Origin of the sequence: Streptomyces sp. NBC_01460 (genome assembly GCF_036227405.1) — a bacterium.
Lineage (GTDB): Bacteria > Actinomycetota > Actinomycetes > Streptomycetales > Streptomycetaceae > Streptomyces.
Genome location: NZ_CP109474.1, coordinates 1 through 57462, shown reverse-complemented (window position 1 = coordinate 57462; position 57462 = coordinate 1). Strand labels below are relative to the sequence as shown.

General features: G+C 68.1%; 47 protein-coding genes, 6 pseudogenes and 1 CRISPR repeat array (1 of these 54 only partly in view). Of the genes and pseudogenes, 19 read left to right on the top strand and 34 right to left on the bottom strand.

The features are described 5' to 3' along the window. The 4 genes from OG488_RS38840 to OG488_RS38825 all read right to left on the bottom strand — a co-directional run. Window positions 1-367, bottom strand: partial view of a hypothetical protein gene (locus OG488_RS38840; protein ID WP_329239668.1) — the 5' end (the start) only. Its footprint begins 1175 nt before the window's first position; only the first 367 of its 1542 coding nucleotides appear in the window; the start codon lies at window positions 365-367; the stop codon falls past the left edge of the window. Continuing rightward, window positions 367-759 carry a hypothetical protein gene (locus OG488_RS38835; RefSeq protein WP_329239666.1) on the bottom strand — a complete coding sequence of 131 codons (393 nt, stop codon included), beginning with the start codon at window positions 757-759 and terminating at the stop codon, window positions 367-369. Before OG488_RS38835 ends, OG488_RS38840 begins: the two co-directional genes overlap by 1 nt. 122 nt (window positions 760-881) lie before the next feature. Beyond that, on the bottom strand, window positions 882-1490 hold the full coding sequence (locus tag OG488_RS38830; RefSeq protein ID WP_329239664.1) for a hypothetical protein: 609 nt from the start codon (window positions 1488-1490) through the stop codon (window positions 882-884). 32 nt (window positions 1491-1522) lie between these two features. Continuing rightward, window positions 1523-2296, bottom strand: coding sequence for a C40 family peptidase (locus tag OG488_RS38825; RefSeq protein WP_329239662.1), 774 nt, complete (start codon window positions 2294-2296; stop codon window positions 1523-1525). Between the two features lie 80 nt (window positions 2297-2376). On the opposite strand from OG488_RS38825, the pseudogene OG488_RS38820 reads away from it, so the two are divergent. The 4 genes and pseudogenes from OG488_RS38820 to OG488_RS38800 form a co-directional block, all read left to right on the top strand. After that, window positions 2377-4386 (top strand): annotated as a pseudogene (locus OG488_RS38820) (RHS repeat-associated core domain-containing protein); the annotation flags it as partial. Window positions 4387-4402: 16 nt separating this feature from the next. Next, on the top strand, window positions 4403-4870 hold the full coding sequence (locus tag OG488_RS38810; RefSeq protein WP_329239691.1) for an Imm50 family immunity protein: 468 nt from the start codon (window positions 4403-4405) through the stop codon (window positions 4868-4870). Continuing rightward, on the top strand, window positions 4857-5264 hold the full coding sequence (locus OG488_RS38805) for an Imm50 family immunity protein (RefSeq protein WP_329239660.1): 408 nt from the start codon (window positions 4857-4859) through the stop codon (window positions 5262-5264). The genes OG488_RS38810 and OG488_RS38805 overlap by 14 nt, the downstream gene beginning before the upstream one ends. A gap of 58 nt (window positions 5265-5322) precedes the next feature. Further along, window positions 5323-5556, top strand: a complete 234-nt coding sequence (locus OG488_RS38800) for a transposase (protein WP_406466365.1) — start codon at window positions 5323-5325, stop codon at window positions 5554-5556. Between the two features lie 184 nt (window positions 5557-5740). Here the strand turns inward: OG488_RS38800 and OG488_RS38795 are convergent, their stop codons facing one another. Then, window positions 5741-7090 (bottom strand): hypothetical protein, encoded by a 1350-nt coding sequence (locus OG488_RS38795; protein ID WP_329239657.1) that lies wholly within the window; start codon window positions 7088-7090, stop codon window positions 5741-5743. A 133-nt stretch (window positions 7091-7223) separates the two neighbouring features. Between OG488_RS38795 and OG488_RS38790 the strand changes: the two genes are divergently transcribed. Next, on the top strand, window positions 7224-7784 hold the full coding sequence (locus OG488_RS38790) for an ATP-binding protein (protein WP_329239654.1): 561 nt from the start codon (window positions 7224-7226) through the stop codon (window positions 7782-7784). 890 nt (window positions 7785-8674) lie between these two features. Beyond that, a CRISPR array of direct repeats spans window positions 8675-9191; the repeat unit is 29 nt; unit sequence GTGCTCCCCGCGCCCGCGGGGATGGTCCC. A gap of 125 nt (window positions 9192-9316) precedes the next feature. On the opposite strand, the gene OG488_RS38785 is transcribed toward OG488_RS38790, so the two are convergent. Continuing rightward, the gene (locus OG488_RS38785; protein ID WP_329239651.1) at window positions 9317-10360 is read right to left on the bottom strand and encodes a S66 family peptidase; all 1044 of its coding nucleotides are present in this window, start codon (window positions 10358-10360) and stop codon (window positions 9317-9319) included. A gap of 171 nt (window positions 10361-10531) precedes the next feature. Here OG488_RS38785 and OG488_RS38780 point away from each other — a divergent pair, with 171 nt between their 5' ends. Continuing rightward, window positions 10532-10864, top strand: coding sequence for a DUF6233 domain-containing protein (locus tag OG488_RS38780; RefSeq protein ID WP_329239647.1), 333 nt, complete (start codon window positions 10532-10534; stop codon window positions 10862-10864). A 106-nt stretch (window positions 10865-10970) separates the two neighbouring features. Here OG488_RS38780 and OG488_RS38775 read toward each other — a convergent pair whose 3' ends face one another. Genes OG488_RS38775 through OG488_RS38760 form a run of 4 tightly spaced genes read right to left on the bottom strand, consistent with a single transcriptional unit; the run spans window position 10971 to window position 14430 of the window. Continuing rightward, window positions 10971-11429, bottom strand: coding sequence for an NUDIX hydrolase (locus tag OG488_RS38775; protein ID WP_329239644.1), 459 nt, complete (start codon window positions 11427-11429; stop codon window positions 10971-10973). Further along, entirely contained in the window at window positions 11426-12079 is a 654-nt protein-coding gene (gene tmk, locus OG488_RS38770; protein ID WP_329239642.1) for a dTMP kinase, read from the bottom strand. Before tmk ends, OG488_RS38775 begins: the two co-directional genes overlap by 4 nt. Continuing rightward, on the bottom strand, window positions 12076-13617 hold the full coding sequence (locus tag OG488_RS38765) for a B12-binding domain-containing radical SAM protein (RefSeq protein ID WP_329239641.1): 1542 nt from the start codon (window positions 13615-13617) through the stop codon (window positions 12076-12078). The genes tmk and OG488_RS38765 overlap by 4 nt, the downstream gene beginning before the upstream one ends. A gap of 12 nt (window positions 13618-13629) precedes the next feature. Then, complete coding sequence (locus OG488_RS38760; protein ID WP_329239638.1) at window positions 13630-14430, bottom strand: hypothetical protein; 801 nt, start codon at window positions 14428-14430, stop codon at window positions 13630-13632. A gap of 966 nt (window positions 14431-15396) precedes the next feature. On the opposite strand from OG488_RS38760, the gene OG488_RS38755 reads away from it, so the two are divergent. From OG488_RS38755 to OG488_RS38730, 6 genes are all read left to right on the top strand, one after another. Beyond that, window positions 15397-16299 (top strand): XRE family transcriptional regulator, encoded by a 903-nt coding sequence (locus OG488_RS38755; protein ID WP_329239635.1) that lies wholly within the window; start codon window positions 15397-15399, stop codon window positions 16297-16299. Next, the gene (locus OG488_RS38750; RefSeq protein WP_329239632.1) at window positions 16296-16823 is read left to right on the top strand and encodes a GNAT family N-acetyltransferase; all 528 of its coding nucleotides are present in this window, start codon (window positions 16296-16298) and stop codon (window positions 16821-16823) included. Before OG488_RS38755 ends, OG488_RS38750 begins: the two co-directional genes overlap by 4 nt. Before the next feature lie 795 nt (window positions 16824-17618). After that, the gene (locus tag OG488_RS38745) at window positions 17619-18623 is read left to right on the top strand and encodes a hypothetical protein (protein WP_329239629.1); all 1005 of its coding nucleotides are present in this window, start codon (window positions 17619-17621) and stop codon (window positions 18621-18623) included. A gap of 53 nt (window positions 18624-18676) precedes the next feature. Then, a complete protein-coding gene (locus tag OG488_RS38740; protein ID WP_329239625.1) occupies window positions 18677-20671 on the top strand; it encodes a hypothetical protein in 1995 nt (664 codons plus the stop codon). Next, window positions 20668-21648 carry an AAA family ATPase gene (locus OG488_RS38735; RefSeq protein ID WP_329239622.1) on the top strand — a complete coding sequence of 327 codons (981 nt, stop codon included), beginning with the start codon at window positions 20668-20670 and terminating at the stop codon, window positions 21646-21648. Before OG488_RS38740 ends, OG488_RS38735 begins: the two co-directional genes overlap by 4 nt. Next, window positions 21641-26341: a TIR-like protein FxsC gene (locus tag OG488_RS38730; RefSeq protein WP_329239619.1), complete on the top strand. Its 4701-nt coding sequence runs from the start codon at window positions 21641-21643 to the stop codon at window positions 26339-26341. Before OG488_RS38735 ends, OG488_RS38730 begins: the two co-directional genes overlap by 8 nt. Before the next feature lie 236 nt (window positions 26342-26577). On the opposite strand, the gene OG488_RS38725 is transcribed toward OG488_RS38730, so the two are convergent. The 5 genes and pseudogenes from OG488_RS38725 to OG488_RS39405 form a co-directional block, all read right to left on the bottom strand. Next, a complete protein-coding gene (locus tag OG488_RS38725) occupies window positions 26578-27735 on the bottom strand; it encodes an integrase (protein WP_329239616.1) in 1158 nt (385 codons plus the stop codon). Beyond that, window positions 27732-28271 carry a hypothetical protein gene (locus OG488_RS38720; protein WP_329239614.1) on the bottom strand — a complete coding sequence of 180 codons (540 nt, stop codon included), beginning with the start codon at window positions 28269-28271 and terminating at the stop codon, window positions 27732-27734. Before OG488_RS38720 ends, OG488_RS38725 begins: the two co-directional genes overlap by 4 nt. Window positions 28272-28698: 427 nt before the next feature. Continuing rightward, on the bottom strand, window positions 28699-29457 hold the full coding sequence (locus OG488_RS38715) for a hypothetical protein (protein ID WP_329239612.1): 759 nt from the start codon (window positions 29455-29457) through the stop codon (window positions 28699-28701). Window positions 29458-29535: 78 nt separating this feature from the next. Then, window positions 29536-30111, bottom strand: coding sequence for a polymorphic toxin-type HINT domain-containing protein (locus tag OG488_RS39410; protein WP_443074287.1), 576 nt, complete (start codon window positions 30109-30111; stop codon window positions 29536-29538). Between the two features lie 121 nt (window positions 30112-30232). Beyond that, window positions 30233-31817 (bottom strand): annotated as a pseudogene (locus tag OG488_RS39405) (RHS repeat-associated core domain-containing protein); the annotation flags it as partial. Between OG488_RS39405 and OG488_RS38705 the strand changes: the two are divergent. Continuing rightward, window positions 31813-32367: pseudogene (locus tag OG488_RS38705) on the top strand (tyrosine-type recombinase/integrase); the annotation flags it as partial. The pseudogenes OG488_RS39405 and OG488_RS38705 overlap by 5 nt on opposite strands. Window positions 32368-32528: 161 nt before the next feature. Here the strand turns inward: OG488_RS38705 and OG488_RS38700 are convergent. After that, window positions 32529-33710 (bottom strand): 4-hydroxybenzoate 3-monooxygenase, encoded by a 1182-nt coding sequence (locus tag OG488_RS38700; RefSeq protein ID WP_329239610.1) that lies wholly within the window; start codon window positions 33708-33710, stop codon window positions 32529-32531. A gap of 236 nt (window positions 33711-33946) precedes the next feature. Here OG488_RS38700 and OG488_RS38695 point away from each other — a divergent pair, with 236 nt between their 5' ends. After that, window positions 33947-34501, top strand: coding sequence for a TetR/AcrR family transcriptional regulator (locus tag OG488_RS38695; protein WP_329239607.1), 555 nt, complete (start codon window positions 33947-33949; stop codon window positions 34499-34501). A gap of 84 nt (window positions 34502-34585) precedes the next feature. On the opposite strand, the pseudogene OG488_RS38690 reads toward OG488_RS38695, so the two are convergent. Next, window positions 34586-36463: pseudogene (locus tag OG488_RS38690) on the bottom strand (Tn3 family transposase); the annotation flags it as partial. Between the two features lie 149 nt (window positions 36464-36612). On the opposite strand from OG488_RS38690, the gene OG488_RS38685 reads away from it, so the two are divergent. Both OG488_RS38685 and OG488_RS38680 read left to right on the top strand, forming a co-directional pair. Beyond that, window positions 36613-39627, top strand: coding sequence for a Tn3 family transposase (locus OG488_RS38685; RefSeq protein WP_329239602.1), 3015 nt, complete (start codon window positions 36613-36615; stop codon window positions 39625-39627). Between the two features lie 406 nt (window positions 39628-40033). Continuing rightward, window positions 40034-40207: a transposase gene (locus OG488_RS38680; protein ID WP_329239599.1), complete on the top strand. Its 174-nt coding sequence runs from the start codon at window positions 40034-40036 to the stop codon at window positions 40205-40207. Window positions 40208-40252: 45 nt separating this feature from the next. On the opposite strand, the gene OG488_RS38675 is transcribed toward OG488_RS38680, so the two are convergent. The 4 genes from OG488_RS38675 to OG488_RS38660 form a co-directional block, all read right to left on the bottom strand. After that, window positions 40253-40714 carry a MarR family winged helix-turn-helix transcriptional regulator gene (locus OG488_RS38675; protein WP_329239702.1) on the bottom strand — a complete coding sequence of 154 codons (462 nt, stop codon included), beginning with the start codon at window positions 40712-40714 and terminating at the stop codon, window positions 40253-40255. A gap of 171 nt (window positions 40715-40885) precedes the next feature. Next, complete coding sequence (locus OG488_RS38670) at window positions 40886-41710, bottom strand: class I SAM-dependent methyltransferase (RefSeq protein WP_329239596.1); 825 nt, start codon at window positions 41708-41710, stop codon at window positions 40886-40888. Window positions 41711-41823: 113 nt separating this feature from the next. Continuing rightward, complete coding sequence (locus OG488_RS38665; protein WP_329239594.1) at window positions 41824-42138, bottom strand: putative quinol monooxygenase; 315 nt, start codon at window positions 42136-42138, stop codon at window positions 41824-41826. 75 nt (window positions 42139-42213) lie between these two features. Then, complete coding sequence (locus OG488_RS38660) at window positions 42214-43347, bottom strand: GDSL-type esterase/lipase family protein (protein ID WP_329239591.1); 1134 nt, start codon at window positions 43345-43347, stop codon at window positions 42214-42216. A 217-nt stretch (window positions 43348-43564) separates the two neighbouring features. Between OG488_RS38660 and OG488_RS38655 the strand changes: the two genes are divergently transcribed. Together OG488_RS38655 and OG488_RS38650 are read left to right on the top strand one after the other, a co-directional pair. Next, a complete protein-coding gene (locus tag OG488_RS38655; RefSeq protein ID WP_329239588.1) occupies window positions 43565-43771 on the top strand; it encodes a hypothetical protein in 207 nt (68 codons plus the stop codon). 515 nt (window positions 43772-44286) lie between these two features. Next, window positions 44287-45294, top strand: a complete 1008-nt coding sequence (locus OG488_RS38650; protein ID WP_329239585.1) for a recombinase family protein — start codon at window positions 44287-44289, stop codon at window positions 45292-45294. Between the two features lie 48 nt (window positions 45295-45342). Here the strand turns inward: OG488_RS38650 and OG488_RS38645 are convergent. Then, a pseudogene (locus OG488_RS38645) lies at window positions 45343-45822 on the bottom strand (Tn3 family transposase); the annotation flags it as partial. On the opposite strand from OG488_RS38645, the pseudogene OG488_RS38640 reads away from it, so the two are divergent. Further along, a pseudogene (locus tag OG488_RS38640) lies at window positions 45813-46133 on the top strand (LysR substrate-binding domain-containing protein); the annotation flags it as partial. The pseudogenes OG488_RS38645 and OG488_RS38640 sit on opposite strands and share 10 nt — an antisense overlap. A 217-nt stretch (window positions 46134-46350) precedes the next feature. Here OG488_RS38640 and OG488_RS38635 read toward each other — a convergent pair. From OG488_RS38635 to OG488_RS38580, 12 genes are all read right to left on the bottom strand, one after another. Further along, window positions 46351-47202 carry a hypothetical protein gene (locus tag OG488_RS38635; protein WP_329239580.1) on the bottom strand — a complete coding sequence of 284 codons (852 nt, stop codon included), beginning with the start codon at window positions 47200-47202 and terminating at the stop codon, window positions 46351-46353. A 219-nt stretch (window positions 47203-47421) separates the two neighbouring features. After that, window positions 47422-48810 (bottom strand): peptide MFS transporter, encoded by a 1389-nt coding sequence (locus OG488_RS38630; RefSeq protein WP_329239577.1) that lies wholly within the window; start codon window positions 48808-48810, stop codon window positions 47422-47424. 217 nt (window positions 48811-49027) lie between these two features. Then, window positions 49028-49336, bottom strand: a complete 309-nt coding sequence (locus OG488_RS38625; protein WP_329239574.1) for an antibiotic biosynthesis monooxygenase family protein — start codon at window positions 49334-49336, stop codon at window positions 49028-49030. After that, complete coding sequence (locus OG488_RS38620; RefSeq protein WP_329239700.1) at window positions 49333-49632, bottom strand: antibiotic biosynthesis monooxygenase family protein; 300 nt, start codon at window positions 49630-49632, stop codon at window positions 49333-49335. The genes OG488_RS38625 and OG488_RS38620 overlap by 4 nt, the downstream gene beginning before the upstream one ends. A 26-nt stretch (window positions 49633-49658) precedes the next feature. After that, window positions 49659-50408, bottom strand: a complete 750-nt coding sequence (locus OG488_RS38615; RefSeq protein ID WP_329239572.1) for an SDR family NAD(P)-dependent oxidoreductase — start codon at window positions 50406-50408, stop codon at window positions 49659-49661. A gap of 31 nt (window positions 50409-50439) precedes the next feature. After that, on the bottom strand, window positions 50440-51648 hold the full coding sequence (locus OG488_RS38610) for an SDR family oxidoreductase (protein ID WP_329239569.1): 1209 nt from the start codon (window positions 51646-51648) through the stop codon (window positions 50440-50442). 61 nt (window positions 51649-51709) lie between these two features. Continuing rightward, a complete protein-coding gene (locus tag OG488_RS38605; protein WP_329239568.1) occupies window positions 51710-52972 on the bottom strand; it encodes a ketosynthase chain-length factor in 1263 nt (420 codons plus the stop codon). Next, window positions 52969-54249 (bottom strand): beta-ketoacyl-[acyl-carrier-protein] synthase family protein, encoded by a 1281-nt coding sequence (locus OG488_RS38600; protein WP_329239566.1) that lies wholly within the window; start codon window positions 54247-54249, stop codon window positions 52969-52971. Before OG488_RS38600 ends, OG488_RS38605 begins: the two co-directional genes overlap by 4 nt. Continuing rightward, window positions 54246-54680: a cupin domain-containing protein gene (locus OG488_RS38595; protein ID WP_329239564.1), complete on the bottom strand. Its 435-nt coding sequence runs from the start codon at window positions 54678-54680 to the stop codon at window positions 54246-54248. Before OG488_RS38595 ends, OG488_RS38600 begins: the two co-directional genes overlap by 4 nt. Continuing rightward, window positions 54677-55048: a TcmI family type II polyketide cyclase gene (locus OG488_RS38590; RefSeq protein WP_329239563.1), complete on the bottom strand. Its 372-nt coding sequence runs from the start codon at window positions 55046-55048 to the stop codon at window positions 54677-54679. The genes OG488_RS38595 and OG488_RS38590 overlap by 4 nt, the downstream gene beginning before the upstream one ends. Before the next feature lie 92 nt (window positions 55049-55140). Then, a complete protein-coding gene (gene asnB / locus OG488_RS38585) occupies window positions 55141-57018 on the bottom strand; it encodes an asparagine synthase (glutamine-hydrolyzing) (protein ID WP_329239559.1) in 1878 nt (625 codons plus the stop codon). Further along, the gene (locus OG488_RS38580; protein WP_329239556.1) at window positions 57015-57461 is read right to left on the bottom strand and encodes a hypothetical protein; all 447 of its coding nucleotides are present in this window, start codon (window positions 57459-57461) and stop codon (window positions 57015-57017) included. The genes asnB and OG488_RS38580 overlap by 4 nt, the downstream gene beginning before the upstream one ends. Window position 57462: the final 1 nt, after the last annotated feature.

Genomic DNA, 57462 nt, shown 5'->3' with positions numbered 1-57462 from the left:
CGAGCGCGTGCGCGTACGCACTGAGCGGTACGTGGTCGGGGCCGCGGTGGCTCTCGATGACGTCGCGCACCGCATGGACTGCGGCCAGAGCGTCGGACAGGTGGTTCTCCGCCGGACCGGCGCCGGGCGGGGGCAGCAGACGCAGAGCGGGCTGCATGGTGTCACTGGCCCGACGGAGGTGATAGGCGAGGTCCTCTGTCACAGGTGACTGGGAGGTGTCCTCGTCACCCAGGCTCAGAGGCTCCGTCAGGGCGGACAGGAACTGGTCGAGGTGATGGGCGGAGGCCGGCCGATCCGATGAGGGAGCCGCTGCTGCCCTTCGGAGGCGGTCCCCGGCCGTGTCGAAGAGTTCGTCGAGCGTCGCCATCACTGCCCCCTGACTGCGGCCAGCGACCGCGCGGCGGCAGCCGCATGCTCGGCGGCCTCACCGAGCTGGACGTCCTGTTCGGCGAGTGAGGCGAGTGCCTGGCGCGCCCTGTCCAGGAGGGCGGCATAGGGGGCCAGACCGCCGGGGCCGGGCTGGATGTCGCCTGCCTCCAAGGTGATCGGACGCCCGGTCTCGGGCAGCGGCAGCAGGGTGCGGGCGGCCAGACACTCCTGCGCCGCCGTGAGTGCGCAGAGCTCGTCGCTGCTCTCGTCCCAGGTGACGGCGTCGGCCACCTGCCCGCCGAGATCGAGTGCCTCCCAGGCGCCGGCCAGCACCGTGGTGGGATCTGCCGAGCTCAGAGCTGTGTCCAGAGCGTGCATAGCGGTGTTCATGAGGGCCCCCCTCTGCTTGTCCTGCTCATGCGTCGTGACTGATGGGATCGTGACACCGGTCCCCACGGGATCCCGCATCCCCTGTGGATGGAGCGGTCCTTGTGGAAACGAGGGTGGTGAGGTCAGGTGATGCTCCTGATCTCACCCCTTCCGATCTCACCGCTGCTGACCTCACCCGCGACTGACCCCACTTCACCCGCCGCGACCAGCGCCTGAAGTCGCCTGCGGGTGCGGTGGGCCACTGCCGCCTGGGGGCCGTGGATGTCGGTGACCGCCCCCAGAAGCTCTGTGCCGAGCGCGGCCGCGTCGGCGTCCGGGAAGGCGCGCCAGAGGCTGTAGACCCGGCGGGTGGCTTCTTCTGTGTCGGGGTGGCCAGGCCCCTGGATCGTGGCCCTCAGCCGGGCGGTGTGCAGGTACCACCCGAGCGAGGTCGCGTGGTCGCCCGCCAGATAGGCCAGGTGCGCGCGGACCTCTCGCACATGGACCGTGTCGAGGTGCTCCGGGCCGTGCTCGGCAGTGACGTCGGTGTCGAGGCGGCCGGCCATCCAGGCGGCGTCGGCCAGTCGGCCGGCGGCCGCCGTCGCGACGATCTTCGTCAGCCGACCGCGCAGTACCTGGGGGATGTGGGTCATGGGCTGCTCCGTCGGGCGGCGCTCCTCCTGCCGACTGCCCCAGAAGGCCGGTGTGACGGTGCCCCAGGGATGGAACAGCTCTTCGTGCATGTCGTTCATCGGCTTCATCGGCCGTTCTCCGGTCTCATGGATCACCACTGCACCACCCGACGGACCTCGGAGACCCGGGTGACGGCGCTGGTGGAGCTGCGCAGGCTGCTGTAGGAAACGACGCGGGTACGCACTCCGGTGCGTGGCGCCTCGATGACCATGTCGTCGCCGATGTACATGCCGACGTGCCCGGGGCGGGCGTCCGAGCCGTCGCTGCCGGGGTTGAAGACGAGGTCTCCGGGCTTGGGCCTGTCGATGCTCACGTGGGCGCCGATGCTCACCTGGTCGTAGGTCACGCGCGGGATGCTGATCCCGGCTGCCCGGTAGGCCTGCTGAATGAGGGAGGAACAGTCGCACCAGCGAGACGCGTTGCTGCCGTGCGCATCGGTGCAGTCGCCGCCGAGCTGGTACCGGCCGCCCTTCTGCCGCAACGCCCAGGCGACCGCGGTACGGACCTCGCGCGGTGTGCCGGCGGGCAGGGTGTACCCGGCGGGCAACTGTACGGCGCCGCCCGGTGCAGGGGCGGTGAACCTCTTCGCGAGCGCCAGGATGTTCCTGACGTAGGTGTACGTCTCGCCCCGGGCGAAGGTCGACGGAGGGACGCCGCGGTACTCGTCGACCCTGCCCCAGCCCGCGTTGTAGCCGGCGAGGGCGAGCTCTGTGGGCGATCCGTCGTACTGAGGGTGCGCCCTGCCCTTCCGCATGAGGCTGCACATGAACCTTCCCTGGCCGGCGATGGCGTCCGCGGGCTCCCACACACTCCTCGTGCCGTTGCCGTTCCCGTCGGTCGCCCAGGCGGGCCAGGTGCCGGGCATGAACTGGGCGATGCCCTGGGCACCGACGCCGGGGGACTGAGCCCGCCGACGCGCAGGCTGCCGGCGGTGGGCCCGAAGCCGCCGCGGGCGGCACATCCCACTTCGAGTACACCCACTTCGATCTCATGACAGCTCGCACCGGTCCGGACGGCGCACGCTACGAATTCGTCCACAACAGCAACTTGCGGCTGACACAGGTCACCAATCCGCTTGGACTGAACTGGACCTATACGTATGATCCGTCCGGTCGGCTAACAGCAGAGACGGATTTCGACAGTCGCACGCTTACTTACACATGCGATGCATCGGGCCAACTGACACATCGCACCAATGGCCTCGGCCAGACGATCCGCTACGAATACAATGAGGTCGGGCAGCTTATCCGCAAAAATGCGGACGGTGCTGTGACCACGTACGAGTACGACATATTCGATCAAATTGCGAGGGCAGTCGGTCCGGAGGTAACGCTCAGCCGCCTGCGGGACCGCCACGGCCGTCTCAAGAGCGAGACTGTGAACGGTCGTGAGCTCACGCACGGCCACGACGTGCTCGGTCGTCGCACCTCACGCACCACGCCTTCGGGCGCGCAAACCACGTGGTCCTACGATGCGGTCGGACGCCCCCTGACGCTCACCGCATCAGGCAGGACCCTGGCCTTCGCTCATGATGCCCTTGGCCGCGAGGTCAGCCGTCTTGTCGGCGAAACGATGCAGTTGACGCACGAGTTCGACCCGGCGGGTCGACTTACCGGTCAGCAGGTGACTGCCCACGGTCAAGTACTCCGCCACCGCGCGTACACCTACCGCAGTGATGGCAACCTCGTCGGCATAGACGGTGGTATTGGAGATGAACGCCGCTTCGATGTAGACCCGGCAGGTCGGGTCACCGCCGTCCACGCGTCCAATTGGACCGAGTCTTACGCCTATGACCAAGCAGGAAATCAGACCGAGGCGAACTGGTCCTCCGCCCATCCCGGCAAGGAAGCATCGGGTGAGCGTGTTTACTCGGGCACTCGCATCGTCCGCGCCGGGCGCATTCGCTATACGCATGACGCACAAGGCCGCATTGTCCAGCGTCAGGCCCCTCGCCTCTCCCGTAAGCCGGACACCTGGCGCTATTCCTGGGACGCCGAGGACCGACTCACTTCGGTAATCACACCCGACGGCACGCACTGGCGCTATTCCTATGATCCGCTGGGCCGAAGGATCGCAAAGCAACGCTACGCTGCGGACGGGGAATCCGTAGTCGAGCAGATCTTGTTCACCTGGGACGGGACCACGCTGTGTGAACAGACGACTTCCGCCGGGGCGCCGGGAATCTCAATAGCTCTGACCTGGGACCACGACGGCTTTCGTCCGCTCACTCAAACCGAACGAGTATTCTCGGCGAATGAGTCTCAAGAATCATTCGACGAGCGGTTCTTCGCCATAGTCACCGACCTGGTTGGCACGCCGACCGAGCTCATCGACGAGTCGGGTTCGCTCGCCTGGCATACTCGCAGCACGCTCTGGGGCACCACGAGCTGGGCCGCTGACAGCACAACCTACACACCACTGCGCTTTCCGGGTCAATATTTCGACCCGGAAAGCGGCCTGCATTACAACTTTCATCGTTATTACGACCCCGAGACCTCTCGGTACCTCACGGTCGATCCACTCGGCCTCGCACCTGCTTTCAACCCCGTTTCCTACGTAAGGAACCCGCACACGTGGGCCGACCCGCTGGGCTTGGGCCCGTGTCCACCGGTATCTCTGACTGAAGCAAAGAGTAAGGCGCTCAAAGATGCCGGCGTACCCGAGGGGGCGGAACCGCTTCAGGTCGATGAATTCGTCAAAGCCACCACCCCGGAGTGGCAAGGCGGAAAGCAGCTGATGGATGAAAACCATCAACCCATCTTCTACACGGAAGAATGGTACGGCACATCGTCTGGGGACATAGTTGTCTTCCAGGATCACCATTTCGGGCACCAGAAGCCCGGGGAACCTGGATACCAAGGACCGCACGTACACGTGAGACCGTTCGAGAATACGCGGAACGGTCAAATACCAGGAACCGAGGAACACTATTACTACGATAAATCACTGGGTTGACCTGGTGAAGAACCCGATGCCTCTCAGCTCTCTCTACTCCACCGTCCCCTCGCTGCAGTCCGTGAGGCTGAGGTCGTTCCACCTCAACTGGCGTGGCCCTACCCTGACCATGCGAATCGACCTTCCTCGCTTTCCGGACAGGCCGGCAACCGCGTGGACCGGAGCCGATCACGACACCCTGCAGATCCATCTGCAATTCCTGGCCGTAGATGACCTGTGTACGGACGGATGGATTCCAGGCACCCTGGTCGACATCAGTCTCGCGCCACTTGACGAACGAAGATTGCTGACATCCATCGTTGCGGAGCGCATCAATTTTTCGTTCACCGCCAGCGACACCCTTACCATCGGCCACATCAGTGCCTTTCGCAGCACCGGGAACGGCTCGGACGAAGGCCGTCACGCCTTCCTGAGTCCACTCGACGCACATAGATTCACCTCAGTGCCCAACACCTACGAAAGCACCTTCTATGAGCGCATCTGAATGGGGAAATCTCCTCAGCAATCCGCAGGCGATCGACACGCTGTTCGACGAAGCGCCCGATCTGGGTAGTAGTGACCTTTTCCACCTTCTCGCGGACGAGCGAGGCGACAGCATCACCCTCGGGTTCGAGACCCACCAAACCCCCGCTCGAATCAAACCCGAATGGGCGGGTCGGGAATTCAACTCCTTCACGTTCTACCTCGTCTTCGACGGCGTTCAGGAACTGTCCATCAGAGGGTGGTCATCTCCAGCGCAGAAGAGCGTCGAAGCCCACCGGGAGGCTGACGGAAACCTGCATGTCGCTCTCACATCAGAGGGCACCAAGGTTTCCTTTCGGGCGCGTACAGTCTCCATTTCGGGGGCAAGCCTGGGCTTGGTATCCAGGTGCTCTTAGAACTTCTAACCAAAAGATCTTCGAGGTGGTCGGATCGCTCTGGGACTGTTGATCCGGGGTGCCGCCACTACTGCCGAAGGTGGAGCGTCGAGCGCGCCGTCCCTGGCGGAAGAGGCATCCGGACCGGCTGGTGTTCCAGGGCATCCTGTCCGCGCGGTACACCAGCATTCAGTGGGAACACCTGTCAGAGGAGCTCGGCTTCGGGTCCGGCATGACGTGCTGGCGGCGGCGCCCAACTGGAACGAGGCCGGGGTCTGACAGTGGCTGCAAGAGGTGCGGTTGGCCGAGCTGAATGCCGCCGCCCGCCTTGACTGGTCGCGAGCGGTTGTCGACTCCAGCCACGTCGACGACGGTATTGCCGGGTCCCCCTCGGCTCCACCTTCGACATCAAGCAGGCCGCCCTGCGCAGGGCGGCCGCCCATGACCTGCACACGCCGACGGACAGAGGCGGCCCTTCATCTCCGCCGTTTTGCCGCCTACGCCTTGAGCGCGGCGACCTCACGCATCCGCGGTGCCATGTCCCGTACCGCTCGCACCTTCGCATGCGGGGCCAGGCGCCTGCGCATGGTCGCGAAGTGGTCGTCACCGCGGGCGGACGAGACATGTTCGTACTCGTCGAGGAAGCGTGTCCACGAGTCGCATGCGGCGTCGAGGTGCCCGTGCTCGAGCTGCCGCTGCGCCAGCAGCCCGTACGCGTGGACGCGGCCCTGGCGTTCCTGTGCCGGCTGGACCTTGATGGACTGCTTGAGTGCGCGGATGCTGCCTGGGAGGTCGCGTTCCTCGTAGAGCACGTGGGAGACGTGGAAGAGGTAGGCGGTCCGGTCGTAGCCGCCGATGGCGTCGCGGTGGTTGTCGGCCTTGGCCAGGGCGCTCTCCGCTTGACGCAGCCGGGCGTGGGACTGGGGCCGGTCCTTCACCATGGAGGCCGCGTGGGCTTGCTGGCCGCGCAGGAACGCCACGAGCCTCGGCCCGGCCATGGGGGCCGCTTCGGCGGCGGCGTCGGCCAGTTCGAGGCTCTTCGGCCCGTGACCGAGACTCGACGCCTGCAGTGACATGCCGCGGAGGGTCCGGCAGAAGGTGACGTGGTCCTGGGCCTCGCGCGCGAGCTGGAGAGCCTTGACGTAGTAGGTCTGGCCGAGACCGTGCGCCTTGTCGTACATGGCCATCCAGCCCGTCAGGTACGTCAGGTCGGAGGCAGCGGCCAGCATGTCGGCGTGAACCCGCTCGGTGGCCTGGGCGCGGAGCCACGGTGCGACGGTGTTCACCAGGAAGGCGGCAGCCAGAGGGCGAGCGTGTCCGGCGCCGAACTCGTCGAGGATGCCGGCGATCCGGTCGGTCATCGACCGCACCGAGGCCACCTGTGAGGCGCCGATGCGCGTGGTTGCCTTGCCGTCCATGACCGGCTCGTCGGCGGCGTGTGCGGGCGATGTGAACGCCGGCACGGCCAGCGCGGCCGAGAACAGGGTGTAGGCCAGTACGCCACGACGTGAGGGATCCATGTCAGCCCTTCCGAGGTCCAGCAGTTCCTCGACAGTGTCGGTCCCGTTGCCCCCGGCCCCGGCTGCCGACGGCGCGAGCCCGGCTTCGGCATGGGTGACGGGACGTCCCAGGCGTACGGACAGTGCTTCGATGATCAGTGGTCTGACCTCGGGCTTCGGCAAAGTGCCCGCGATCCAGTGGGCCACCGCCGTGCGGTCGTACGTCAGTTCCAGTCCAGCCTGCGGCCCCAGACGGTTGACCCGTTGAGCCAGCTGCGTGCGCGTGAGTTTTGCCTGGTCGAGAAGGTCCGCCAGGCGCGGGTTGGGTGTGCGCTTCCTCGAGGCCATGCACTCAACTCCCCGGAGCTGCATCGCGTTCACGGTGTTCACGGTCGCACCGGCTCTCCACGGTACCCGCAGACGGTGACCGGACGGTTACCTCTTGCACAGACGCCGAACGATCTCGGCCCAGGGAGACAGGGTGAGCACCACCATGAACACACGCGCGGGCAGTACGGCCGGAACCTGCCTCACCTCGGCCTCGGCCGCGTACGCCGAGGGCGGAGCCGACGCGGAGCCCCGAGCCTCGGTAGAGCCTCATCACACGGCAGGCGCGATGACCGTGACCTTCACCATCACCCCGCTCAACGGTCGTCTCGCCCCCCGCGATCAAGACGCGCGCCACATCGCTGACCTGCGTCATCTGGTGCGCGGAAGGCTCACCTCATGGGGACTGTCCGTGCTCGCCGACGATGCCGAACTGATCGTCAGCGAGCTGCTCACCAACTCACTCATCCACAGTGGCGGCACGCGGGTCGACCTGGATGTACGGATCGAGGGCGACCGACTGCGCATCGAGGTCGGCGACGGTGCCAGACGTCCTCCCTGTCGTCCGGCACACCCTTGCGACGAGGCCGAGAACGGACGGGGTCTCGAGATCGTGCACTTCCTCGTCCAGGCCCGGGGCGGCGCATGGGGCCTGGGGCCGGACGGCACACACACCTGGTGCACGCTGGCGATCGGCACGGGAGGAGCCCGATGAGAACGGCCGACGAGTGGTCGGAGCTCGCATTCCTGCTCCGCCGCCTCATGCCGGTCGCGCACCTGCCGACAGCCAGACCGCTGGGCCGCGACTACGACGTGGTGATCACCGAAGCGGGGCCTGCGGGCGACGAGCTTCTGTGCCTCATGGACGCCTTGGCAGGTGGCTGCGGCCCGGTCATTGCGGAGGCCGGCCGACCGGTGCTGTGCTGGGTCGTACCGCCGGGCACCGGTGACTGGTGGGACAGCCGGTACGGGTTATACCTGTCGGCTCCCGGAAGCATCCCGTTCCCACCCCTCTGCCACGAGGACCCGATCGGCCCGTACTGGCTGCGCCCCTTCCGCGCCGACCGTCGTGTTTCCCCCGAGGATCTTGCTGCCGCCCTCGATAGGGTCCAGCCCCGGCGACGCGCACTGAGCGCTTGCCGCGCCCCGGGGCTTCTCCGGTGCCGCTGCGGAGAAGCGGCCGTGATGTGGCGTCAGCTTGCCTTTCCACTTGGGCAGGATGAGTCTGGCGAGTGCCTCTGTGGGCCAGCAGAGGCATGAGAGAAGCGGGCTGGTGACTGCGAACCAGTGGACGCTGATTCCTCCCTGCACCTTGTCCAGAATGGGTGAGGTTTCATCGCGGTAGACGTAGCGGAGGTATCGGTGGCGGACCCATGCTCCGGCTAGCACTGGCAAGGTGGCAAGGATGACCATGGGGACCAGGGCTCTTGCAGCGGTGAGCTTCGTGCTCTCCTCGTATTGCACGCGCTCAGCTTGCTGCTCCTCGATGTCGCTTGTCAGCCTGGGGCCGGTTTGTGCTTTGCGGATAAGAGAGGCGTTTTGTCTGAATCGGTGAAAGTGCTGCAGAACGGCTTTCCTCGATGACAAACTCGCAGCTCAGCAAGAGTGCTCCCCGCGCCCGCGGGGATGGTCCCATGATTCCTTCTCTCTCTGGATCGGCCGGGGCGTGCTCCCCGCGCCCGCGGGGATGGTCCCTACCGCACGGGGCGCGTCACCATCACTCCGTCGTGCTCCCCGCGCCCGCGGGGATGGTCCCGTCTGCGCGAGGCGCGTAAGGGTCGTCGGGGAGTGCTCCCCGCGCCCGCGGGGATGGTCCCTCCGGGATGTCCAACTCCGGTAACCGCAGCCGGTGCTCCCCGCGCCCGCGGGGATGGTCCCTGCCCGATTCACGGCGCGCACGGAACGGGGGGGTGCTCCCCGCGCCCGCGGGGATGGTCCCCCGTTCGCCGCTACCGGCGCCGGCGCCATGGCGTGCTCCCCGCGCCCGCGGGGATGGTCCCACCAACCAGGCCGCCGACAGCTACCCGCTTACGTGTTTCCCGCGCCCGCGGGGATGGTCCCTCCGGCCACGTGGACCCAGCCTTGATCAGACCGTGCTCCCCGCGCCCGCGGGGATGGTCCCGGGGCCCGGCCGAGGTGGCGTGCAACCTCTTGTGCTCCCCGCCCTGGGCCTCCGCCTACCGAGAGGGGATCATCTCCGTGCGAGTGGCGCCGGTGTCTGTGGGCAGCGGTTGCTCAGGCGTGGATTCAGTAGGTGACGACGATCCGGCGTGCCGGGCCGTCCACCCTGATTCGGCCTCCGACGGGAATCACGAGCTGCGGGTCGGTGTGGCCGATGTCGACGTCGAACACGGCCATGGTGTCGGGCGCGTACTGGTGGAGAGCCCGTAGGACGGCGTCTCGCTGTTGCCGGCGAAAGTGCGCCCTGTCCCGGGTGCTGAGCTGCTTTTCGAACGACCAGCTCTTCGCTCTGGCCATCAGCAGGGCGGGGAACTGTTGCAGCAGTCCGCGTTCGCCCATGCTCCGAAGGATCCAGTAGACGTCCTGGGCGCTCGGCATGTCCTCCGAGGTCTCCAGGAAGAGCACGTTCCCGGCGTAGTCGTCGACCGGTTGCACTGCGCGGTCGGCCATCAACAGCCAGGAGATGATCTCCAGGTTGCCGCCCCAGCTTATTCCTTCCACTACCCGGTCGCCGTTGTGCCAGCTCCAGCCATCGGCGGGTTCCATCTCCGGTTCGGACTCGAAGGTGTGCGGGTCCTGCCAGGGGCGGTCGATGTCTCCGTAGGTGCTTGCGGGCGTGATCTCGTACTCGCCCGAGGTGAACAGCGCTGCCCGGAGGGAGTCCGCGGTCAGCGGATTCATCGCGCCGGGCCGTCCGAGCTCGACCATGACCGAGCCGCCGTGATAACCGACGATGCCCAGCTTCCGCAGGTGCAGCAGCAGGTTGGTGTTGTCGCTGTAGCCGAAGAACGGCTTCGGGTTGGCGCGGAGGATGCCGGGGTCGAGGTGGGGGAGGATGGTGATCTGGTCGTCGCCGCCGATACTGGCGATCACTGCCTTGATGTCGGGATCCGAGAAGGCCGCGTGGATGTCCGCGGCCCGTTCCTCGGGCGTCGCACCCATCTTCCGGGTCGTCGGGTACTCGACTGGCTTCAGTCCGAAGTCGTCCTGGAGTCTGCGCAGCCCCCATTCGTAGGGCAGAGGTAAGAGGGCGGGCAGACCGGATGAGGGTGACAACACCGCGACCCGGTCTCCGGGGCGGGGCTTGGCAGGGTAGAGAGGGGTTGTCATCTGCCGAGCGTAGAAGCCGGCGGGCCGGTGCCGCAGCGAATATTTCGGGGCCCCCGCAAGCTGCCCCACTGTCCATCCCGACGCCCACCACTCCGTCGGTCGAGCTTCGTTGGCCCAGCACAGGGCAACTGGGGAGGACCGGCGACCGGCCTCGGCACTATACTCGAACATGTGTACGAAAAATCGTCGAGGCTGGACAAGCTCCGCTTCCTGCTCCGCGTTCAGGAGCAGCAGCTCGACGTGACCCGTCGCTGGATCGCGGACGAGGAGCGGCGCCAGGCCGAACGGATCCAGGGGGAGAAGGCCCGACCGCCACAGCCGGACTGGGTGTTGGAGCTCGGAATCGGCGTCGGGGCGAAGCCCGTCGAAATCCATGCCGGCCACTGCTACGCCATCGGCAGACGCCGAAAGGCGGTCACCCGGGAGCAGGCTCTCGCCGCCCTCGCCGAAGGGGTCGATGCCTGCACGCACTGCCGGCCGGACACCGACCTCGGACTTCTCTGAGGTCGGTGTCCCGCCCGACGGCGGCTGCGCATGTGCGGGGAGGCGGGCCCGGCACTCCGAGGTGCCTGGCCCGGCCCGAACCAGGCTCAGTGCGGCCCGGGGTGCGCTACGCCCAGCCGTGTTCGGTGAGCGGCGCTGCGTCCGCCGTGGCGGCCTCCAGATAGGCCAGGAGCCCTTTCTCCGGGTACTCGATGATGTCCTCGGGCAGTTCGTGGACGCTGAACCACTCCAGGCCGAGGCACTTCTCCGGTTCCCTGTTGACAGGGTCCCCGCTCCACCGTGTGGCCTCGAAGAAGAAGCCGATGCGCTCGATCTCCGCGCTCTGCCGGTGGTGGACCACGTGCACCATCCGCAGGTGCTCGGGGTCGACCGTCACGCCGGTCTCCTCCAGGAGCTCCCGAGCGGCTCCCGCTCGCAGAGCTTCGCCCCGGTCGAGCTTGCCCGAGGGCATGTGCCAGCGGCCGTAGCCGTACGGTCCGCCGCGCTGGGAGAAGAGCAGCTTGTCGCCCTCGCGCAGAAGGACGTGGGTGTCGATGACGGGTTCTGCGAGTGGTTCCGGTGTCATGGTCCCTGGGATGGTGTCGACTGCGGTGAAGCAGCCGACGCTATCGGCGAACCGGGGATCGCGTCGGCGATTGCGACAGCGACCTCCGATGGGGTGGCTTCCCCGGTGTTCACGACCAGCACCTTCACGCGGGCCGTCATCAGACTCCGGGCTGCCGCCTCGTACAGCAGGACCTCGCGGCCGGGGGCGGTCGGATCGTGGTGGAACCGGTTGCGGGGGCCTCGTGTAGCTATCCGTTCGGCGATGAGGCCAGGGGGCGCGGTCAGGACGACCGCCAGCTCCGGCATCAGGACGTTCGCGTTCAGGTCCAGCAGGAACTTCAGCGGCACACCGTCGAGCTGCTGCATGACGAGCGTCGAGGCGAGGTACCGGTCGGTGATCACGGTGTCGCCGGCGCTCAGCCGGGGCATGATCTCGTGCTCGACGTGCTCGTACCGGTCGGCTGCGACCAGGCAGGCCAGAGCGTGCCCGCGGATGTGGCTGAAGTGGGCCCTGATGAAGAGACCGAGGTCGCTGGCGGTCGGCTCCGCGGTGCCGTGTACGGAAATCCCGCGAGCGGTCAGCTCGTCGTGCAGGGCCTGGATGGTGGTCGACTTCCCGACCCCGCTGGGGCCGTCGACCGTGATGAACATCCCGCGCTTCGCCCTCATGCCGCAACCCCCTGAGCGGTCTGGTTGCGCTCGTGCTGATCGCGGGTGAGCGTGGCGAGGGTGGAGCGGACCTTGGCCAGGGGGACGTCACCGAACTGGATGCCGACCGAGAAGTTGAACTCGTCGCGTTGGCGCATGGACTCGTCGGCACCGTCACCGGTGAGATCGACGTCCCCGTAGGCCAGCAGGTCCTCGGGGTTGTGGCCGGCATCGGTCAGGGTCGTCCAGACAGGCGTGCCGGGGTAGGGGCGGAACTCGAAGACACTCGCCCGGATATCGCCCGGGTTGTTGTCGGCGATGGCCCAGAGATTGCGGATGTGGCGGACGGTCGCCGCGATGTCGTCGTGGGTCTCGCCGGGGAACCCGAGGATGAAGTAGCCCTTCACACCGATGCCGTGCCGGACCAGGCGGTGGGCGACGCGTTCGGTCATCTCGGCGTCGATCCGCTTGTCCATCGCCTGGAGGATGCGGTCGCTGCCGGACTCGATGCCGAGAGCGACCTCGCGTAACCCGTTCTGCACCAGACGGTCGAGATCGCGGTCGCCGAGCCGGTTCAGGACGTTGATGCGGCCGGTGGCGTCCCAGACGTAGCGCTCGCCGATCCGGTTACGGGTGAAGGCGTCCATCTGCTCATCGATGACCCGCCCGACCCCGAGGAACAGGTCGTCGACGAACCGGAAGGCCGTCACCCCGTAGGCGTCGTGCAGCCGGTCCAGCTCGCCGATGATGTTCTCGGGGGAGCGGACCCGGATGGTGAGGTCGGGATTCGCGCTGACGGCGGCCCCGCAGAAGGTGCAGTTGTAGGGGCAGCCGCGGCTCCCGACGATGTTCGCTTCCACGTGTCCGGTGCGGGCGGCCGTTCTCAGCAGGTCGGTGCTGCGGCTGACCGCGAGGCGCCGGTCCGTCTCCGTCGGGGCGGCACGGTAGGGGTCCTGGGGCAGGAAGGCGCGGTTCACGTACGGCAGGGCGTTGATGTCCGGGCCGAGCATCTGCGGGTCTGGCTTCCCCGACGGGATGCCGACGGCCCGGGTGCCGAGCAGCGGGTCCCGCCAGAGCACGCCGGGCAGTTCACGGCGGCGCTGCTCGTCTTCCAGCAGCGCGGCGACGCGGAGTTCTCCCTCCCCCAGGACGAGGGCCCGGAGGTTGGTCATGCGGGGGTCGGCCAGAACCCTGTCGGGCATCGCCTTGGCGTGGTGCCCGCCGACCATCAGCGCGATGTCCGGGTCGAGGTGGGCCGCGATGCGGGCGGACATCTCGTAGGTGGGGGCGAGAAGGTTCATGGCCGCCCATCGGGGCCGGGCCGCGTTGACGAGTTCGGCGGTCTCGAGGATGCCCAGGCCGTGGGCCTCCGCGTCGAGCACTCCTACGTTGAAGCCGGCGCGCTGGGCGTAGGTGGCGATGTACGCCATGCCCAGCACCGGGAGGGTGTAGTCGTTGGTGCGCGGGCGCCGGCCGTAGTCGCGCAGCGGCGCGTTCACGAACAGCGCGTCAAGGGTCCGCGTCGGGTCGGCACCGGAGAGAAGGGGTAACTGCTGCATAGGTCCTCCAGGTCATCGGGCATGGGAGCCCCAGGTGAGCGTGGACAGGGTCAGCGTGTGCAGAGCAGTACGGTCCGGACCGGCCCAGCCGGTCCAGAGCGGGCCGAACGCCTTGTCCTTCTTTTCCGGCCAGGGGTAATGAGGCGCGATCTGCGCGGCCCAGGTGCGTACGGCGAGGTCGTCGTGCGGGTAGACGCTGAAGTCCCCGGTGAAGTCGGTCGCGGCTGCCGCAGCGGTCCAGGGGCCGATGCGGGGGACGGCGGTGAGAGCGCTCACCAGCTCGGGAGCCTTCATGCCGAGCCAGTCCGCGGAGTGCAGTTCGTAGTGCTCGGCGGCCGCCCGCAGCACGCTGCGGTGGAACTTGGCGCCGATGTCGTCGAACTGTTCGTCCGCCAGGTCGAGGACCTCTGCGGCTGTGGGGGCGGTGGCGAGCTCACCGACAGGGCTGTCCACGCGGGCGCCGTAGGCCGTGCACCACTCCCGGTAGAGCTTGCGGGCCTGCCCGGCGCGTACGACCTGGCGCAGGATCGCCGTGGTGATCGCGTCCCACAGCCACGGGTTGGCGAGGCGCTGGGAGACGCCGAGGCGATCGAGCCCCGCCCGGAGCCCGCCGGGGACGCTGCCGGGCAGGCAGTCCGGATTGGTGGCGACGAGCGTCGGCTTCGCGTCCTCGGTGCCGTCCACGCAGCGCATGTTCAGACCGTCCCGGTCCCACGACAGGACCCACAGGCCGGAGGTAGTACGTACGGCCCGTGCGCGACCACCGGATCCTGTCTCGGTCCATGCGGGGTGATCGGTCGTCAGGACAGTCATGGGGATGCTCCTCGGATGTGCGGGTCGAGCCGTGCGCGTCACCACCCGGCGGCGGCGACAATCAGAACGATGGCAGTCAGGAACACTGCCACTTGGCACACGCGTCGGGACATGGGTGGCCCTCAGATCATGCGGACGAGGTGAGGGCGGGGCACGGGATTGCGCAGGCCGAGGGGAGCACGTCGGGCCGTACCCACGCACCGGGTGCCTGCGGTCGTCCGGTGGCCTGGCGGGCGGATTCGTACGGCCGTTGCCCGCCGGATCCGTACGGCCGTTGCCCGCCGGGGGCGTCGGGCAGCGATTCGTCCTGCGAAGATCACGGCAGAGGCGGTCACGAGGTCACTCCCTCCTGTGCGGGTAACCCGGCCTCTGACGGGGGCAGAGGCCGGGCTTTCCTGCGTACCGCCGGAACTGACTCGACCCGGCGGCCGACCACCAGTCAACGAGTCGTCGGCGGACGGCAACAGGCAGAGTCCAGGATTCGTGTGCTTCGGCCGACCGGAAGACTTTGCGTTCTCGTGACCGGTGCTCTGGCCGTGCGGGTGACGGCAGTACTACGTTCAGTGCATGGGAGTCAACCTCGTCCTCCGGGGTCGGATGCAACAACTCGGCCTCACTCAGGAGGAGTTGGCGAATCGGCTCAACGGGGCGCTGCAGGAGATCACCGGTCGGCCCGGCGAGATCTCAGCCCGCACGGTCCGCAACCTGCTCAGCGGGTCGAGCCGTCGGCCGATCGGCCGCACCTGCGCAGCGCTCGAGCGCGTGTTCGGCTGCCCTGTGGTGGACCTGGGACTCACCGCACCCAGTTCCATGCGACATCCCCCGGAGGTCCCTGTGCGGCGCCGCGACTTCATCGCTTCCACCACCGGAGCGGCAGCCGCTGCCGTCCCTGTCGGCGTTCCTCGCGGCGTTCCCGTAGGCGTCCCCGCCGTTGTCCCCGTCGGCAGACAGTGCAGATCAGTGGGGATGACCGATGTGTCCCGCGCCGCGGCCCGCGTGAATCTGCTCGTCGAGACGGACGACCGCAGCGGCGGCCACACAGGCCTGGCGGCCGAGGCCCTCGAAGGCCGGGCCGAGGTCCTCGGACTCCAGCAGCGCAACGCCGGCGAGCGCGTACGACGGGCTCTGTACGCACTCGCTGCCGAGTACACGACCATCGCGGCCTGGTCCTGCATCGACCTGCACGATCTCGACGCGGCCCAGAAGTACCTGCACGAGTCGGCGACCTTCGCCGGCCTGTCCCAGGACGCGGCCACCGGAATGCGCGTGTGGATCAACATGGCCATGCTCGCCTACCAGCGGAAGAACTGGCCGGAGCAGCTCGCGGCAGCGCAGGCCGCCAGCGCGTCCCCGGCTGCCCGCAGGGATCCGTTGTTCGGCTCCATGGGACGCGTCCGCCTCGCTCTCGCCCACTCCTCGCTGGGTGACCCGCGGGCTGCCAAGCGCGCCCTGGGTGCGGCTGAGGAGACGCTCCAGAAGGCGGTGGAGGCGGAGCGTCCACGATGGACCGCGTTCTTCGGGCCGGCCGAACTCAGCCACCTCGCAGCCGTCATCCTCAATCACAATGGGGAGTCGGCCGACGCGGAGGCGATGGCGCATCGCGCGCTGGCCAGGATCCCGGAGGAGTTCCAGCGCAACCGTGCGCTGGCCACCTGCCAGCTCGCGACCGCACAGCTCCGCCAGGGCGATCCGGAGCAGGCCACGAGAACCGCTTCCTCCGTCTTCACGATCATGGATGGTGCGCCGCTCCCTGGACGGATGCGGACTCTGATCGGAGACTTCCACCGGGACCTGCTCCGGCTGGCGCCGTCCACGACGTACGCCCGCGACTGGGCGGACCGCATGCGAGATGAATGGAGTCGAGCGTGAACAGGGTGATCGACCTCCAGCACTACGCCCACGGAAGACTTCCGGAAGGCTTCAGGCAGACGCTGATCGATGTACACGCCGACGCCTACGCCGATGCCATGGACGACGCATTCCACCAGCGGTTCCCCTGGTTCGTCGACCACTGGTCGGAGATGAACGGCTTCACCTGTGTCGTGGCCTTCGACGGGGACGAACCGACCGGCTTCGCCTACGGCGCCCCGCAGCGGCCGGGGCGCGAATGGTGGCGCTCCACCGCGTTCGAGCCGGCCGGCGAAGGCACCGCGACGTACGCGGTCTCCGAGGTCATGGTGCGCCCGCAGTGGCGGAAGCAGGGCGTCTCGGACCGCCTGCACGAAGCCCTGCTGACGGAGCGGGGCGAGGACCTCGCGGTGCTCCTGGTCGACGTGACCCACCCGAAGGTCCAGGCGCTGTACGAGACGTGGGGCTACGAGAAGGCGGGCGAACAGCAGCCGTTCGCCGACTCACCGGTGTACGCGGTGATGGTGAAGAGGCTGCACGCCTGAAGGGGCACCACCTGGCGCGGAGGCCGCGGGTCCGCGGCCTCCTGACAGATCGACATCCCGCCGCAGGCAGCCGGCTCGAGTCTGCTGCGGGCGAAGCGCGGGCAGGCGAGCTTGGGTTATATAATCCAAATCTGCGTTATGCGAATTCTGTGAAAGTTATGCATAATAGCCGTCCTGAGTGGCAAACTCGCAGTTCAGCGAGAGTGCTCCCCGCGCCTGCGGGGATGGTCCCTGTGTCCTGCACTACGCCGAGCGACACCGGCCGTGCTCCCCGCGCCCGCGGGGATGGTCCCTCGTGCGCGAAGTCCTCCAGCCACACCCCGTTGTGCTCCCCGCGCCCGCGGGATGGTCCCGCGGTCGAGCAGGCCCAGGACGAGACGAAGCACTGCTCCCCCGCGCCCGTGGGGATGGTCCCGCGCGGGCCGGCATCGCCGGTGTGAAGGACCCGTGCTCCCTGCTTCCGTGGGGATGTTCCCTACCTCAAGATCGACCACCTGCTCGGCTGGGGTGCTCGCGTTGTTGAGCGTGTGAGTGCCTGATGGAGTGTTGAGGGCGATGGACGGTTCCGGCTCCGCGCTCAGGTTTTGTGGCGGCCGCGGCACTCGGCGCGGCGCACTTCCGGAGGTGAGGTTGACGTCGTACGCGGGCGGCACCATCTGCCTGATGTCACCCGTCAGTCCAGAAGCACCTGTGAGCCCCAACACCGTTCACCGGACCAACGCAGATTGCTTGATGAGGGAATTGAGAGTTCGGGCCTCCGGGGCGTGCGGACTACGTAGAATCTGTTCTTCAGTAGTGCGGCTGATCATCGGGGGCGGGACATTGGCCGGAAAACCTCAGTTGCTCTTCATACACGGCATCGGCTCGGCGCGGACCACGGATGTGGAGTTGCGAGAGTGGTCCACGTCGCTTGCGAACGGTGTCCGGGCGGCAGGCCACGCCGACCTGGTGTCGGGATTGACCCAGTCGTGGGCCGCGGAGACCCGCTTCGCCAACTACAGCGATCTATTCCACAAAGCGGATGCCCAAGGCGCGGCCGACGACGTTGCCGAGGAGGACCTGCCCTTGCTGCTGGGGCTCCTGGACGAGATGACCCAAGAGCTCGCGCATCAGGCTGAGCTGGTCGACGACCGTCGGTCCCTGCAGATCATCACGAGCGCCCGCGCCCAGATCCGGTCCGCCATCGATCCGGACGTGGCACAGGCTCAGGGACCATTAGGGGTGGTGCGGCGGGCAGGCAACGCGCTGACGACTCTTCTCCAGCTTCCTGGCTTGCGGCAGGCGTCGCAGTGGACCAGTGGAGTCCAGTTGCTGCCGGTCCTCTCCCAGGTGGGCCGGTATCTGGCTCGGAAGGAGCCGGACGATGCGGGTCTCGGTCTCGACGCGCGCATCCGTGAGCGCGTCCTCTCCGGTCTCGACCCCTCTCGGCCGCTGATCGTGATCTCGCACTCGCTCGGGACAGTTGTTGCGTACGAGGCACTGCACACGTACAGGGGGCCCGTGCCGCTGTGGATCACTCTGGGGTCACCTCTGGCCATGGGGGCTCTGGTGCTTCAGCGGCTGGCACCTCGACCGCCGCACACGCCGGGCGGAGTGGAGCGCTGGCTCAATTTCTGGGACCGCGACGACATCGTGGTGGCCCGGCCCCGCCTGGAACGCTGGATGAAGCCCAACGCCTCGGGTGTGGTTCCGGTGACCGAACGCGCGGATACGAACGGGCTCTGGACCCACACGGCGACGAAGTACCTCGCGCACAAGATCGTCGCAGGGCCTGTCGCCGAGACTCTGAAGAAGCTCTGACAGGCGTCGCAGTGGTCCGTCACGCGATCGTGGTCGCCTCCCAATGCTCCACGATGCCCCACCTCGAAAAGCTGGAGTCAGCAGCCAGGGACCTGCACTCCGTCCTGACCGATCCGGATCTGGGCGGGGCCGAGCCGACCGACGACTCGCTCCTGCTGGACCCGCAGTCGCCGGAGGACGTGAGACGCGCCGTCTACGCGGCGGCCACCCGTGCACAGCAGGATGGCGCAGTGCTGATCGTGGCCCTGCTCGGGCACGGGTTCACCGCCCCCGCGCTGCGCTTCATGGTCCGCGGTTCCCTGTTGGCCTCATCGGCTTCGGCCCTGGACGTTCCAGGGCTCCTCGGGGAGGTAGCCAACGAGGCCGAGGGAGTGATCGCGCTCGTCGATACCTGCCACGCCGGCGCCGCCCCTCCTTCCCCTGACACCCTGGCCAACGGGGTCAGGGACGGGCAGGTCCGGCTTGCCGTCGTCATGGCTGCGGCAAGCAGTCAGGATGCCTATGGCATGAACCTCTCCCTCGCTCTGGCCGCGGTACTCCGGCGCGGGCTCGAGAACCGTGGCGCGCATCTGCTGGTGGACGATGAATTGATGAGCAGCGTCCGTGCAGAGGTGTTGAACCAAGGCAGCGGCCAGTCCATCGGGCGCTCCGTCTTCGATCAGTACGACTTCGCCGAAAGCCCGCTCTGGCTGGCCCACAACGCGCGCGCCTCGTACGGCACCAGCTCCGAGATCGGACCGGTAGCCGCCCGCTTGCTGGACGAGTCCACCGAGGGGTGGCCGAACAGGCCAACCCGATGGAGTAATGCCTCCCTGACCGCCTTCCTCTCCTCCGGCGGTTTGGACCAGCCCCCGACCCAAAGGATCCGGGTCGAGGAAATCAAGGCGGAGCTGCAGGAATGCAAGAGAACCGTCAAGGTCCTCAAAGAGCACCTCCCTGAGGCGATGCGCACGGCAGTGCTACGCAAGGCTGCCAGGCGTGCGGGCTTTCCCGCACCTCTGGTGAGCGACCCGCAACTGCGTGACCTGGTCGAATACGCAGTCCTCGAAGGCAGTCCGTACGTGCGAACCACGCACTCCTCGCTCGGGCGGCTTGTCGCCGCGCTGCTGGTCGAGGCAGACATCACGGCTCCGGTAGAACTGGACGACTGGATCGGCAGCCATAGGGACGTCGTGTCCTTCAAGGACGCCCACAAGGAATTCCAGCAGGCCGATCATTCCGCCCGAACCCGTCTTGTGCTGGGCATCCCCTCCATCGCGGGCAGACAGCGCAGCGGCGGTGAAGGCACGCCGGAATGGCCAAGGCGGTTGCACGCATGGGTGCTCCAGGGAGGCGAGACCCTGGGCTCCAACGACTTCGACGCCCCCAGCCGCGACGAAGCCGGGCTGACCGCTGTCATCAAGGCGGCGATCAGGTGGGCCCGCAGCCGCCTTCCCACAGGCGAACGACTTCAACACATAGACATCGCCGCCTGCGGGCGGGCACTGGCCCAGTGGCACCCGGAAGAAGCCCGCACCGGGCTGCAGAAACTCGGCATCGCGCATCGGGTCACGCTGCGGTGGAACAGCTCGATCGTGCGGGACGAGTATGCGGAGTGGGACGCATTCGAGCTGAACAACCTTGCCGAGGAAGTGCTCGACGCGCTCGAAGCAGGCAACGCGAAACTCTCCTGGCTGGGACCAGCAGACATGGCAGATCTAGTTGATCTTGCGGACCGGCTGGCTTCCGAACCAGGCCGCCCCCGGGCGCTGGAGGAGCGACCTGTCGGATGCGACGCGACGCTGACCGCCCTTGCCGCCTTCACCCCTATCCTGATCTGGCCCGAGGGCGCCAACGCCGCTCCCGGCCAGTTCCGGGCCGTCGTGGACGGAATGTGGAACAAGATCCAGGACGAGCAGGAGTGGCACGACAGCCGTGTGACCAAGCCTGCCGATGGCGGGTCGGACACTCTGCGGCAGGTGCGAAGAGTGTGGCACGACCGCCAATGGCTCGCATTCTGCCGATTGTTCGAGACGCCCCTGAGCAGCCCCGAAGAGGAGACCGCATGACCTGGAGTCCTTACTACCGGGGCGACGGCGTCGCGCGCACTCCGGAGCTCCCACCGCCTCCCCCCTGGCGCATGCCGGGGAAGGACGTACCCGAAGCCGTGCCGTACAGGCCTGACCCCGGCCTCGTCGACGCGATCAACGCAGCACTCCTGCTGCACCGCCCGCTTCTGCTCACCGGGCCGGCCGGCTCCGGAAAGTCCACGCTGATCAAGCACGTCGCCCATGAAGTGGGCCTCGGGAGTGAGCTTCACTGGCACATCACCTCGCGCAGTACCCTCACCGAGGCGCTGTACCGTTACGACGCTCTCGGCCGCATCCACGCGCAGAACCTGCGCAGCGCAGCGGGCCCGGCACGTTCTCGGCTGGTGAGGCGAGGCCAGCAACAACGCGGTGACGACATCGCACCCTTCCTCAGGCTCGGTCCTCTGGGAACCGCCTTCGCCGCGGTCGAGCGGCCGCGTGCCCTGCTGATCGACGAGATCGACAAGAGCGACCTCGACCTGCCCAGCGACCTCCTGGACATCTTGGAGCGTGGGCGGTTCGAGATTCCGGAACTGTCCCGCCACCACCGGAAGCGCGTGCCGGTGCGGCTGCATGAGGACACCGCGACAGTGGACGTCGTGGACGGCGTTGTCCCGTGCACGCTCTTCCCTCTGATCGTCATGACCAGCAACGGCGAACGGGACTTTCCGCCGCCCTTCCGTCGCCGGTGCATCCGATACTCGATGCCCGTACTTACGGAGGAGAGTCTCACCGGGATCGTCGCCGCTCATCTCAGCGCTCCCGGCGGAGAGGAAGCAGAGCTGACGACGGGCATTCAGGAGCTGATCACGGGATTCGCGGGACGGCTGGCCAACGGTGAGCATCTGGCCGTCGACCAGCTCCTTAACGCTGTCCACCTCATCAAGCAGCCCATCCATGAACAGCAGAAGAAGGAGCTGACCGAGCTTCTGCTCCAGGGCCTGGGCCGTGACTGAACTGCCAGGGGCACTCAACCGGCTCGGCGCACTTGCCGCCCAGCTCGGAATGACGGCCGAGGAGCTGGCAGACGCCGTACTGCTTGCATCGGCCGGTTACGAGGGGGATGCCGCAGCATCCGATCCACCGGTGGACGACATCGGCACCGAAAGCACGCTTCGGGGGCCCTCTCAGCAGGGTGTTTCGCAGACAGGGGCCCCCTCACGCGAACAGCCGGCAACAGGCGCGCACAAGGTTTCCGCCTATGGCTCGGCCGGCGGAGGCACCACACAGCCAGGTGTGCGACTGACCCTGGGGCAAGCTGCGGCACTCCCTCAAGCCCTTGCCATCGGGCGGGCGCTGCGTCCGCTACGGCGGCGCTGGCAGCACGGGCACCGGACTGAACTGAACATCGACGCAACCGTCGAGGATTACGCGCGTACGGGTCTGCTCGTGCCCCACCTCGTGCCGATGCCGGAACGATGGCTGGACGTCACAGTCGTTCTGGACCGCAGCAGCAGCATGAGCGTCTGGGACCCGGCGGTAGACGGACTGAACAAGATCCTGCGCTCCCTCGGCGCGCTCCGTACGCTGAACATCTGGCATCTCACCTGGAGCGGCACCGACCCGGTGCTGCACGACCAGCGCGGCGCGCTGGTCCCCGTCGGCCAAGCCGGCCGCCGCGAAGGCCAGCCGGGACGACGGCTCATGCTCGTCCTCAGCGACTGCGCCGCACCGGGGTGGCGCAGCGAAGCTCTGTGGCAACACCTTCACGTCTGGAGCCGGACGACAAGTCTCGCCCTCTTCAACCCTCTCCCGCCCCGGCTCTGGCACCGGACAGCCCTGGACCTGCCGCTCACCGTCACGACAGCGCCGGAGCCAGTGGCCCCCAGCGGAACCTGGGACTACGAACCGAAGCCACCACGTCGCTGGCTCCGGGAAAGCAGCATCCGCTCGTGGAATGCCGTGCCTGTTCTCGGTACCGACCCGGAAGACCTCCGGCGGTGGGCTCAGACGCTGATGCGGAGCGATCCCGAAGGATGCACGGCCGTCCTGATCCCCGACACCGGCCGTCCGCCCCGACGAGCACCGCGTCGGACCTCTCCCGCACGCACGGTCGCCCCTGCTCCCAGGCCGGGTGCAAGGGCCGAGGCTTTTCTTCAGACCGCCCGGACGCCGGCCACCCAGCTCGCCATCCATGCCGCAGCACTCGACACGTTCACGCTCCCGATCCTCCATGCGCTGCGGGAACAGGCGGTCCCCGAGGCCCGTCTGGACGACTTTGCTGAGCTCCTCACCGCTGACCTCTGCACCGTTCGTCGTAACCCGGAAGCAGACGATCTGTACACCTTCCGCCCTGAAGCCCTGGCTCACCTCCGCCAGAAGCTGACGCGACAGACCGCGTGGCGTACCCACCAGGCTCTCACCCGGCACATCGCGAGCCGCCCTTGGACTCCGGACGGCCTCACTGCCGTCCTGCATACCGCCGCGGGTGTCCCTCTGCCGACTGCCCTCGTCCCCTTTGCGGAAGCTGCCGACTCGGTGCTTCGGCAGCTGGGTGTCATCATCCCGACAGAAGCCGCTCCTGTTCCGTCCTCGGGTCAAGAGCCGTCCGAGCCAATCTCCGGTCTCGCCGGCAGCTTGGAGGAACGTCTCGAGCGCGCGCTGAATCTTCCTCCGCAGAACTGGTTGGAAAGGATCCAACTTCTGGAGTCACTCACTGCTGACTGTGTTCGGCTCCTGGGGGAGCGTGACCCCGGCACCCTCGTCGCGCGTGCCAACCTTGCGGCGTCCTACCACCAGACGGGTCGGGTGGAGGAGGCCATGACCATGCGGGAGCGTGTGCTGTCCGACAGCGAGGAGGTTCTCGGAGAGCGTGACCCTGACACTCTTAACGCGCGTGCCAATCTCGCGGCGTCCTACAACCGGGCGGGTCGGGTGGAAGAGGCCACAGCCATGCGAGAGCGTGTGCTGGCCGACAGTGAGGAGTTGTTCGGGGAGCGTCACCCGGACACTCTTTATGCGCGTGCCAGCCTCGCTGCCTCCTACTACGCGGCGGGCCGGGTCGAGGAGGCCATCGTCATCGAGACGCGTGTGCTGGCCGACCGTGAGGAGCTGTTCGGGGAGCGTCACCCGGACACCCTTTCCGCGCGTGCCAGCCTCGCTGCCTCCTACTACGCGGCGGGCCGGGTCGAGGAGGCCATCGTCATCGAGACGCGTGTGCTGGCCGACCGTGAGGAGATTCTCGGGGAGCGTCACCCGGACACCCTCTCTGCGCGTGCCAACCTCGCTTCGTCATTCAACCGGGCGGGCCGGGTCGAGGAGGCCATCGTCATCGAGACGCGTGTGCTGGCCGACAGTGAGGAGTTGTTCGGGGAGCGTCACCCGGACACCCTTTCCGCGCGTGCCAGCCTCGCTGCCTCCTACTACGCGGCGGGCCGGGTGGAAGAGGCCAGAGCCATGCGAGAACGTGTGCTGTCCGACAGCGAGGGGATGTTCGGGGAGCGCCATCCCGATACCCTTTATGCGCGTGCCAACCTCGCTGCCTCCTACTACGCGGCGGGCCGGGTCGAGGAGGCCATCGTCATCGAGACGCGTGTGCTGGCCGACCGCGAGGAGATGTTCGGGGAGCGCCATCCCGATACCTTCTCCGCGCGTGCCAACCTCGCCTTCTCTTACCACCAGGCGGGTCGGGTGGAAGAGGCCATGGCCATGCGGGAGCGTGTGCTGGCGGACAGCGAGGAGGTTCTCGGAGAGCGCCATCCCGACACACTCTCTGCGCGTGCCAATCTTGCGACGTCCTACAACCGGGCGGGTCGGGTAGAAGAGGCCACGGCCATGCGAGAGCGTGTGTTGGCTGACCGTGAGGAGCTGTTCGGGGAGCGTCACCCGGACACCCTTTCCGCGCGTGCCAGCCTCGCTGCCTCCTACTACGCGGCGGGCCGGGTCGAGGAGGCCATCGTCATCGAGACGCGTGTGCTGGCCGACAGTGAGGAGTTGTTCGGGGAGCGTCACCCGGACACCCTTTCCGCGCGTGCCAGCCTCGCCTTCTCGTTCCACGCGGTGGGCCGGGTCGAGGAGGCCATGGCCATGCGGGAGCGTGTGCTGGTTGACAGCGAGGAGGTTCTCGGGGAGCGCCACCCCGACACCCTCTCTGCCCGCGCCAACCTCGCCTTCTCCTACGACCAGGCGGGGCGTGTGGAAGAGGCCACGGCGATGCGGGAGCGTGTGCTGGTTGACAGCGAGGAGGTTCTCGGGGGAAGCCATCCCGACACCCTCTCTGCCCGCGCCAACCTCGCTGACTCCTACCAACAAGCAGGTCGCGTCGAAGAGGCCACAGCCATTCGCGGAGCGGTAAAGACCGACAGCGAAGCTGTTGACGAAGCGTCGGCCGATGTCCGGCTAGCGTTGAACGCCGGCGATAGTCCTGTGGCACCGATACATGGTCCTGGAGCGCAGGCGGTCGAGGATTCAGAGAGTCCCACCTCCGCTGTCCCAGTCAGGCAAGGAAGCAGGGCCCGCCACGGTGTGTCCCCCTACTTCTTCCTGAGCTATGCGCACACACCGCGGCATGGCGGCGCACAGGCCCCGGACATGTGGGTTGAGCGGTTCTTCCGCGACTTGTGCGGCCATGTGATGGCCATGACGGACCTGCCCGACGGCGCCGCCGCAGGATTCATGGACTGGCAGATGCAGCCCGGCGAGAACTGGTCGGAGCGGTTGAGCGAGATGCTGGCTGAATGCCGGGTCTTCGTTCCACTGTTCTCACCGCGCTACTTTGCCAGCGAGATGTGCGGTAAGGAATGGCACGCCTTCGAACAGCGAGCCATCCGTCACCGTGCACGGTCGAATCAGCCTGCGCAGGCAATCGTTCCCGCGCTCTGGGTACCAGTTCCTTCCAGCCAGCTGCCAGCCGCGGCAATGCGTTTGCAGTTCAATCATCGATACTTCGGAGAACGCTACGTCAGCGACGGGCTTTACGGTTTGATGAAGCTTGAGGCCTATGCCCCGGAGTACGAACGTGCGGTGTACGAATTAGCCAAACGCATTGTCAGCGTCGCCGACACCACGCGGCTGGACCCTGGCAGATTGCTCGACTTCCGCCATGCGCCCAATGCCTTCGATCCGCCGAACGGTGAGTCGGAGGACCGCAAGCCCATCCAGATCACCGTAGTCGCACCCACGCGTCGCAATCTGCCCGAGGGACGTACTCCGGAGTACTACGGCGGCACTGCGCAGGACTGGAACCCCTTCCACCCGGCGTCTACTCGTTCGCTGGCCCATGTCACCGAAGATCTGGTGCATTCACTCAACTATCAGGCCGTCATCACCTCATTCGACGTGGAATCGGGACGTTCAGGAGGAAGGAAGCCACCTGACACCCCGGAGATCCTGCTGATCGACCCATGGGCCCTTCAGGATGAGGAGCGTCGGCGCAGTCTCGCCGCCTTCGACGCGGACAACCTGCCCTGGACGACGGTGGTTCTGCCCTGGAACCGGGACGACCGTCAGAGCCGGGCTGCTGAGGAGGAACTAACCGAGAAGCTCGAACGGACCATGCCCCTGACGATGCGCCAGGGGCGGTCATTGGCACGCTCCGCAGCCAAGGGCGTACCTAGCCTGGAGGCGTTCGCTCAGATCCTTCCTCAAGCGGCCGAGGCGGCTGTCCAGGAATATCGGCGACACGCGACGACGCGACCGCCGGTGGATTGACGGGGCGCTTCTCCGGTGGCGGATCAGGACAGGGCATCATGGCTTTATTACACGATCACGCCCATGCGCTCCACTACTCGACCCGGACGGTGTGTTGCGTGGGCGAACGCGACGACACAAGATCACACGCCCGGGATCGAGTACGAGCTGCGTGGCGCTGATCAGGCAGGTGGGCACCAGCGACGGGCTCGGGCGCTCTCCGGCATGAATTCGACCGTCGCGGTTGGGCTTTCATATCACGCCGGCTTCTCGCGCCGCTTCGCCTGCACCTTGAGCCACGGATTCTCCGCCCGTGACTGCGCGCGGTCCAGGTACTCCCGCTTCACGACCGCCGAGCCCGGTTTCCACCGGCCCTGTTTCGTCGGGTCCCCGCCGGCCTCCGCGATGACCTGCGCCCCGCCGCGGCGTAGACCATGGGCGGTGATCTGCTGCCAGTTCTTCGCGCCGGCCTTGTGCGCGCGGCTGCGGACCCAGTCGTTGATGGCGTCCCCGGTGACGTAGTCCCCGCGTTCTTTCGCGACGGCCCGGTTCTGGAGGGTGCCGCGGGAGGTGAGGGCCCGGAAGAGGGCGCCTTCGCGGATGCCGAGGTGGTGGAGGGCGGTGAGCCAGTCCCGTACGGCCGCGACCGGGTCGAGGAGCGCGTCGTCGTCGGCGGGGATGTCGGTGTGCTCGCCCTTGGCCTCCTGGTCGGTCTTGGAGGACCGGATGTGCAGGGTGACGAAGGCGTCGTCGACGGCGACGTCCGCGATGGACAGATCGGCGAGCTCGATCCTGCGGTTGAGGGCGCCCCGGCCGAGGAGGAGCATGCACCGGTCCCGGCGCCCGGCGGTGGTCCGCAGGTCGCACGTGGCGACCATGGCCCGCAGCAGTTCGTCCGTGATCGGGGGTGCCTTACGGACCGCGGTGCGCTTCGCCCACGTCTTCCTGTACTCGTTGAGCATGCCCCGGGCCTGCTTCGTGCCGGGCTTCACGTCCTCGGGCATCCAGGTGCGGATGGCGGACATGGCGGCGTTGATGGCGTTCGGGGAGCGCCCCAGCTCGATGAGATGGGCGACGTACTCGACGTAGGTCGCGGTGGTGCACGGCCGGGCGACACGGCCCTTGTCGGCGCACCAGGAAGCGAACTTGGTGCGCTGGGATAGGTAGTTGGCGCTGGTGTTCTTCGGGGCGGACTGGTTCTCCAACCGCTCGGCGGTCCGCTCGGAGACGTACAGATCCCGCTCGGTGTACGTCGGCTGGTCGTCCTCGGTGGGGAGCCCCTGGCCGGGGTAGAGAAGGGTGTGCCGGTCGACCACCGGGCGGGTCACCGGACGTGGCCGGCTGGCGACGGGGAGATGATCGTCGTCCACCAGTTCCGCGTCCACCACCCCCACGTCGCTCTCGTGCTCCGTCACGCCGCCACCTGCCCGGGCCCTGCTGCCCACTGCGTCAGCGCTCCGAAGTCCTCGGGCATAAGGCCCAGACGCGGGTCCACCCAGTGCAGGAGTGCCGGAGCGTCGTGGTTCTCCTGGACCCATTCGCGGTCTTCGGGGCCCAGTTCATCGTCCACCCAGGCGAAGGGACGTCCGTCGGCGTATGCGACCAACGCCCTTGTCTTCCAGTGCAGTCGGGCATCACTCTGCGGCGTCATGGTAGGCCAGTCGACGAAGGGGATAGTGGGCAGGCCGAGGTGTGGGCCGATCCATTCGTTCGCCTCGCTCTTCCATGTCGTCGCCCACACCAGCTCGTAGGGCAACGCCAGCAGGCTCGCTCCGTGGTCGTGGTTGAGCCAGACCCGCAGGGGTTTGTCCCACGGGTTCTCCCACCCGGTCGGGCGCATGCGGTGCGTGCTGTAGCCCGCAGGCCGCCTGTGCGGCGGGGCGTCGTACGGATTCAGAGGACCGTCCACATCGAGCAGGAGCAGCGGACGCCCATCCCCCTCGTTCCTCATGATCCCTCCCAGCGAAGCAGCCTCGTACAAGGGAAATTATAGGTGGGTGTCCGCAGGACGGCCCCGCCTGATGCTGCGTTAGCGGTGGCCTTCGTGAGAGGAGTTATGTAACGCGGGCCATCTGTTCGATGCGGCTCCGTTACTTGGGGTGGGCGAAGAAGGGGTAGCCGTCCGAGGCCGAGTGCACTTGTCTGTCAGCATCTCCGGTCGCCTGCGATGCTGTTGCCGCACCCTCCCCCTCCTGCCAAGCCGGCCGACCAGCTTGACGGCAGCGACGATCCGCCCGCTTGTGCTCCGACGGTTCTTGTCGGACACCCCGCGGTCCCTCCAGGAATGAATCTGAAGGGACCGCGGATCTTACACGCTGAGGGCTGTCCCGTGGGCTAAAGTTTGCTACTGGTCACGATCCCTAGCAGCGCAACATCTACTAGCGGTCACCGGACAGCTGGGCAAGTACATCCGCAGCGAGCTCTGCTGAAGCGTGGTCGAGACCTACCATCGCCGTTCCATCCAGACGTTCGGACATGTAACGGGCCATCGCAGACACTGCATCCGCAGAGGCCACGGGGGCGAGCCACCTAAGCCACTCGCAGACCATGCGCATTCGAAATTTCCTGAGAATTTCTACGCGGTCCAAAGGATCTGACTCCGAGGCCAGCTTGATCACCTTAAACGAGGCGGCAAGGCGGTTGTGCGGCATATCGTGAGCCGAAAGAATCAGTCCGACTTCATCAGACTTACCGAGATTGAAATTATCGGCTACTACAAACTGGGGCAGCGGGTAACCGTCCACGCTTGTCAGTGCTTGCCCGTCTCGTCCGGAATCGATAACTACGTCGACACGGGAAGCAATCCCGGGGTCATCGACAGCGACTCGGATGCGATGCACGCCAGCATCCCCGACGTTCTGCACGAAACGTGACACGCCGAGGATGTCGCCGACTCCGATGGCCCCGTCGTCGAGCACCAGGTCTCCGTCGAACAGGACGCTGCCCTCGGCCGGGCCAGCCCTGTTCCACAGCCTGACCCGGACCAGTCCCACCTGCGCACGTGCGGCGATCTGGACGTGACTCCGAGACGCCACCAATGGCGCACCGGCCAGCGCCAGAACCTCCTCCGGCGGGGCTGTCGATCCAATTCGGATCACGCGATGGTTCAAGTAAAGCTCGGCACTACCAATGAGCATTTCTCCGCCAACTACCCAATCTGAGTTTGATGGTGTGCCCGGTCAGCGCCATCGCCAACCGGGCGCACTCTGACCCTACTACCGCGTATGGCCTGGCAGTAGCTCCGCTAGCTTCTCAGCTGAACTCGGAATCCCTGGCAGCCCCGCAAACGTGGGATCGTGATAGCCGTGATTGCGCAGCATCTGCTGGGCTTTCGATACAGCAACCGCCTGAGTATCACTGCACGTTTCACAGTGAGGAAACAGGCTGCGCGGAAGACTCGTCGGTCCAATTCCAGTAGACGGCTGGTGGTCACCAGTCATAGTCGGACTGTTCCCACCGCAGGAGTGGCATGGCCTTCCCTGCATGGCCCCACTCTGCTCCGAGGTAACGACCGGCCCGGTTGCAGGCACCGACTCATCGGCATGAGGACCGACGCGCAGCGTATTCGCCTCCCTCTGACTCAGCAATACGTTGCAGTTGTGAACCAGTATTGGCGTGGCACCAGCTAGCACATAGTACGCGTGGATGTCTGCGATCGTGAGGTCGTACGTGCGCTGAGGCTGGGTGTAGCTGCGTATAGCTGTGACCTGGACGCGCTGACCCTCGCTCGTGTGCAGCCATTCACCGACCTGGATATCTCCCGCAGGTACCCATTTCTTGAGCTCTGGTATCCAAAACGGGTGAGTGTCTGTGGCGGTGATGGAGGAGAGTAGTCATCGCCGACGCGAATGGTTATGTCAGTGAAGTCCTTGTCCCCGATCGTGGTGATCGTGGACGCGACGTCCTTGGTGGTGGTCTTTCCGGTTTCTACGTCTGTTGTGACAACATCGTCACCTTCCTGCACATCTTCAATGGCCCTGTGGGTTCCATCGGCGAGCAGGACCCCCGTTCCAGGGAGGAAACTGTGGCACCCGATCAGCTTCTTGGCGGCGCCTGCCATGGTGACGCTTCCGGCCGCTCCCCAAATGGCGCCTTCGGCCATATCGGTGAGCTGCCCCGTGGCACTGTGGTCCGCTTCGGGAGTCATGGCGTTGCCGATGGCTGATGCGGCCGCACCTCCTAGGGCTCCGCATCCCGCGGCCAGCGCGAGGCTGGCGCCTCCTGTCGCCGCCGCCCCACCTCCCGCAGCGGCGTAGCAGGCTCCAGTGACCACGACCTCTGTGACGACTGTCGCGATGAAGACTTTGTTGTCGGCTACAAAGTCGGTTGTGTTATTCCACGCTGTGGCTAGACCGCATACGGAGAGCCAGCTGTTGCAGCTGCTCTTGCCACCGCCACCGCCACCGCCGCCCCCGCTGCTGCCAGTGTTGTTGCTTCCGGTGTTGTTGCTGCCGGCTGTGCCGCTCTTGTCACCGGACTTCTTTGGCTCCTCTTCCTCTTCGAACCAGCCGTCGAAGTAAGTGGGTCCTCTTCCACCTGATCCATCGTCGACTCGCAGACCTGTCGGGTCGGAGGTGGTGACGGGATTGTTGTTGGCATAGGCGTAGCCGTTGAGAGATTGGTGTTGTTCGAGACTCAGTACGGGGTCGACGCTGATGAACTGACCCAACTTCGGGTCGTATTCGCGGGCGCCGATGTGGGTGAGGCCGGTTGTGGCGTCTGCAGGTTTGCCGAGGAATGCCTTGTCGTCGGGCCAGGCAGCCGCGCTGTCTCCACGCATGTCCCCGAAGGGGGTGCTGTATCGCTTGGTGACGGCCTGAGTGGTGGCGTCGGTGGCGATGCTGCTGGTGCCGTGGTGGTCGGCGGCGAGGAAGTTGAGCTTGCTGCCGGCGGTGCCGGACGTCGCCGTGCGGACTGCGATGGTCTGGCCGACAGCGCTGTAGTAGCGGGTCCCGGTGACTGTCTTTGCCGTGCCCTTGGCGGCGAGACGTACCTCGGTGGTGCCGAGGTAGAGGACGGTGTCACCGTCTCCGGTGGCGCGGCGGATGAGGAGTTCGCCGTCGGCGTCGTAGAGGTAGTTGGTGCCGAGAGCGGGCTTGGCGCCCGCGGCCGGCTCCGTGGTGGTGGCCAGTTCGCCCTCGGCGTTCCAGGCCAGGGTCTGAGTGGCCTGGGTGCCTGGGCGGGTGAGTGTGTTACCGGTCAGGTCGTAGGTGTAGGCGGCGGTGGTTGCTCCCGTGGTCTTGACCAGCGGGTGCGGCTGCCCTGTGCTCGTGCCGTAGGTGTGGGTGGTGGTCTTGCTCCCGGCGGCGGTGTGGGTGGTTTCGGTGTCGCGCTGACCGGAGCTGTTGTAGGTGTAGCTCGTCCAGTACGGAGCTGCGCCGCCGATGTTGGACTGGGTGCGGCTGGCTGTCGCGCAGTCGTTGCTGGTCGGAGTCCAGGCTTCGGTCAGACGTCGCTGCGCGTCGTAGGCAAAGCACTGGTAGTCGGCGCTGCTGGTGTATGAGACCGCCGCCCGCACGGAGGAGGTCCTCGGCGTGAACATCGAGGACCTGGACCTCGGTGGCCGCCGCTGTTCGGTCAAGGCCAAGGGCGCCCGGAGCAAGGCCCGACGCCGGGGCCAGGCGCGTGAGGACTTCGTGCTGGAGACCGTTTACTGGGACGCTGGTACAGCCCGGCTTCTGCCCCGCCTGCTGCGCGGCCGGTCCCGGGGCCCGGTGTTCGTCACCCACCGCCGCCCCGGTCCGGGGAAGGTCGTCAACCCGCGTGACGTATGCCCGGACACCGGTCTGGCCCGCCTCTCCTACGGCCAGGCCCGTGCACTGCTGGATGAGCACACGGCTGTGCGGGGGCCCGGTACCGGCTGGGACTTGCACGAGTACCGCCATTCCGCTCTGACCCATCTGGGGGAGCAGGGGGCGTCGCTGCTGATGCTGATGGCGAAGTCGAGGCACAAGAAGCCGGAGAACGTGCGCCGATACTTCAAGCCCTCTGCAGAGGCAATCGCGGAACTGACCAGTCTGCTCGCTCCGGGAGGCAGCAGCGGATGAAGCTGCGCCACCGAACCGTCACGGCACGGTGTTCATGACCAGCACCTGCGGGGGCCGGAACGGGTTTCCCCGTTCCGGCCCCCGCAGGTGCTGGTGGCAGAGGCTGGAGGCCCGGCTGCTCAGACCTGCAAACTCTGCTTACTCGGCCAGGAGGTGGGGGCTCAGTTCAGGCCGGTCAGGAACTCGCCGAAGAGCCGGTTGGCGGTCTCGGAGTCGTAGAGGCGTTCGAACTCGGCGCGTGCGAGGCTGCGCCGGAACTCGCCGTGGTAGGAGACGTCTCCCGCGTCGTGCATGAGGTCGGTGAACCATGCGGCGTACGCCTGGTAGTTCCACACGTGCTTCAGGCAGGTGGCGGAGTACGCCTCCAGCGGGCCCGCGTCCTGCTCCTTGACCTGCTTCAGGACGGCCGTGGCGAACACGTCGGCGTCGTGCAGCGCCAGGTTCATGCCCTTGGCGCTCATGGGCGGCACGATGTGCGCGGCGTCACCGAGCAGGTACAGGCGGCCGTAGCTCATCGGGTCGTAGACCACGCTGCGCAGCGGCACCAGCGTCTTGCTGGTGATGGGTCCCTTCGCGGTGACCGGTTCGCCGAAGCGTGCCTCGATCTCTTCCCAGATTTGGTCGTCCGTCCACTCCTCGACGGCAGTGTCCAGCGGGCACTGGAGGTAGAAGCGGCTGGCCTGGGGGCCGCGGGCGAACTGGCCGGCGAATCCCCGGTCGTGGATCGCCATCATGGACTGGTGGTTGGCGGGGGCGTCGGCCAGTACGGTCAGCCAGGCGTACCCGTACTCGTGGGACTGGCGGGTGAGTACGTTGTCGGGGATGCTCGCCCGGCTGACACCGTGGTCTCCGTCGCAGCCGGCGACGAAGTCGCAGGTGATGGTCCGCGTCACGCCCGTGCTGTCGCGGTAGCGCACCTGGGGCCGGGGGCCGGTGAGGTCCTCCAGTTCGACGTCCTCGGCTTCGAAACGGAGGTCGCCGCCGTCGCTGACGAAGACGTCGATGAGGTTGCGCACGAGGACCTGCTGGGGGCAGAAGCGTCCGTCGACGTGGTCGTCGGTCACGTACTGGAAGGGCCGCGTCTCGCCGTCGACGCGGAAGTTCAGCACCGGCGCGAAGGGGGCGCCGTCGAGGACCCGGTCCTCCAGGCCCCACGCACGGAACATGCGCGCGGCCCTGGGGTCGATGACCCCCGCCCGCTGGCGCTGCTCGACGTACTCGCGGCTGTGCCGCTCCAGTACCACGCAGTCGATCCCGCTGCGCAGGAGGAAGTTGCCGAGGGCGAGCCCGGCGACACCCGAGCCCACGATCACGACAGTGGTGTTCTCGTCCGTTACGGCCATGGTTGATTCTCCTTGTGTTTTCTGCTGGCCCGTGGGGAGGGCCGTTACCACGCCGGCGCCCTGAGGGCCTGCGGTTGGGAGGGCTGTGCGCTCATCGGCCCGTTCTGTTCAGGGCGATCGCCGGACATGGGGCGTCCCGCGCGTTTGGCGCAGCGGGGCGAGACCCCCTACCCTCAAGCGAAGTATCCACTACGCATCATACGTAGTGTCCACTACGTTTGCAAAAGGGGTCGGGTATGCGCCGCGACGGAGCCGCCAACAGGGAGAAGGTCCTGCTGGCCGCCGAGCATGTGTTCGCCGAGAAGGGGGCCGCCGCCTCCACCGATGAGGTCGCGCAGCGGGCCGGGGTCAGCATCGCCACCGTCTTCCGGAATTTCGCCACCAAGCAGGACCTCATCGAGGCCACCGCGTGCCGCTACCTGGAGAAGCTGACCACCCAGGTGCTGGCGCTCGCCGAAAGCCAGGACCCCGGAAAAGCCTTCGCCTCCCTGATGAGGTCCCTCGCGGCGGCCGGGCCGGTGAAGATGACCCTGCTGGATCTGTTGCCCCCGCACGACGACGACGGCCAGGGCCTGTCCCGGCCGGTCAACGAGGCGGCCGACGCCTTCCGCGCGGCCCTCGAAGGCGCACTCCACCGCGCCCAGGCCGCCGGCGCCGCGCGCCCCGACGTCACCGGCGACGACGTCTCCCTCCTCCTGCGCGCCCTCGCATACGCCACGGACCTCAGCGAAGGCGAGGCACTCGACCGGGCCGTGGGCATCGTCCTCGACGGCCTCGGCGTACCGCGCTGACACCTGATCCCTTCCGTCCAGCCCGGCCCGCGCGCCCGGTCCGATAGGGATGCACCGTCCGGCGCCGACCCCACCGCTGCCCCGTCACAGCTCGTCCACGGCCGTCTTGTCGCGCAGGGGCCGCAGGCCACCGGGCAGGTCGGGGAGCTGGAAGGAGTACCGGCCGAGCACGTTGATGTGATGTCGCACGAACGGGGAGAGCCGGGCGAGATCCTCGTCCCGGACCTCGAAACCGTCACTCCGGAGCTGGGCTACGGCGGCGTCCATATAGCGGGTGTTGAACAGTACGAGTGCGTTGAGGACGAGGCCCAGCGCGCCGATCTGGTCCTCCATGCCGTCCTGGTAGCGCTGGTAGAGCTGACCTGCCCGGCCGTGGAAGATCTTCCGGGCGAGCGCGTGGCGGCCTTCCTGGAGGTTGGCCTGCACCTTGATCTGGCGGCGGTATCCGGGCTCGTCGGCCAGGCGCAGGATGTGCAGGGTTTTCGCGATCCGCCCGTAGTGCGCGATCGCGTCGCCGAGCGGGGTGGGGCGTCCGTCGCGGGACAGCATGCGGATGACGTCGTAGGCGCGGACGGCTCCGGTGTGGATGGAGCCGATGATCCGCAGGATGTCCTCCCAGTGCCGCTCGATGCGGGCGAGGTCGACCCGGCCGCGGGCGGCGTCCTGGAAGGCGCCGTAGTCGGCCGTGCGGTCGATGCGCCACATCTTCTGGTCCGGCAGGTCCGCGAGCTGCGGAGCGTAGGCGAACCCGGCCAGGGTGAGAAGGCCGAACACGATGTCGCTGTAGCTCGCGGTGTCGGTGACGATCATCTCCGGGCGCTTGCCGCCGTCGCGGTCGTAGAGAACGTCCAGCACGTACAGGGAGTCGCGCGGGGTGCCAGCCACCACCTTCCCGCCCAGTCCTGCGGCCTGGTCGTTGATCATGTTGAGCCAGGTCGCGCCGCCCCGGCGCCCGAAGTACTTGGGGTTCGGCCGCGCGTACACGCTGGGGACGGGAACGACGAACCGCATCCCGTCAACCGAAGCGACCAGGCCCCCGCCCCACGCCTGCGCGAGATCGATGGACGCCTGGTGCTCGATGAGGGTCGCGTTCGCGGCCCGGTAGGTCGCCAGCCGCAGGTACGTCTGGTCGACGTGGGACAACCTGCCGTACTTCAGCGCGTCCGCGCCGCCCATCACCGGGGTGTAGCCGACGTTGCAGCCGTGGGCGACCAGCAGCGCGGCGATCGTGACGCTCAGGTCCTTCAACCGGGCCTCGCCGCCGGTGACCGAGGTGAACGCCTGGTCGGCGCCGGTCCAGGAGAACACCTCCAGCAGCACCTCGGGCAGGTCTACTCTCGGCAGCATCGCGTTTACCGCGGCCCGCAGCTCCAGCAGGGAGACCGGTTCGGGCTCCGGCTCCAGGGCGGCGAAGTGCAGGCGGCCATCGTCGTCGAACACGATCTGCGCGTTGTCCGGGACCCGGGCGGGGACCTCCCGGTAGGTGCCCTCCAGCAGCGCGGCCCGCGCCGCTAGGTGCTTCCCTGCCTCACCGGGCAGGTTAAGCGAGGCCAGCACGGTCGGCCTCGCCTGCTTCCATGCCTCACCGGCCAGCAGCTTCGCCCGCGGGTCGCCCCACTTCGAGGAGTTTTTCGCGAAGACCTGCTTGCTGCGCAGCATCCGGTGCAAGTGCTCCAGCACGCAGAACGTGTACGCCTTCCAGTTCACCGAGCCCGGCTCCAGATGTGGTGCCGACAGCACGAGACGCCGCCACGACCCGGTGAGCAAGCCGGCGTCGATCTCGGCCGGCCCGACCTTCTTGCGGCCCATCAGCTCCGGCAACGACAACAGCGCGCCCAGCACGGCCTCGCCCTCCGGAGTGGCGTCGAAGTCCACCACACTGACCAGCAACTTCAAGAACGGGCGGACGGTGCCGAACCGGTTCACGAGCATCGCCCGCCATGCCTCGTCGGCGTCGGAGTCGGCCCTGTCCTCCCGAAGCTGCCACGAAGTGACAAGTAGCTCTCTGTAGCGGATCTGGGGTCTGTTTGTCAGAGTTTTGGATCTTCTGGGCTCATCGAGTGCCGTGCTGAGCGAGGTTGGTCCGGTCATGACGACCGGAAGGAGCCGGGGTGCGACAGGAGTGGGAGCCGGAGGACCTGATCGAGGTCTGGACGCTGCTGGAGGAGGACCAGGAACGGCTGCGGAACAAGTCGGGGGCGAACCGGTTGGGGTTCGCGCTGTTGCTGAAGTTCTTCGAGGTGGAGGCCCGGTTCCCGGAGGACGCCGGGGAGATCCCGGTGCCGGCGGTGTCGTACGTTGCTCAGCAGGTGAAGGTGCCTGCGGAGGAGTGGGCCGCGTATGACTGGTCGGGGCGGGCGATCAAGCGGCACCGGACGGAGATCCGGGGCGCGTTCGGCTTCCGTGAGTGCACCAAGGAGGACCAGGCCCAGCTCGCGGAGTGGCTGGCGGTCGAGCTGTGCGGGGTGGAATTGAACCGGGATCGGCTCGCGGAGGCGGTGGTGGCCCGCTGCCGCAACGACCGGCTGGAGCCGCCGACGCCTGGGCGTATCGCCCGGCTGGTGGGCTCGGCAGTCAGCACCTTCGAGGAGCGGTTCTGCGCGGCCACGGTGGGGCGGCTGTCGGCGGCGACCCGCTCGCGGCTGGACGACCTGATCGCCGAGGACACCGGCACGGACGCGGAAAGCGCGGGCGGCGGGGGCACGTTCTTCACCGAGCTGAAGGCGGACCCGGGGGCGCTGGGGCTGGACAGCCTGCTGGCGGAGGTGAACAAGCTCCAGCGGGTGCGGGCGCTGGAGTTGCCGCCGGAGCTGTTCGGGGACCTGTCGGAGAAGCTGGTGGCGGCCTGGCGGGCGCGGGCGGCGAAGGAGTACCCCTCGGACCTGCGGGCGGCGGCGGGGCCGGTGCGGTACACGCTGCTGTCGACACTGTGCCATGTGCGGGAGACGGAGATCACCGACTCGCTGGTGGAGCTGTTCATCCAGCTCGTGCAGAAAATCAACACGCGGGCGGAGAAGAAGGTCGAGGGCGAGTTCAACAAGGAGCTGAAGCGGGTCCGCGGCAAGGAGGGCATCCTGCTGCGGCTGGCGGAGGCGGCCATCACGGAGCCGGGCGGCACGGTCCGCAAGGTGATCTATCCGGTGGCCGGGGAGTCCACGCTGAAGGCGCTGGCGGCGGAGGCCGCAGCCAACGAGGCGCGATACCGGGCCCGGGTGCGCACGGTGCTGCGCTCGTCATACTCCAACCACTGGCGTCGGATGCTCTCGCCGCTGCTGAACGCGCTCGACCTGAAGTGCAACAACACCGCCTACCGGCCGGTGATGGACGCGATCGACCTGCTCAAGCGGTATCTGGATCAGCCCATCGCCAAGGAGGGCGCGTTCTTCGACGAGGCGGAGAAGATTCCGCTGGCCGGGGTGGTGCGCGAGGAATGGCGCAAGGCGGTAGTGGACGAGCGCGGCCGGGTCGAGCGCATCCCGTACGAGCTGTGCGTGCTCGTGGCGCTGCGGGACGCGCTGCGGCGGCGGGAGATCTGGGTGCCGGTGGCGGACCGGTGGCGGAACCCGGAGGACGATCTGCCGCCGGACTTCGAGGACAACCGCGATGTGCACTACGACGCGATCCGCCAGCCGCAGGACCCGGAGAAGTTCATCGGGGCCCTTCAGAAGCGGCTGCGGGAGGCCCTGACCCGCTTCGACACCGCGCTGGAGCTGGGGACCACGGGCGGGGTGGACATCGTCAAGCGGCACGGTGAGCCGTGGATCAAGGTCTCGCCGCTGGGCAAGCAGGAGGAGCCGGAGAACCTGGTCGCGTTGAAGGCGGAGATCGAGCGCCGCTGGGGCACGATCGACCTGATCGACATCCTCAAGGAGGCCGAGTTCGCCACCGGCTTCACCAGCGAGTTCACCTCGGTCGCCACCAGGGAGGCGGTCCCGAAGGCGGTGCTGCGGCGCCGGCTGCTGCTGGTGCTGTTCGCGCTGGGCACGAACATGGGCATCAAGCGGGTCGCGGTCACCGGCAAGCACGGCGAGAGCGAGGCGGTCCTGCGCCGCGTACGGCACCTGTTCGTCAACCGGACCAACCTGCGCGCGGCGCTGGTGCGGCTGGTCAACGCCACCTTCGCCGCCCGAGATGAGGCGTGGTGGGGCGAGGGCACCGCCTGTGCGAGCGACTCCAAGAAGTTCGGCTCCTGGTCCTCGAACTTCATGACCGAGTGGCACCAGCGGTACCGCGGCCCCGGCGTGATGATCTACTGGCACGTGGAGAAGAAGTCGCTGTGCGTCTACAGCCAGCTCAAGTCCTGCTCGGCCTCCGAGGTCGCCGCGATGATCGAGGGCGTCCTGCGGCACTGCACGGACGTGGAGATCGACCGGCAATACACCGACACGCACGGCGCCTCCATCGTCGGGTTCGCCTTCGCCCACATGCTCGGCTTCAACCTGCTGCCCAGGCTGAAGAACGTCGGCTCCGCGAGGCTGTACCGGCCGGCGGCCGGGGAGGACGAGCAGTGGCCGCACCTGGCGCCGGTGCTGTCGACCAAGACGATCGACTGGGACCTGATCCGCCAGCAGTACGACCAGATCGTGAAGTACACCACCGCCCTGCGCCTGGGCACCGCCGAGGCTGAGCAGGTCCTGCGGCGCTTCACCCGCGGCGGGCCCAAGCACCCCACCTACCGGGCGATCGAGGAACTCGGTCGCGCGGTGCGGACGGCGTTCATCTGCGACTACCTCGCCGACGCCGAGCTGCGCCGCGAGATCAACGACGGCCTCCAGGTCGTGGAGAACTGGAACTCCGCCAACCACGACCTGTTCTACGGCAAGGACGGTGACCTGACCGGCTCCGACAAGGAGTCCCAGGAAGTCTCGATGCTCGCCCTGCACCTGCTCCAGTCCGCGCTCGTCCACGTCAACACTCTGCTCCTCCAGGACATCCTCGCCGACGAGAAATGGCAGAAGCGGCTCACCGACGCCGACCGGCGGGCCCTGTCCCCACTGTTCTGGACGCACGTGAACCCGTATGGCCGGTTCGAGCTGGACATGAGCTCCCACCTGGACCTCGTTGCCGCCGTGGTGGCTCCGGTGCCCGGCCCGCGCAGCGGCGAACCGGCCACAGCTCCGGCCTGACGAGCAGCCGGACGGCGCCGAAGCGGGTCCGTCGGTGGTCGGCTGTGACGCCCAGTGGGGCAGGGCACCGCGGTCGAGCACGTCGGCCTTGGCAACGCGGGCCGGGGCAGCGGCCCACTGGTCGGCGCCGCGCTCGACGTCGCTCAGGTGGGTCGCGCGGGCTCCAACGGCGGCGAGGCCGGGCTCGTTGAGGCTGAAGCCCCAGCAAATGACCCGGTCTGCGGGCGTGCAACCCGCAGGACACCACGGCCATGGCCATCCGTGACCACCTCAACGGTGTATGGAGCGACGAGGACTATGAGGAGGTGCCCGCAGGCCGGCAGGCCGGGTCTGTCACCTGCCCAGTTGGCGATCGTGTCGGTCTTGCAGTTCCTGCCGGAGCTGTGCCCGACAGACGGCTGAGTCCGTGCCCAACCGCATCGACTTCAAGTACGCCCTGGCCATGGAGCTGAAGGACCCCGGCTTTCACCACAGCGTGCTGGCCGACTTCCGCGAGTACCTGGCCGAGGAGGGGTGGACCGACAAGCTTCTGGATCTGGCGCCGGAGAAGATCGGCGCGTATCTCGCGTTCTTGGCGTAGCGCTGCGCCAGCGATATCAAGCGCCGCTTCGGTGCCCGCGTCGAGTCATCGATCGACGGGTTCGACCGGCTGCGGCACCGTGGGGATTTCGGTCCATGCCCCGTCGATGGTCGGCTGCGACAGGTTCGCGGTGATCTTGGCGAGGAGGGTGTGCAGGGAAGCCCGCTCGGCTTCGTCCAAGGGAGCAAGGATGCCTTCCTCGACGCCGGTCATGGCAGCGTCGATGCCGTCGATCAGTTCCCGGGCCGCCTCTGTCAGGTGAACACGCTTGCTGCGGTCGTCCCCCTCGCCGCCCGTACGGCGTTCGATGAGGCTGCGTCGTTCCATTCCCTTCAGCAGGGACGAGACGCTCGCGGCGCTGGTGCGGCTCACCTGCGCGATGTCGCGCTGGATCGCGCCGGGGTTCCGCAGCAGGTAGGCGAGGACGAACGCCTGCTCGGGGCTCAGCTCGCGCTTCCGGAACCATTCCTCGCCGCCCTTGCGCTGGGCCCAGACGATCCAGCGCATCAATTCAAAACTGTTGCGATCTATGGGATTCGAGGCAGTCACACCGATAACTTTAACAGTTAGGAGGCTAACTTTCGAGGAGTCGGGCTGGTGCTGGGCGCGCCAGCTCTCCGCCGATCCCAACAAGAGATCCGCCCAGCACAACCGGCGGCCCGTCGGCGAAGGGGCGCGTCAGGCCGTGGCGGTGAGGAACTGGGTCTGGACCTGGGTGCTCTGTCCGCCGAGAGGGACCTGGAAGTGGTCGACTGCGGTGACGTGCGTCGGGTCGCGGACTTCCCAGCCCGCGGTCTTCAGCACGTCCATCCAGGTGTCACGGCTCATGATGGTGTGCAGCGGACTGGTCCCGCCGAACAGGATTTCGTCCACGGTCGCCAGGAGCGCAGCGGAGTCGGTGCCCTGCGGGTGGACTTCCGCGGTCAGGGCGAGGGCGCTTCCGTTCGCCGCTTGGCCGGCCAGCGAGGCCAGGAGGCTGCGGACCGCGCTGCTTTCGAGGAACAGGGCCACGTGCTCCAGCAGGAAGAGCGAGGGCTTGCTGGAGTCGAAGCCTGCCGCGTGCAGGAGTTCGCCCACCGAGTCCGTCTGGAGGTTGGCTTCGATGAGGGTGATCGCGCTCGTGTCGAAGTCGGTCGCCGCCAGGCGCCGCGTCTTGTCGGCGATGACATGCGGGAGGTCGAGCTCGAAGAAGCGCACGCCCGGGGAGCGGAAGCGCAGCGACCTGTCGTCGTAGCCGGCGCCCAGGTTGACCACCTGGGTGACACCGGAGTCGAGGGCGTCCAGGGCGAGACGGTCGAAGTAGGGGGCGCGCGGCTCCAGGAGCCGCAGCAACAGATCGTTCATCTCGGTGGGCTTCCCGTCCGGGCCCGGTGCCGTCATGCCCTCGGTCAGCTTCCCTTGTCCGTGGTCGTAGCCCTCGCGCGTGTAGGGGCGGTCGAACTCGACCCGCCCGAGGGCGACGAACTCCCGGATCATGGTCAGAGTGGGGTTTTCCTGGTTCATTCCTCAGTCCTTACCGGTGATGTGTCGACATACGTGCCGAGGACGCTGCGGGCGGGGCCTTTCCGCTTCCCGCCGGGCGGCCTCCCGCGGTTCGCGCGGGAGGCCGGTGTCCTTCAGCTGGAGGTGACGATGTGGACGGATTCGCGCACGCCCCACTCCTCGACGTTGTCGGCGACCAGGTCGAACACCCGCTGGTGTCCCTCGTCCATCGCGGGGTTGGAGTAGTGGCGCTCGAAGGACTCGTCGTCCCGGTAGAACTCGAAGGCCCACATGATGTCCGGGTCTTCGTTCGAACGGCTCAGGACCCAGTCGACGGGGCCGTCCGGGTCGTCGTTGAAGTGCAGCTCGTGGCAGACCTTGAACAGCTCGTCGCCCATGCCGGGCTTCGCCTTCATCCGGAGCACCATTCCCGGCTGCTTTGCGTGCATAGTGACCTACCTTCTGTGGTGAAGTTCGGTGCTGTCGCGGGGCAGCCCGCGCCGCACCGGTGGACGTGTGCGGATTCAGTCGGCGGATACGCCGTGGCGCATCGCGAGGTGGGCGGCCATGACCTGCGCCAGGCGCTCGTCACCGTCGCTGTTGGGATGCAGGTGGTCGCCCGAGTCGTACTCCGGCGCCAGGCACCGGGGGTCCCGCGTCGACCGAAGAGCCTGGTCGAAGTCGACGAAGTGCGGCGCCGACGAGCGGATCCAGTCGTTCACGGTCTGCCGGATCGCCTCGCAGCTCTTGTCGTAGCCCTCCGCCTGCCAGAACGGTGTGATCGTGGCGATCGTGACGCGGAGTCCGGCTGCCGCGGCCCGGCCGGCCAGGCTCTGGTACGTCTCGATCATCTGCTCGGCGGACGGGAGGTCCGAAAGCGGGGCGGTGGCACCGGGAAGGCCCAGGTCGTTGGTTCCGAGCGCGATGACCACCTCACTCGCCCCCGCGGTGGCCAGGACGTCGTACTCGAAGCGCGTCAGACCCGAGGGCCCGTACGACGCGATCGACGCGTCAGGGTCGGAACGCAGCCGGTTCCCCGCGATCCCGCGGTTGAGCATGACAGCCTCCAGCCGGTCCGCGAGCAGCTCCTGGGCCTCCTCGGGCCAGCCGCCGGCGGTGATGGAGTCCCCCAGGCAGACGACCAGCGCCTGCGGTGCCGGCCCGAATACCTCCAGGCCGCTGATGAAGGGAAGGGGGAGGGGAAGGCGGCTGCCGTCGGGGGCCGGGACCGTCGGGGTCGCAACGGGGCGGAAGTCCGGCGACCCGGTGTGGTCCCCGAGCTGGGAGATCTCCACGGGCATCCGTGAGAAGTTGCCCGTCGTGTGCGCTGTGATCGCCGGAAGGTATAGGTCGACCGTCACCTCGCTGCCGCGAGAGAGCCGCAGCGCCACCGGATCGGTCCACCGGGTGTCGCCCGCCGGGATCGTCGTGCCGGTGTGCCCGTCGAATCGGGCCGACACGCTTCGACCGGCCACCGAGAGCGAGAGCGCCCCCACTTCGAGGGGGGCATTACTGAAACGGTTGCTCAGTTCGATGCGCGTGCGATCGCCGCCGACGGCAGATCGGACCCGCACACGCAGCGTCACGTCCGTCGTGGCACTGCCGTAAGCCCGAACGTCCACGACGGACTGCGCCCAGCCCGCATTCCATTGATCCACTATGTCCTCCTTCCGTGCTATTTCACCGCGCCCCCATCAGGGGCGGCATCCGGTGTACAAGGGTCCATGGGCCAGCCGATCCGACTGGCGGACTCCACCCACCGATCAACACTTAGAAGTCAAACATATAGAACCCTAATTATCAAGGAAGGGCTCCACTGCCTGGCAGACGGTCGGCGGCAGGGCCAACGGGCGAGCAGGTCCGTGAACCGGGACCATGTCCGCCCAGCTCACCTCCGAGGGCGAGGGCCGACGGGTCCGCGGGGGTGACCCGCGCCGCCTGCGGAGGAAGACCGAGACCGTCCTGGACGCCTACGGCCAGGCCGACCGCCCGCCTCCGCAGACCTTCGCCCAGCAGGTCACCGAGGCCGGACAGGTCCTGCGGCACCCGCACCTGCCCGATCTCCACCTCGCCCGCGACTGACGCCGACCAAACCGCCCCGGCGGATGCCCTGAGTTCACGCATCCCGAACCTGCAGAAAGCCGCAGGTCAGCGTTCCGAAGGACGCCAAAGCGCTTCCCTGGCCTGACGAGCGGGCGACCGGCTTCTCGGCATCGCCGCAGATCAAGAGCAGTTGCAGAGAGCTACTCGCCACCTGGCGGCGGCTGCACGGGAGCAGAGCCGGGACAGGCAAGCTCCCGCACCACCGGATCTTCGTCCGACCGATCGGCGGCGGGTTCGAGCGGGACGCCGACCCTGCCGACCTCGAACCCGCTTGAATGCTCGTACGACGCCCGCATAGTTACGGCGAAGGGACGTGCAGCCAAGCGTCACGGTCGTGACGGTGGGTTGTTCGCAGAAACGGTCCTTTGCGCGATCAAGATCAATCACGGCCCGCCGAACCCCGGCCGGTCCCGGATTCGCTCTCAGAACCCGTTCTCACTCAAAAGCGGGACAGACCCCCTTCTGAGACTTGCATTGTGCGAAAATCCGGGCCCATGACGCCCCCTCAACAGCCGGCCTCAACCGACCGGTCGGACGCCGACGACGTCGAACAGCACACCTGCCCGAAGTGCGAAGCCCAGCCCGGCTCACCGTGCCGCTCGCGCGGCGGAGCGGTCGCCTCCGCCTACCACACCCGCCGCTTCACCCAGGTTCCCCGCCTGAAGAAGGAGCTGCGGGTGCCGACCCCCGCCGACCGCGGCCCGGGCCAGCCGTGGCGGCCCGGCACCCCGCCGCCGGCGCCGATCGACCCGGCCCTGCCGAGCGCGGACATCCGCATCGGCTACGCGCGCTGCTCGACCCTCGGCCAGGAACTCGACTCCCAGCTCGACGCCCTCGCGGGGCACGGCATCCCCAGGGACAAGATCTTCGCCGAGAAGATCAGCACCCGCATCCGCGTACGGCCCAAGTTCGAGGAGGCCCTCCGTACGGCGCGGGAGGTCAAGGCGCACGCCCCGCACTGCCGGGTCATCTTCACCGTGTACGAGATGAAGCGGCTCGGCCGCGACGCCGCCGAGCTCACCGCGCTCGCCGATCACCTCACCGCTCACGGCCTCATCCTGGAGATGCTTGCCGGTCCACTGCCCGGCATCTACGACCCGACCGGCCCGGGGAAGCTGCTGTTCGCGTTCTTCGCCGCGATGGCGGAGACCGAGCGGGAGAACATCCGGGAGTCGACGCTGGAGGGGCTCGACACCGCGGCCCGCAAGGGCAAGCACGGCGGCCGGCCGCCGGTCATCACCGACGACATGCTCCACACCGTGCTGCGGCGCCGCGCGGGCGGTGAGTCCGTCGAGCAGATCCAGCCCGACCTGTTCATCCCCACCGGCAAGCGCAAGGGACACAACCCCTCGGTGGCCAGCATCTACCGAGCCCTCACCGAGCACGCCAAGCGCGAGGCATACCCCGAAGCCGTCGAGCAGGCCCACGTCGACTTCGCCGCCAGCCGGACCGCAACGGTCCCTGAGCCCCGCCCCGACACCCCTGACCGAGCGTCACTCTGATCACAGAGAGCTACTTGTCACTTCGTGGCAGCTTCGGGAGGACAGGGCCGAGTCCAGGGGCGGGGTCAGCTCGAACAGCGCGGCGATCGCCGCGGCCAGCTCGTGCCGGGGCACCACCTGCTCGATGGCCGCCCACATCGCCTCCAGGCTCTCCACCCTCGGCGGCGCGATCTCGCCGGTGTCGGTGTCGACCTGCTCGCTCGTGGTGTCGAACACGACCTGGAACGCGGTCGCCAGCTTCGCCGACGCCCGCTCCACCCGCGGCAGAGTCTTCAGCTTCTCCTTCGCGCTCTCGCGCTCCGCCCTGGCCAGCAGCTTCGTCGCGATCAGGACCTCCAGCAGGTCCAGCGCGTCATCCACCGCCCGCGAGGTCAGGTAAACGGTGGTGGCCAGCAGCGTCGCCAAGCGGCGGGCGTCGGAGTGCCGGCGCAGCAGCGACGCCTTGCCGTCCGCTCCGTACCTGGACAGCTCTGCCAACCGCCGCGGCGGTATCCCCGACACGTCCACGACGCCCATCCCGAACGCTGCCGCTGGTCGACTGGGTCGAGAACTGCGGCTCGTACACCCGCGCCTGGTGGGGCGCGCAGGACTGGATCCCGAGAGCCACGATCGAGGCCGAGGACGACGGAGCAGTACTCTCACTCGTGAGCGGGGGGCACGGAATGGCGATCATGCCCGCACTCTCCCTGGTCGGAGCACCGGACTCGATCGAGATCACCGATCTCGGTCCACAGCGCCCGACGCGCCGTATCGGCTATGTGACTACCCCAGAGCTCGCTGGCACCGCCGTCGTGCGCGCTCTGGTGCGAGAGCTGCGGGCCGCCGGCTCCGCCATCTGACGGTGGGGGTGCCGGCTTCCTGGACGACGCCTATCGCCGGGGGTGCTCCAGCAGGCCGGTGCCGTGTACCAGTTCCGGCACATCCGGATGCAGCAACACCTCGCTCGCGTCCACGGCCGCTCCGGCCGCGTCAGCAGCTATGTGGAACCGGGCCCGAGGCACCGCGTGTCCGACGAGAGGGTCTCGTCGAAAGGCCGGGGTATGAGCGGCACCCCCGTCACGAGCGGGACAAGACCAGCGCGCCAGGACGAAGCGGTGCGCCGAAGACCTGCAGGACCAGGTTGCGGTGGGCGGAGTGCAGGGTGCGTACGGCGGCCCGGGTCAGTCCGGGCTTGGGTGGCTCCTCGCCGCCGCGGGGCCGGCCGGGCTTCGTGGGGATCCAGAGGTAGCCGGGGTCGCTGCCTTCGAGTTGCTGGGTGATGCCGGCGCGGGCCTTGAGCCAGCGGCGCAGGATGTCGGCGGTGTCCTTGTCGAGCGGGTGGGGGCCGGTGTCCAGGCGGATCCGGGGGAAGGGCAGGTGCTCGAGGTCGACGTCGGTGACGTCCAGGCGGTGGAGGTCGGGGACGGAGCGGCCGGTGGCGGCGACGAGAGCGGCCACCGCGGCGGTGCGGATCGCGGTCGCGGCGTTGGAACCGACGGGGCGCTTCACCGCGAGGGTGCGCAGCAGCTTGTGGGACTCCTCGGGCTCGAGCCAGTCACCGTGGGCGGCCGGGGGCATCTCCAGGCGCAGGGGGGTGCCGAGGTGTTCGGCGAAGGAGTTCCAGGTCTGGATGCGGGTGCGCTGGGTGTTGCCGGCCGCCGCGGCGGCCGGGCCGGTGAGCGTGTTGCGGCTGCGGGTCCGACCGGTGGCCGCAGCCGCCAGCCACGCTTCGGCGCGGGTGAGGTCCATGAGCTCGCCAACGGCGAGCGCTGTGGTCTGCTGCTCGCCCAGCGCGTGCTCCAGGTACTCGTTGAGGAAGTGGGCGCGCAGCCGTCGCGTCTCGTACGCGTACCCGCGGGCTTCGAGCGCTTCGAGGAAGCGGCCGATCGCGGTGGAGGCGTCGACCGTGCAGATGCGGTTGGGCGGCATGCGCCCCAGGGTACGGATCCTGGCCCCGGAAGGATAGATAACAGCAAGAAGCCGAACAATGCCTCCTTCCCGTTCAGCTGCAGCTTTCGTATCGGTCCGTGTCGAACCGAATCGCAACGTCCCGGTCCGGTACGGTCATGACGCCCCTCCGGCCACCCGGTGCAAGCCCCTGGGTCTCCTCCTTGCTTCTTGCTGTTATCTGCATGGTGATGAGACAGCTCAGACCGGCAGGGCCGGACGCAGACGCCGTGCAACGGCTGCCAGAGCGACACCGATCGTGAGCACAGCAGTACCCATCAGCAGGAAGTAGGCGGGCAGCGGGAGCACCGCGGTCAGCCGGTAGAGCTGACCGCCCAGCACCACACCGACCGCGGCGAACATGCCGTTGAGCGCGAGGAAGCGGTTGGTGAAACCGGGAGGAGCGACCGCCGCGCTGAGTGCCAGGCCGGCCGGGGCCAGAACGATCTCGCCGAGGGAGTAGAGCAGATAGACCGCGATCAGCCAGGCAACAGAGACCCGGTGCTCCTGGGCCAGCAGTGCGGCCCCCGCCATGACGACGAAACTCAGACCGGCCACGCCCAGCGCGCCCGCGACCTTCGTGGTCACCCCACCGCGCAGCCGCGTGACGAAGGGGGCCAGCAGCAGCACGAACAGCGGGTGCACCGACTGCATCCAGCTCGCGGGCACGTCGAAACCGAGAACGACGCGGTCGGTGTGGCGCTCCGCGAAGAGGGAGAGCACCGAACCGCTCTGCGCGAAGATCATCCAGAAGGCCGCCGACGCACCCATCACAACGGTGAAGGCAGACAGCGGCTTGCCGCCCATGGCCGTGCGGCGGCTCAGCGTCCGCAGATAAAGGAATGGCAGAGCCACGGTGACCAGCCCCAGCACCGCCAGTACCGCGGTGAGCGGCAGCGCGCCGAGCGATACCGCGGTGACGGCGGCCGCGGCGACCGCAACGATGACGCCGCCCCGCCGGACTGCCGTACGGGCTTCTCCACGCGAGACGGGACGCGTCGGACCTCGGCCGATCCCTTCGAAGGCGCGCATCCCGATGCCGAACTGAGCCAGACCCGCTGCCATACCGAAGGCGGCTGCGGCGAAGCCGAGGTGCCAGGTGACCTTCTCCGCCAGCAGTCCGGTGACGACGGGGGCGACGAGCGCGGAGACCTGGATGCACATGTAGAAACGGGAGAACGCCTCTTCCCGCTTCTCGGCACCACTGACAGCAGCCACCATGGCGGCCAGCGAAGGCTTGGACAGGCCGGTGCCGACGACGATGAGCAGGAGTCCGGCATAGAGCGCGGGAGCGAGGGAGAGGGAGAGGACGGCGTGTCCGGTGGCGATGAGGCCGCCGCCGAGAAACACGGCTCGGCGCGCGCCGAGCACCCGGTCGGCGAGCCAGCCACCGGGCAGGCCGGCGATGAAGCTCAAGGACATGTAGGTGGCGAACACGGCGGTGGCGGTCTGCGAGCCCATGCCCAAGCCACCGTCGGCTGGGACCGCGGTGAGGTAGAGGACCAGGATCGCGGCCATCCCGAAGAAGCTGAACCGTTCCCAGAGATCCACGCCGAGCAGCGTGACGAACGCCCGTCGGGCCTGGGGCACGGGGGCAGCGCCGCCGCGTGACGGGAAGGAGTGCCCGCCTGTGCCGGGCTGCCGGCTCCCTCCGATCGGGGGCGGTGGTGCGCCCGTGCTGTGGTCGTGCGTCCGGCTCGGGCTCTCCACGCTCTCTCCTCCGTGCGATGTCGGAGCACCGGATCGCCGTGCGGGGGCTCCGGAGAGACCACGAGTGCCTCCCCGGAGCCCCCGCACGGGTCCGGCCTCAATAACTGGCGAGGACCTTGTAGATCTCGAACGGGCGGGCCCGCTCGGTGTCGCGGAACTCGCGCAGAAGTGCCGTCTGGCCCTTGTGCTCCGGGCCGCTCTCCCACTTCTCGAAGGACTCCCACGTGTCCCAATGACTCACCACGACATAGGAGTCGGGGCGGCCGAGTTCGCTCATCAGCTGGTTGCCCAGCAGACCCGGGGTGCCGGCCATACGCCGACTGGTCTCGTGGTAGGCCGCCAGAACGTCCTCACCCCTGGGGGACAGGTGATAGAGCACCACTTCCACAGCGGGAGCGACCGTCATGCGGCTGTCCTCGAGAGGCTCGCGACGATGTTCATCGTCGCCATGGAGCCACCGCTGCGGTACGGGTGCAGCTTGGTGCGGTGCTGCAGGTGGGTATCGCTGGTCTCGAACCGGCGGAACTGCGGTTCGTCGACCCAGTCGCTGATGATGTAGTAGATGTCGTCCTCGTCGACGGTCGTGCTCCTGGACAGCCACTGGCCGCGGTTGGCCGGGTGGCTGGTGACCGAGCCCCCGACCTCCTTCCACACCCGCTCGAAATCGGCTTCCATGCCGGGCTTTATCTGCATGCGGAGCATGACCCGGAAGGTTGCGTCGGACACGGTCAGATGCCTCCGTCGACATTGAGGGTTTCACCCGTGACATACGCCGAGAGGTCGCTGAGCAGGAACAGGACCGGTGCGGCGAGCTCGTCGACCCGGCCCAGCCGCGCCAGGGCCGTCTTCTGGGCGTACGTCGCCCGCAGGCCCTCGGCACGCTCGGCAGGCATGGAGTCGAAAGCCTCGGTCTCGATGACGCCCGGCGCCACGACGTTGACCCGGATCCCCTTGCCGCCCAGCTCCTTCGCGAGCGAGCGGGTGAGGCCGATCATCGCCGCCTTGGCCGCGGTGTAGTGGGCGCGCAGCGGAATGCCTGCGGCTGCACCGCGTGAACCGATGTTGATGACCGATGCGCCGGCCCCCAGCAGCGGCAGCGACTGCTGAATCACCCGGTAGGCAGCCGTCAGGTTGGTGTCCAGGACGCGCGACCACTCGTCCGGCGGGAGCTCGGCAAAGGGTATGTGGCTGATGACACCGGCGTTGTTGACGATGCCGTCGAGCTTTCCGTACTTCTCCTTGGCCCTCGCCACCAGCGCATCGACCTGTTCCAGGTCGCCGATGTCCGCGCGTACGACCTCGTGGTCGCCGCCGGTCCCCTTCAGTTCCCGGCGCAGGCTCTCGACGTGCTCGCTGTCGTGCACGTAACAGGTCAGTACGTCGGCGCCGGCGCGGGCCGCGGCGAGCACGATGCCGCGCCCGATGCCCCTGGAGCCGCCGGTGATCAGAAGCTTCTTTCCCTGCAGTCCGAGTTCCACGTGTCTGTCCTTTCCGTGGTGCGACGGTGGCTCACACGCAGCCGTCGACGTGGATGTTCTGTCCGGTGATGTAGGAGGCTTGGTCGCTGATCAGGAAGAGCACGACATCGGCTATCTCCTGCGGGGTGCCGAGGCGACCGAGGGCGGCGAACTTCGAGAAGACCGCACGCTGCTGGGCGGCAGCCTGGGGCGGCAGCTCGTCGAGTGCCTCGGTGGCGATCCGGCCGGGCGAGACCGTGTTGACCCGGATGCCCTGCGGCCCCAGTTCGCGGGCCAGGGAACGGGTCAGGCCGACCAGGGCCTGCTTGACCGCGGTGTAGTGGACGCCCCCGGCCATGCCGATACGCGCCACCGTGGAGCCGAGGTTGACGATCGACGCGCCCGCGCCGAGCAGCGGCAGCACCGCCTGGGTGACCTGGTGGGTGCCGGTGAGATTCGACTGCAGCGCCGTGGCCCACGCTGCGTCGGTCAGCTCCGCGTAGGGCACAGGCGCGAAGTCGCCGGCGTTGTTCACGACCGCGTCGAGACCGCCGAGCAGCTTCTCCGCCCGGTCCGCCAGCCGCCGGGCGCCGGAAGCCTCGCTCGCGTCCACCCGCAGCACGTGCTGGGTGCCGGGCAACGGCGCGAGCTCCTTGGCCAGCGACGTGACGTGGTCGCTCTCCCGGCGGTAGCAGGTGACCACGTCGGCGCCGGCGCGAGCGGCGGCGAGCACGACGCCGCGCCCGATGCCCCTGGAACCGCCGGTGACCAGGATCCGCTTGCCCGCCAGATTCGCGAACGGGGTGCGCCGCGCACGGGCGACGGCCTCGATCCTGGACTTGATGACCTCCATCTGGACCAGGCTGTTGCGGTTGATCCGGTCCGTCATGCCCTGGTCGTCGAGCGGTGCCCCGTCCTTCATGTGGAAGTCCTGGGTCCACTGCATCCGAACGCCTTCGTCGGTCTGGGCGTACTCCCAGTGGATGTTCATGTACTCGAAGGGGCCGGTCTCGACCCGGTGGGCACGGACGGTGCGGGTCGCCGCGTCGGTGGTGCGCCGAGAGACCCAGCTCCAGACCTTGCCGTCCTCGTCCGGATGCAGGGCGAGCCGGAAAGTGACGGTGGAACCGTCCTGCTCCAGGATCTCGGCGACGGAGTACTCGCTGAACAGCTCGGTCCAGGACGCCACGTCGTTCGTGCGCTCCCAGACCAGGTCCATCGGGGCGTCGATGACGACGGAGTTGCGGGTGTGGCCTGCCATCAGACTCGGGCCTCCTCGGTAGGTTCGCTCATGACTTCCTGCCTTCTCCGTTACGGACGGGTCACTTGGTGTGGTCGGTGCGGTTGCCTGCGTCCACGACCAGGGCGGAGGTGAAACCGCCGTGGCCGCGGGCGAGAACCACGGCGGTGCGGGCAGCGGTGTGCCGCGGGCTGCCGACGACCAGGTCGATTCCCAGGCCGGGTGCGGGGCGGTCGACGCCGGGGGTGTGCGGGATCACGCCGGCACTCAGGCTGAGCAGGGCGGTTGCCACGTCCAGGGGCGCCCCGCCCGCGTACAGCCGGCCTGTGAGGGTCTTGGGGGCGGTCACCGGTACCTGTCCGGCGCCGAACACCTCGTTGATCGCGGCGGCTTCGGCATGGTCCAGATCCGGCGTGCCCGCGGCGTCGGCGAAGACTGCGTCGACGGAGTCCGCGGTGATCCCGGCGTCCCTGATCGCCCGGCGGACGACGGAGGCCAGGACGGGCGGGCGGCCGGTGCCGGGCAGCGGGTCGAACCCCGCGGCGTAACCGAGGATCCGCCCGTAGTGCTGGGCGCCTCGCTCGCGGGCGCCCTGTTCGGTCTCGAGGAGCAGCATGGCTCCGCCCTCGCCGGGAGCGTAGCCGTCGGCGGCCTCGTCGAAGGGCAGGTACGCGCGCGCCGGGTCGTCCGTGGTGGACAGCGCGCCGGTGGACAGCTGAGCGGTCAGGCCGTACGGGCACAGTGAGGCGTCCGTGCCACCGCTCAGGACCAGCCGGGATCCGGTGTCCAGCAGCCGCCGGGACTGGCCCAGCGCGTCCAGGCCGCCCGCCTGTTCGGCGCAGACGACTCCGCAGGGCCCGCGCATGCCGTGGCGGATGGAGACCTGGCCGGTGGTGGCGGCGTAGAACCAGGCGATGGACTGGTAGGCGCCGACCCAGGCCGGGCCCTGCTGGTAGAGCTGCTCCATCTCGTGCTGGCCGAACTCGGTCCCGCCGGAGGAGCTCGCGGTGACCACGGCCATCTCGAACTCGGGCAGCTGTTCCGGATCGGCGTCCGCGTCGGCGAGGGCCGCCTCGGCCGCGGCCAGGGCGAAGTGCGTGAACCGGTCGGTCCGGTCGATCAGGCCCCTGGGTACCTGCTCGCCGACTGCGAAGCCGGGCACCTCCCCGGCCACTTTGACCGGATAGTCGGCCGGGTCGAACCGGGTGATGCGGCCGAGACCACTCTTGCCGGCGAGCACGGACTCCCAGTGCCGGCGGACCCCGATGCCGGTGGGGGCGACCACGCCGAGACCGGTGACGACCGCCGGGCGGCGACGTCCATCGGGTATACCGAGCGCGCTCATGCCGCCGCCTTCTTCCGGCTTCCCGGGCGGCTGAGGATCATGGCGCTCTGGAAGCCGCCGAACCCGCTGCCGACGCTCAGGACATGGTCCATGTGGTGCTCCCGGGCGGCGACCGGCACGTAGTCGAGGTCGCACTGAGGGTCGGGGACCGTGAGATTGGCCGTCGGCGGCACGACCTGGTGGCGCAGGGCGAGTGCGCAGGCGGCCACCTCCAGGGAGCCGATCGCGCCCAGCGAGTGCCCGATCATCGACTTGATGGAGCTGACCGGGATCTCATGAGCGCGTTCTCCGAGGCTCCGTTTGAAGGCGGCCGTCTCGTGCCGGTCGTTCTGCTTGGTACCGGAGCCGTGCGCGTTGATGTGGTCGATGTCGTGCGGGTCGAGCTGTGCGCGCTGCAGGGCCACCGTGATGGCTTCGGCCATCTCACGGCCGTCGGGCTTGAGTCCGGTCATGTGGAAGGCGTTGGAGCGGTTGGCGAAACCGACCACCTCGGCGTAGACGGTGGCGCCGCGGCGACGGGCCGACTCCGCTTCCTCGATCACCATGACCGCGGAGCCCTCGCCCAGAACGAAGCCGTCGCGGCGGCCGTCGAAGGGGCGGGACGCGGTGCCGGGGTCATGGTCGGTGTTCGGTGTCGTGGCCTTGATCGCGTCGAAGCAGGCGGAGGTGATGGGCGACAGCGGGGCATCGGTGGCGCCCGCGAGGACGATGTCGGCGGCGCCCTCCTCGATGAGCTGGACGCCGTGGGCGATCGCGTCGAGGCCGGAGGTGCAGCCGGTCGAGATCAGTGCGACGGGACCCTCTGCCTGGGCCCGCCAGGCGACCTCGGCCGCCAGTGTGCTGGGGACCATGTAGCCGTACAGGTGCGGGACACCGTAGGTGTGGTCGACGAGCCAGTTCCTGCCGCCGTCCGACAGCACCGCGTATTCGTCCTCCAGGCCGGTGGTGCAGCCGACGGCGCTGCCGATGCTGACGGCGGTCCGGCCGGGATCGCCGGCTGCGATGTCGATGCCGCTGTCCTCGATCGCCTCCTGGGCCGCGACTACGGCGAATTGGGCGGCTCTGTCCATCCGGCGCACTTCCTGGGGGCTCAGGCCGGCGGCCACCGGGTCGAAGTCGCACTCGGCGGCGACCTGGGAGCGGAACTTCGACGCGTCGAACAGAGTGATCTGCCGGGTGGCTGTACGGCCGTGCGAGAGCAGGTCCCAGTAGGCGTCCCGGCCTATGCCGCCGGGGGCGACGGCGCCGACCCCGGTGATGACGGCGCGACGGCTCATCGAGCTCCTCCGACGTCCGGGTTGCTGCCGTTCTCGACGAGCGGGGCTTCGGTGTCGACGTGTCCGAGTTCCGGGCGGGGAGCGAGCGGGGACAGGTGGAAGACCACCTGGGCCGGCTCCGTGCCGGTGTTCACCAGGCGGTGGCGCATGTTGATCGGGACCAGTAGCGAGTCACCGGGGCCGATGACGACGGGCTCACCGTTGAGGGTGATCTCCAGCTCGCCGGTGACGACGTGCAGAAACTCCTCCGAATACGGGTGAAGGTGCTCGGTGACGTGCTCGCCCGGTGCCAGCCGTAGCGTGCCGCCGAAGCCGGAGGTGCAGCTGACCGTGCGGGGGCTGAGGGTGATGCGGATGTCGCCGCCGCGCTTGCGGTTGGGGACGACCTCTTCCAGATTGACCTTGGTGGGAGTGCTCGCTGCGGTCGTCATCGGCCACCGCCCATGTTCGGGGTGGACGGCTGGGTGACGGCGGGGCCGCTGTCGGGCGTCCAGGAGTAGAACGGAACGGCCATCGCGTCACGTGGCTCGCGCCAGTCCGGGTCGTAGGGGGAGATGAACTCCTGGAGCCGGGTGTTGACGTCGTTGTAGAGCGGGTGGCTGCGCGCCTTGTAGAGGTTGGGGCTGATGTCCTGCTCCGCCTCGACAAGGTGGAAGTACAGGCCGTGGAAGGCGAACAGGGTTCGCCGGGAGACGCCCACCATGTGCGGCAGGTCGGTGCTGTCCGAGTCCGCGAAGACCTTGCCGACGCCCTCGGCGTCGGCGAGGTTCATCCTGGCCACGATCAGTGTGCGGTGCACGTTGCCCTCCTGGCTTGTTCGGTCGTGGTCCCACCCTCGTGGGTGGTTCTCAAAGCTGTCTTGAAGCGGCCTGGACCGGCGGTCCGGCGACGTCAGAGCCGCAGGTCGATCCGGTATTCGGTCAGCCAGGTCTCGAGCTGGAGCACCATCTCCATGCTGGCCCTCTCGACCCAGGCGAAGGCACCCTGCGGGGAGCCGTCGGCGGTCAGCGCCTCGGCGGTGGTGGTGGTGTCGAGCAGGCCGGCGACGGCTGCGTCCCGGTCGGTGGCCAGCTCGGCGAAGCGGCGGCGCACGAAGTCGCCGTAGGCGGCTTCCTGCGTGGTGGGGTAGGCGCTCTTCCTGCGGTGCAGGACGGCGTCGGGCAGCAGGTCGGCGACGGCGGAGCGCAGCAGGCTCTTCTCGACGCCGTCGACCCGTTTCATGGCAGCCGGCACGTTGTAGACGTACTCGACGAGCGCCCGGTCGCAGAACGGCGGCCGTAGCTGCACGCCGTGGGCCATGCTCATACGGTCGGCGCGGTCGAGGTGGGTGGGCGCCCAGCGGGTCAGGGCGAGATAGGTGACCTCACGGGCCCGGCGTTCGGCGGGGGTGTCCCCGTCGATGTGCGGCACCTCGGTGAGGGCGTCCCGGTAGTGCTGGTCCGCGTAACCGAGGAAGTCCAGTTGCTTGCGCAGCTGTCGGTCGATCATGGAGGTTCCCAGTCCGCCCGCTGCCGCGTCATGGCCCCGTTCGAAGGAGACCCAGGGGAAGGTCTGCGAGTTGCTGTGCTTCTGGTCGTACGCCCAGAAGTAGCCGTTGAAGACCTCGTCCGCGGTCTCGCCGGAGAGCACGGCGGTGAACCCTGCCTTGCGGAGCCGGGCGAAGAATTGGATGAGGGAGACGTCCATGTCGCCGAGCGGCGAGGGGGCGTCCTGGCTCCGCAGGGCGGCGGCGTGCACCTGGGGGTCGGTGAGGGCGGCCGTGTCGAGCAGGATCTCGGAGTGCTGGGAGCCGATGTGCCGGGAGGCGAGTGCCGCGAACGGCGCGTCGGGCGTGGAGCGCATCGTGGGGTGGGGCTCGAAGTTCTCGGTGTAGCCGGTGAAGTTGACCGAGAAGCTCTGCAGCGGCCCGGCGCCGCCGGCGGCGAGGTTCCGGTGGGCGAGGGCGGTCAGAGCGCTGGAATCGATGCCGCCGGAGAGCATGGCACCCACGGGGACGTCGGCGCGCAAGTGGGAGGCGACAGCTTCGGCGAGCAGGCCGCGGACGGTGGTGATGGTGTCCTCGAGGCCGTCGGTGTGCTCCCGGGCGGGCAGCGACCAGTACCGCTGCTCCTGTCTGCCGGGGCGGCGGACGATGAGCGCGTGGCCGGGGACGACCTCGCGCATGCCCCGGAAGACGGCGGTGCCGGGCTTCCGGCTGTGTGCGAACAGCTCGCGCAGGCCGTCGGCGTCGACCACCGGCTCGATGTCGGGGTGGGCGAGGATCGCCTTGGGTTCCGACCCGAACAGGACTCCGTCGTGGGTCGGGTAGTAGCTCAGCGGCTTGACGCCGAGACGGTCGCGGGCCAGCAGCAGTTCCTGGGTGCGTACGTCCCACACGGCGATCGCGAAGAGGCCCTCGAGATGGGTGAGAAAGCCTGCTCTCCATTCCAGGTAGGCGTGCAGGGCGGTCTCACCGTCGCCGCCGCCGGTGAACCGGTGCCCCCTCGTGGCCAGTTCGCGTCGTAGCTCGGTGTGGTTGGTGAGGGCTCCGTCGAGCGTGAGGACGGCGACCGTGGCGCCGCTCTCGGTGGTGTGGACGGCGGGTTGCGCGCCGCTCTCCGTCACGTCGAGCAGGGCCAGGCGCCGGTGGGCGAGGGCGGCGTGTCCCTCGGCCCAGATGCCACGGCCGTCGGGGCCGCGGTGGGCGAGGACGGCCGCCATGGCCTCGACGGTCTCGGCCTCCGGGGACAGGTCCCGCTCGAAGTCGACCCAGCCGGCGATTGCGCTCATCGGGAGGTCCTCTCGTTCGTGATGGATTCGTCTGTGGGGGTCACGGCCACCAGGGCGAGCGGGATGCCGGTGGCGGCGGCCCGGAAGTCGGCCAGGGTGGGGGGCGCGGCGGCGGGGGCCACGACGATGCCCAAGCGCCGCTGGGCGGCCTCGGCGCCGTAGCGTTCGTACAGGTCGTGGTATCCGCGTGCGGTCTGCTCGAGGTCGGTGACCAGCGTGAAGTGGACAGGCGTGCGGCGGCCACGCCAGGTGATCTCTCCGGGTGCCCCGTCGGTGAAGTTGTGGCGCCAGGCGCTGCCGGTGGCGACGAAGAGGGCGCCGCCGATGCGGTGCACGCCCGCAGGCACGGTGTGTGCGCGGCCACTGCGCCGGCCCGTGAAGTGCAGCAGGGCAAGGTGTTCGGCGACCGGGCCCGGCTCCGGACCGGTGAGGACAGCGATCATG

Excerpts from the sequence above, each read along its gene's own strand:
- OG488_RS38835 (WP_329239666.1), bottom strand. The coding sequence starts at position 759 with ATGAACACCGCTATGCACGCTCTGGACACAGCTCTGAGCTCGGCAGAT.
- OG488_RS38830 (WP_329239664.1), bottom strand. The coding sequence starts at position 1,490 with ATGAACGACATGCACGAAGAGCTGTTCCATCCCTGGGGCACCGTCACA.
- OG488_RS38825 (WP_329239662.1), bottom strand. The coding sequence starts at position 2,296 with ATGCCCGGCACCTGGCCCGCCTGGGCGACCGACGGGAACGGCAACGGC.
- OG488_RS38810 (WP_329239691.1), top strand. The coding sequence starts at position 4,403 with ATGCCTCTCAGCTCTCTCTACTCCACCGTCCCCTCGCTGCAGTCCGTG.
- OG488_RS38805 (WP_329239660.1), top strand. The coding sequence starts at position 4,857 with ATGAGCGCATCTGAATGGGGAAATCTCCTCAGCAATCCGCAGGCGATC.
- OG488_RS38795 (WP_329239657.1), bottom strand. The coding sequence starts at position 7,090 with ATGGCCTCGAGGAAGCGCACACCCAACCCGCGCCTGGCGGACCTTCTC.
- OG488_RS38785 (WP_329239651.1), bottom strand. The coding sequence starts at position 10,360 with ATGACAACCCCTCTCTACCCTGCCAAGCCCCGCCCCGGAGACCGGGTC.
- OG488_RS38775 (WP_329239644.1), bottom strand. The coding sequence starts at position 11,429 with ATGACACCGGAACCACTCGCAGAACCCGTCATCGACACCCACGTCCTT.
- tmk (WP_329239642.1), bottom strand. The coding sequence starts at position 12,079 with ATGAGGGCGAAGCGCGGGATGTTCATCACGGTCGACGGCCCCAGCGGG.
- OG488_RS38765 (WP_329239641.1), bottom strand. The coding sequence starts at position 13,617 with ATGCAGCAGTTACCCCTTCTCTCCGGTGCCGACCCGACGCGGACCCTT.
- OG488_RS38760 (WP_329239638.1), bottom strand. The coding sequence starts at position 14,430 with ATGACTGTCCTGACGACCGATCACCCCGCATGGACCGAGACAGGATCC.
- OG488_RS38755 (WP_329239635.1), top strand. The coding sequence starts at position 15,397 with ATGACCGATGTGTCCCGCGCCGCGGCCCGCGTGAATCTGCTCGTCGAG.
- OG488_RS38740 (WP_329239625.1), top strand. The coding sequence starts at position 18,677 with ATGCCCCACCTCGAAAAGCTGGAGTCAGCAGCCAGGGACCTGCACTCC.
- OG488_RS38735 (WP_329239622.1), top strand. The coding sequence starts at position 20,668 with ATGACCTGGAGTCCTTACTACCGGGGCGACGGCGTCGCGCGCACTCCG.
- OG488_RS38720 (WP_329239614.1), bottom strand. The coding sequence starts at position 28,271 with ATGAGGAACGAGGGGGATGGGCGTCCGCTGCTCCTGCTCGATGTGGAC.
- OG488_RS38715 (WP_329239612.1), bottom strand. The coding sequence starts at position 29,457 with ATGCTCATTGGTAGTGCCGAGCTTTACTTGAACCATCGCGTGATCCGA.
- OG488_RS38700 (WP_329239610.1), bottom strand. The coding sequence starts at position 33,710 with ATGGCCGTAACGGACGAGAACACCACTGTCGTGATCGTGGGCTCGGGT.
- OG488_RS38695 (WP_329239607.1), top strand. The coding sequence starts at position 33,947 with ATGCGCCGCGACGGAGCCGCCAACAGGGAGAAGGTCCTGCTGGCCGCC.
- OG488_RS38675 (WP_329239702.1), bottom strand. The coding sequence starts at position 40,714 with ATGCGCTGGATCGTCTGGGCCCAGCGCAAGGGCGGCGAGGAATGGTTC.
- OG488_RS38670 (WP_329239596.1), bottom strand. The coding sequence starts at position 41,710 with ATGAACCAGGAAAACCCCACTCTGACCATGATCCGGGAGTTCGTCGCC.
- OG488_RS38665 (WP_329239594.1), bottom strand. The coding sequence starts at position 42,138 with ATGCACGCAAAGCAGCCGGGAATGGTGCTCCGGATGAAGGCGAAGCCC.
- OG488_RS38655 (WP_329239588.1), top strand. The coding sequence starts at position 43,565 with ATGTCCGCCCAGCTCACCTCCGAGGGCGAGGGCCGACGGGTCCGCGGG.
- OG488_RS38650 (WP_329239585.1), top strand. The coding sequence starts at position 44,287 with ATGACGCCCCCTCAACAGCCGGCCTCAACCGACCGGTCGGACGCCGAC.
- OG488_RS38635 (WP_329239580.1), bottom strand. The coding sequence starts at position 47,202 with ATGCCGCCCAACCGCATCTGCACGGTCGACGCCTCCACCGCGATCGGC.
- OG488_RS38625 (WP_329239574.1), bottom strand. The coding sequence starts at position 49,336 with ATGACGGTCGCTCCCGCTGTGGAAGTGGTGCTCTATCACCTGTCCCCC.
- OG488_RS38620 (WP_329239700.1), bottom strand. The coding sequence starts at position 49,632 with ATGCTCCGCATGCAGATAAAGCCCGGCATGGAAGCCGATTTCGAGCGG.
- OG488_RS38610 (WP_329239569.1), bottom strand. The coding sequence starts at position 51,648 with ATGGCAGGCCACACCCGCAACTCCGTCGTCATCGACGCCCCGATGGAC.
- OG488_RS38605 (WP_329239568.1), bottom strand. The coding sequence starts at position 52,972 with ATGAGCGCGCTCGGTATACCCGATGGACGTCGCCGCCCGGCGGTCGTC.
- OG488_RS38600 (WP_329239566.1), bottom strand. The coding sequence starts at position 54,249 with ATGAGCCGTCGCGCCGTCATCACCGGGGTCGGCGCCGTCGCCCCCGGC.
- OG488_RS38595 (WP_329239564.1), bottom strand. The coding sequence starts at position 54,680 with ATGACGACCGCAGCGAGCACTCCCACCAAGGTCAATCTGGAAGAGGTC.
- asnB (WP_329239559.1), bottom strand. The coding sequence starts at position 57,018 with ATGAGCGCAATCGCCGGCTGGGTCGACTTCGAGCGGGACCTGTCCCCG.
- OG488_RS38580 (WP_329239556.1), bottom strand. The coding sequence starts at position 57,461 with ATGATCGCTGTCCTCACCGGTCCGGAGCCGGGCCCGGTCGCCGAACAC.